Genomic DNA, 57,671 nt, shown 5'->3' with positions numbered 1-57,671 from the left:
GTTCTTGCTGCTCATTTTCTTTTTAGTAACTACGATGATGAAAAAATGGGAAATGCAGATTCCGTTAACTCTTCCTACAATGACTTCAAGCCTTTCCACTACACGGGCAGGCGAGGAAGCGGTGATTATCGCAGTAGACGAAAAGAAGAATGTGTATCAGGTAGTAGGGCATGATGCCTATTCGGGGGAAAGTACTTACTTGCCTGTAAAAGATTTAAGCGCTTTTCTTTCTGAATTACGCAATAGTCGGGGAGTGGAAACAAATATCGATGTGACGGCCTATCGCACTGTACCGGTAAGCACAGTAATAGAGATATTCGACCAATGTCAAATACAGGGGTTTACACATACACGTGTACGCCTTGGAAGCAAACCCTATTAAGCCTATGAGACTATCATTATTTAATAACGAGGATGAACCGGAAGTTTCCATGTCTCCTTTAATCGACTGTGTGTTTCTTCTGCTTATTTTCTTTCTGGTATCTACCATGACGAAAGTGAAAAATAGGGATATTCCCGTTGATCTGCCAACTTCACAATCGGCCGTTAAATTGAAGCCGGATGATAAGCAGGCTATTGTAGGGTTGGATGCCGATGGTAATTTTTATTGGGACGGGCAACCTTGTTCTACCAATTTTATGATGGAACAGTTACGACAGACATGTATCACTGATCCGGGAAAGCGTATTCGCATTGATATGGACAGGCATACTCCGTTCGGACGTTTTGTAGAAGTGATGGATGCTTGCCAGTTTTATAACTTAACTAATATAGGAATCAGGACGTATGACGAAAACTACAACAGGGAGTAGCCGTCTGACGGTTATCCTATCATGGATGATAGCATTGATTTGTTTTGTGGGCGGAGCACTCTATATTTGGAAGATGCCGTCTCCGGATCAGGAGGCGATGGATTTGCAAATGAAACAGCAGAAAAATCCAAAGTCCAGGAAGAGTTTGACGGAAAAGGTAAAACAGGAACAGGCACAACGGGCACTACCTGCTAATTATGCCAGACAGTTGGTAGAACAGTCGGAAGTTTTGGTAAAGAAGAATCTGGAAGAGCAGGTGAAGAAGTTTCAAACGATGGCTGAAACAATGAGACGGCGTAAAGAAGATATGCTGACGAAAGTGGAAAAAAGAAAATTGCCATGGGGAGCACCTGCTGATGCGAATGATACATCGAAAGCGCGGGCTATTCCTCAAGCAGGAAATCCGTCAGCCAATGCTTCTGTAGAAGAACTTTATGCTGTATTACGTGACTATGAGGCTGAAATTCAACAAAGTCATTTGGCTGTGAGTGCTGCTAAACAGTCTTTATCCAAGGGACAGTCGTTTCCTGAAGTGTATAGTTCTTTGAAAGCGGGTAATTCACGTATGCCGAGTTTTGATGAATTGATAAGAATGCAGTCAAGGGATAGTGAGTGGGCAACTTCGGCAGGCAGTAATGCTAGTGGAGGATTGGAAATAAAGAGCACTGCTGATTTGAATAATTATCGTGGGTTGCTCGGACAAGCTACTCGTCAGGCAGGGTTGGCACAATCTCGTTTGGAAGGGTTGTTTGGGGCAGTTCGTCAGGCTGGTAATCCTGGGAGCGGAATGGGACAAGGTAATGGCAGCCCGGGTAATGGAGGCTCTGGAGGTAATGGTAGCGGTAATGGAAATGGAACTGGTATGGGAGGAAGTGGAGAAGTTTCTGCTTCTGGAGGCGGAAAGGGAACATTCAGTGCTTATTCAGGATCGAAGTTGAGCAAGGAAATGGTGAAAGCACAAGCGTTGCCCGGACGGCGTTTCTCTAAAGATGCAGAACGTAAGGGATGGCTCTATATCAATACATGGTATATGATTGGACCATGGGAGAGCTTCGGTCGAGAGGATTTTTCCATCGTTCATCCACCTGAAGTTTCTATTGACTTTGATGCTGTATATACTGATGGACAGATAGGAACAGGAATTGCGGAAACGGATTCCGATCCGCTAAAAGTTATCGGAGACGAGGTTCAGCTTGACGGGACGCTACGTTGGAAGTTTATGCAGAGTGAATCGATGCACAATGTCCCACCTGTGACTACCGGACATTCAACTTACTATGCTTATACCGAGCTTTATTTTGATGAAGCTACGACGATGCTGGTAGCTATCGGTACGGATGACAGCGGGCGTGTATGGATTAACGGCAAGGATGTATGGCGTGACTATGGAACCAGTTGGTATAATATTGATGAACATATCGCTCCTTTTCAGTTTCGACAGGGGTGGAATAAAGTTTTGGTCCGGCTGGAAAATGGAGGTGGCGGGCCGTGTGGGTTTAGTTTTTTGATTATTCCCCAAAATAAATAGATAGATGTGTGTTTAAATAGAAAGATTGTTTAAGGATTAATTATTGGTAGAAGTTATGTGAAGGCTTTATGTGCCTTCCATAACTCTCTTTTTATGTATATTGAATGATATTTGTACGGTTTTGAATCATATTAGGACCTTTTCGTTTAAAAAAGTTTGCACCTTTGCCATTATAATAATAACCACGAAAAACTGTATAATAAATGAATTTTAGAAAACTTTCTTTTTTAGTATTAGGCTGTACTTGCGGTATTAGTATAGCAGGTTGTAAATCGGGTAAGAATAGCAGTCAGGGAGATGCGCTTGTTGATAGTGTATGGACAAAGTCAAACGTTATTGAGACTATTAAGAAGGTAAATGATTATTGGCAGGCGGAGAATCCGGAACCGGCATTTGCCTTTTGGCATCCGGCTGCTTATCATACCGGAAATATTGCAGCTTATGAAGTAACCGGTAATGAGACTTACAAGAAGTATTCGGAAGCATGGGCTGAAAAGAACCAATGGAAGGGGGCTACTTCTGATGATAAATCCAAGTGGAAATATAATTATGGTGAAACGATGGAACATGTTCTCTTCGGAGATTGGCAGATTTGTTTCCAGACTTATATTGACTTGTATAACATGGACCGTGAGCCGGCAGAGTATAAAATAGCCCGTGCCAAGGAAGTGATGGAATATGAGATGTCAACTCCCAATAATGACTATTGGTGGTGGGCAGACGGATTGTATATGGTAATGCCGGTGATGACCAAACTTTATAAGGTTACAGGTAATCAGCAATATTTGGATAAACTCTATGAGTACTTTACTTATGCTAAAAACCTCATGTATGATGAGGAAAGTGCTCTGTTTTATCGGGATGGAAAATACATCTACCCGAAACATAAGACAAATCAAGGGTTGAAAGACTTTTGGTCTAGGGGTAATGGTTGGGTGTTTGCAGGTTTGGCTAAAGTTTTGCAAGACTTACCCGAAAATGATGTACATCGTACTGAATATATTACCATATACCAGGCTATGGCTAAATCATTGGCTGCTGCACAACAAGAAGAGGGATACTGGACTCGTAGTTTGTTGGATCCGGTGCAGGCTCCGGGGCGTGAAACAAGTGGGACAGCTTTCTTTACTTATGGGTATCTTTGGGGGGTGAATAATGGACTTTTGGATAAATCCACTTATGAACCTGTTATTAAACAAGGTTGGAAATATTTGACTGAAATAGCTTTGCAACCCAATGGAAAGATAGGCTATGTACAACCAATTGGTGAAAGGGCAGATCAACATAAGAATGTCGGACCAGAGACGACTGCGGACTTTGGAGTAGGAGCTTTCCTGTTGGCGGGTTCTGAAATGGTGAAATATCTGAATAATTAGAATTGTTTTTTATATTTGAATGTAATGATGAAAAATAAAAATATCCTGGTCTTCATTTTATTGTGTGTTTTCAGCACAGTAACTTATGCTAAAAAGGGGAAGGTAGAAAAGGAAATCAGTGACCGTGAATATTGGGCACAGATGGCATATAAGATTGCTGCTCCTGTATTGAGTAATATGAGCAAAGGGGAGTTGAAGGAAAATATGCAGGTAGAGATCAGTCCAACATGGGATGGACGCAGTAAGGATGTGACCTACATGGAGTGTTTCGGGCGTCTGATGTCTGGTATTGCTCCCTGGCTTTCTTTGCCGGATGATGATACGGAAGAAGGTAAAATGCGCAAGCAATTGCGTGAATGGGCTTTGAAGAGTTATGCACATGCTGTTGACCCGGATAGCCCTGATTATCTTTTATGGAGAAATGAAGGGCAGCCTTTGGTGGATGCGGCTTATATTGCCAGTAGTTTTCTTCGTGCTAAAAAGCAGCTTTGGGAACCATTGGATGAAGTGACAAAACAACGTTATATTAAAGAATTTCAGTTATTGCGTCGGATTGATCCTCCATACACAAACTGGCTATTGTTTTCAGCTATGATTGAATCTTTTCTGATGGAAGCCGATGCGCAATACGATTTGTTCCGTATTCATACAGCTGTTCGAAAAGCAGAAGAATGGTACGTTGGTGATGGCTGGTATTCGGATGGAGAAACTTTTGCATTCGATTATTATAATAGTTATGTGATTCAACCTATGTTTGTACAAGTGATGCAGACTGTCAACGATCATAAAGTAATATTGCATGACCGTAGTTTGGAGATGCAAAAGAAAACAGAAGATTTGGCTAAGAAACGTATGCAACGTTTCGGGATGATTTTGGAACGTTTTATATCTCCTGAAGCATCTTTTCCGGTATTCGGTCGTTCTATGACTTATAGATTGGGAGTTTTCCAACCATTGTCAATGCTCTGCTGGAAAGAAATGTTGCCTAAAGAACTCCCGGAAGGACAGGTTCGTAATGCGTTAACTTGCGTCATGAAACGTTTATTCTCTGTTGACGGGAATTTCAATGAGAAAGGATTTCTGCAATTGGGTTTTGCCGGACATCAGACTGGACTGGCCGACTGGTATAGTAACAATGGAAGTATGTATATAACATCAGAAGTTTTTCTTCCTTTAGGACTTTCTGCTAATCATTCCTTTTGGACATCGGCTCCTCAAGATTGGACTGCTAAGAAAGCATGGAGTGGTCGTGAATTTTCAAAAGATCATGCTATACATTATTAAAAAATGGCAGAGCAATATTAGTCTTATGAAGTTGCCAATTAGCTCTTGAAGATTAAACTAACTAACCTTTATTATAAATATTAATCCTGTCGATGCTATATAAAAAAGTTTCGGCAGGATTTTTTATATTAAGTAAAAAATAACCGCTAAAAAGCAATATTGAGGCTATTTTGAATGAATCTTGTCCTGTTTTGACCGATTTGAAGACCTTTGTATAAAAAGAATATCTCATCTTTGCAATGTATTTAGTTTTCAATAGGTATAGTTTTAGATAATAGATCGATTGGTTTGCATATTTGCTGTCGGCCTGAATGGAGACATGGACCGATGGAGAATTTATTTGGAAATAGCATTGTATCATGAAAACAATAGATTAGAAAATGAAGAAACCTTTATTGTATTTGCTTATTTTATTAGTGACTGTTTTCAGCACTTCCTGTTCCCAATCTCCAAAAGAGACATTTGAAATAGGGAATAAGACATTTTTACTTAACGGAAAAACGTTTGTGGTAAAAGCAGCCGAAATTCATTATCCCCGTATACCAAAAGAGTATTGGGAGCATCGTATCAAGATGTGTAAGGCATTAGGTATGAATACCATTTGTCTTTATGTCTTTTGGAATTTCCATGAGCTGGAAGAAGGAAAATATGACTTTATCGGTCAGAAAGATATTGCGGCTTTCTGTCGGCTGGCGCAGGAAAACGGAATGTATGTGATCGTTCGTCCCGGGCCGTATGTTTGTGCAGAGTGGGAGATGGGTGGATTACCTTGGTGGTTGTTGAAGAAGAAAGACATCAAGCTTCGTGAACAGGATCCGTATTATATGGAGCGGGTGAAATTGTTTATGAATGAAGTGGGTAAACAGCTTACCGATCTTCAGATTAGTAAAGGTGGCAATATCATTATGGTACAGGTTGAGAATGAATATGGATCATTCGGAATAGACAAACCATACATTGCCGAAATACGTGATATTGTAAAGCAAGCAGGTTTCACAGGAGTTCCTTTATTCCAATGTGACTGGAATTCGAACTTTGAGAATAATGCATTGGATGATTTGCTTTGGACAATCAACTTTGGTACAGGGGCTAATATTGACGATCAATTTAAGCGTTTGCAAGAACTCCGTCCTGATATTCCGTTGATGTGTAGTGAGTTTTGGTCCGGATGGTTCGATCATTGGGGAGCGAAGCATGAGACACGTAGTGCGGAGGATTTGGTAAAAGGAATGAAAGAAATGCTTGACCGGAATATTTCATTTAGTTTGTATATGACTCATGGAGGTACTAGTTTCGGACATTGGGGAGGAGCAAATTTCCCGAATTTTTCTCCGACGTGTACGTCTTATGATTATGATGCTCCCATCAATGAATCAGGAAAAGTCACTCCCAAATATTTTGAGGTACGCAATTTGTTAAGTAACTATTTACCCGAAGGCGAGTCATTGCCGGAAATTCCGGATTCTGTTCCGACTATTGCCATTCCGTCATTCAAGTTGGATGAAGTGGCGATACTGTTTGATAATTTGCCGGAGCCAAAGATTAGTGAAAACATTCAGTCAATGGAGGCGTTCGATCAGGGATGGGGAAGTATTTTGTACCGGACTACACTGCCGGCATCTAAAGAAGAACAGACGTTGACAATCACAGAGGCTCATGACTGGGCGCAAGTTTTTTTAGATGGCAGGAAGTTAGCTACGTTGAGTCGTTTAAAAGGTGAAGGTACGGTTATTCTTCCTCCAATGAAAGAAGGAGCCCAGCTGGATATTTTGGTAGAAGCAATGGGGCGTATGAATTTTGGTAAAGGCATTTATGATTGGAAGGGTATCACTGAAAAAGTGGAAGTCCAGTCGAATAATGGTGTTATTACTTCATTGAAGAACTGGAAAGTTTATAATATTCCGGTTGATTATGCTTTTGCGCAAAATAAGAAATTTGTAAAACAGGATAATCCCCAGAAATATCCTGCCTACTATCGGGGAACCTTTACGTTGGACAAAACTGGTGATACATTCTTGAATATGACTAACTGGAGTAAAGGTATGGTTTGGGTGAACGGTTATGCTATTGGACGTTACTGGGAAATTGGGCCACAACAAACCTTATATGTGCCGGGATGTTGGTTGAAGAAAGGAGAGAATGAAGTGATTATATTGGATATGGCTGGTTCTGTACAGCCACAGACAGAAGGATTACAACAACCAATTCTTGACAACCTTCGTGTACATGGTGCTGCTTATGCACATCGTAAGGTTGGTGAAAATTTGGATTTGACAGGAGAAAAACCTGTTTATGAAGGGACTTTTAAATCCGGTAATGGTTGGCAGCATGTGAAATTTGGAAAGGAAGTGGAAACTCGTTTCTTTTGCCTTGAAGCATTGAATGCTTATGATGGAAAAGACTTTGCAGCTATTGCAGAATTAGAATTGTTAGGAACCGATGGTAAACCTTTGTCACGTCAGCATTGGAAGGTTATTTATGCAGATAGTGAGGAAACTGAAGAGGCAAATAACATTGCAACGAACGTGTTTGACTTACAGGAATCTACTTTCTGGCATACTAGCTACTCTTCAGCTGCTAAACATAAATTTCCACATCAGATTGTGATTAATCTTGGTGAGGATAAGATAGTCACGGGATTTTCTTATTTGCCAAGAGCGGAAGCCGATAAGACGGGAATGATAAAGGATTATCGGGTATATTTGAAGATGACGCCTTTTAAACTTTAAGAAAGGGTAATTATATGTTTGTGACACGTACTTGAGATATTTAAGTCAAAGGTTAATTATTAAGTTTGTTCATTAAGTTATAGGAAAGTAAAAGAATAACTTCCACGTGAGTGAAGATTTTCTTTTACTTTTCTTTTTGCTTGACCGATATTGTCTGGGCAATTAGAAGTAATACCCTAAATTCACAAAACAACTTCCTTTGTCCGTCTGATTGGAATATCCCAACGATATTTCCAATGGTCCGAAGATGCTGTCCATTCCATAACCTGCACTAACACCGAATAATTGCTTGCCTTTCAATATATCGAAGAAATTACTATCCGTTAGCCCATAGTTACCCGTCAGTGTGAGATAATGAATGGCTCCCATACGTTGTCTGAACTTAATAGACGCAATCATGATGGTGTTATCCATCAATTCCAGATTGGTGACCCCGGCAAACGGTAATTGCTGTGGAATATAGAAACCGGGTACGTCACCGCCAATGGCATTTTGCAGCGGATAAGGAAAATCTCTTCCGATCAGGATACGTCCATAAATGGAAGGAATGACGGAGAAACGGCGGGTCACAGGGATGACACTTGCCCACGAAGCATTCAATGCTGAAAATGGAGCGTGGTCGTTGTATTGTGCCATGTTATCCGTATAAAGCGAATAGGCAGCTCTGAAGTCACTTCCTTTAGAAGGGAAGCGTCCTTTATCGTATGTATTATATTGCACTTGGGCAAAATAACTTAGAAAATGTTCCGATTCCACTTTCAGATCGGAGATTTCAGGTTTCTTGAACAGGAAATCTTTGTACTTGTAATATTCAAAACGCAGACCGAGTCCGAAGCGGAAATTCTTGTACCATACATCGGAGAAACCGAATTCTGCCAGATGATATTTATACGTTGTATTATAGGCACGGTCACCTTCCTCGTAAATGTTGATATCGTTGTATTGGAACATATACGAGAAGTTGAAATTACGTTGCTGCATGGGTTCCAGCGTATAGTCTATGCGGGCAGCATATCGTTTACCCAATCGACCGGTAAGAGCCAGGCGGGAAGGAATATGAGTTTTGAGGTCTGCCGTTGCATTCACCAACAAAGACGCGATTTCTTCCGAATCGAAACGGATGCCCAGATTGATTCTTCTTTCATATTTTTCCTGCAACAGGAAGTTGAGGTGATAACCTTCAGGAGTCTCTTTCAACGTATAGCTGGCACTGGAATAGGATTGGCTGCCGCGTAATTGATACAAGGCCTGTTCTATTTGTTGAGTGGTAATGTCACTGTTTTCTTTCAGATTACATTTCTTCATCAGCCATTTTTTATCATCCACCTCTACACCGGAAAATGAGATGTCCGTCACATAAACCGTGCGTGCATTGGAAAGAGAAGAATAAGGGCCATGTTGCTTCGGAGTATAATCTTCGGCTATTCCTATCTTCTTTTTCAAGGCAAGCAACGAATTCCATTGTTCTTTAGCCGCTTCTTCGCCTCTTCGCATCAGAGTGTCGATGGCTGCCGGGGTAAAACTGGCAGATGAATATCCCTCCACATTGACACGGATATAAGTGTCTGTGAGGTCTACATTCTTTTCATGGTTGGACTGGCAGGTGATGTCTACAATCTGTCCCAGAATATCGGGGACGCTGTTGAGCTTGTCAGCCTTCTTCAAAGCATTCTGCACGTCTACTCCGATAATAATATCGGCTCCCATGGCTTTCACAACATCTGCCGGATAGTTGTTTACAATGCCGCCGTCCACTAATACCATGCTGTCTTGCCGTACCGGAGTGAATACACCCGGAATAGCCATACTGGCACGCATAGCGGTTGAGAGTATTCCGTCATGGAATACAATTTGCTCTCCATTGACAACATTGGCCGCTACACAAGCAAAAGGAATGGGAAGTTTATTGAAGTCGATGGAGTCATGATACCCCACAGTGAGATCTGAAAATAGGTTAGCCAGATTTTGCCCTTTCATGAGTCCTCCGGTAGCAGCATCCTTGGGAGTTTTGGTGAAAGGGATAGAGACTGTATATTTTTCAGACCGCTCACGATCAGTCAATGACATGGCACTTCGTTTGATACGGTCGCTCAACAGGAATGTCCAATCTTGTTTTCGTACCATGCTGTCCAATTGTTCCGTAGTATAACCGATGGCATACAGACCACCTACGATAGCTCCCATACTGGTGCCGGCTATATAGTCAATAGGAATTCCGGCTTCCTCAATTACTTTCAGTGCTTTGATGTGTGCCATTCCTTTGGCACCGCCGCCGCTTAGAACGACACCTACCTTTTTTCTTTGCTCTTGAGAATGCAAAGAAAAAGGCAATAAGATGCCAATTGATAAAACTAATGTTGAAAAGATTTGTTTTTTCATTAGGATGTGGTCTAGTGTTGATGTTTAATATAATACAAATGTAGAGCATAATTTGTTTAGTTGTTGAAATGGGAACTAAAAAAAATGTTCCAAAAGTCGGAAATGTGGATTTTTTCTACACCATACAGTGAATTTCCACACTTTCTGCAAAACGAAGAAATATCTAATGCTTTGATTTTAAGCAAATAATGCAGGTAACGCATTTTTGGTATATGAGTTGTAAATAAGGATATAGAACAAACATAAGTTAAATTAAATAATAAGATTCGATATGAGATTATTCTTTTCGAAACATGAGTTGAAACTGAGGAGAAAGAGAACCATTGCTGCTATTATGTGTATGGTAGTTGTGTTGGGTGTGTATTGGATACTGACCCGACCTCAGAAGGCTGCGCCGGAAATGCCGACAGTCATTGTTGAACCGGTAGTGAAAGACGACGTAGAGATATACGGGGAATATGTGGGGCGTATTCGTGCCCAACAGTTCGTCGAAGTACGTGCCCGTGTGGAAGGTTATCTGGAAAATATGCTTTTTGCCGAAGGGACATATGTCAATAAGAATCAGGTTTTGTTTGTAATCAATCAAGACCAGTATCGTGCCAAAGCAGATAAAGCCAGAGCGCAATTGAAAAAAGACGAAGCGCAGGCTTTGAAAGCGGAACGTGATTTAAAACGTATCCGTCCGTTGTTTGAACAGAACGCTGCGAGCCAGTTGGACTTGGATAATGCGGAAGCTGCTTATGAAAGTGCCGAGGCAACGGTAGCTATGAGCGAGGCGGATTTGGCACAGGCTGAACTGGAATTGGGTTATACCATTGTTCGTTCGCCCTTATCGGGACACATTAGTGAAAGAAATGTGGACTTGGGTACGTTAGTCGGCCCCGGAGGAAAATCATTGCTTGCTACCATTGTGAAGAGTGATACAGTATTGGTGGATTTCAGTATGACAGCACTCGATTATTTGAAGAGTAAAGAAAGAAACATTAATTTGGGACAGCAGGATTCCACCCGTTCCTGGCAGCCGAATATTACCATTACATTGGCGGATAATACCGTCTATCCATTTAAAGGATATGTGGATTTTGCCGAACCGCAAGTCGATCCTCAAACCGGAACTTTCTCTGTACGTGCAGAAATGCCGAATCCGAAACAAGTATTGTTGCCGGGACAATTTACAAAGGTAAAGTTGTTGCTGGATGTTCGTGAAGGTGCACTTGTTGTTCCGATGAAAGCCGTTACCATCGAAAAGGGTGGAGCATATATTTATACCATGCGCAAAGATAATGCGGTAGAGAAACGTTTTATCGAATTAGGACCGGAAGTCGGGAATAATGTGGTGGTAGAAAGAGGACTGGCAGAAGGAGAAATGGTGGTTGTAGAAGGGTTCCATAAGTTGACTCCGGGCATGAAAGTACGGGTCAGTGATCCGGAAGCCGAAGCTGGGGACAGTATAACTACGACAAAAAATGAAGTGACCGGAGTAAAAGAAAACACTACCGGAACGAAGGATAACGCGAAAGGAGAATAAACGATGAAAGTTACTTTTTTTATAGATAGGCCGGTCTTCTCGGCTGTAATCTCCATCGTGATTGTGATTGTCGGCATTATTGGCCTGACGATGCTTCCGGTGGATCAATATCCGCAGATTACCCCTCCGGTGGTGAAGATCAGCGCATCCTATCCGGGTGCCAGCGCACTTACCGTGTCGCAGGCGGTAGCCACTCCGATTGAGCAGGAAATCAATGGTACGCCGGGTATGCTTTATATGGAATCAAACAGTTCTAACTCCGGAGGTTTTTCGGCAACGGTCACTTTTGACGTATCTGCCGATCCGGATTTGGCAGCCGTTGAGATTCAGAACCGTGTGAAACTGGCGGAATCCCGTCTGCCGGCGGAAGTCATTCAGAATGGTATTTCGGTAGAAAAACAGGCTCCCAGTCAGTTGATGACGCTTTGTTTGACTTCTACTGATCCGAAGTTCGACGAAATTTATTTGAGTAACTTTGCTACTATCAACGTGCTCGATGTAATTCGCCGTATTCCTGGGGTTGGACGTGTATCTAATATAGGTAGCCGCTATTATGCGATGCAGATATGGGCGCAACCCGATAAGTTGGCAAACTTTGGGCTGACCGTACAGGATTTACAGAATGCATTGAAGGATCAGAACCGTGAATCAGCGGCCGGTGTATTGGGACAACAACCGGTGCAGGGACTGGATATTACCATTCCTATTACGACTCAAGGACGTTTGTCTACCGTAGGGCAGTTTGAAGATATTGTAGTGCGTGCCAATGCCAACGGATCTATTATCAGGTTGAAAGATGTGGCGCGTGTATCGTTGGAGGCTTCTTCCTATAACACGGAAAGTGGTATCAACGGCGAGAATGCTGCTGTGCTTGGCATTTATATGTTGCCGGGAGCAAATGCGATGGAAGTAGCTGAGAGGGTCAAAGAGGCTATGGATGAGATTAGCAAGAACTTTCCGGAAGGATTGAGCTATGAGATTCCGTTCGATATGACGACCTATATTTCCGAATCTATTCATGAAGTATATAAGACATTGTTTGAAGCGTTGGTATTAGTTGTATTGGTGGTTTATCTATCCTTGCAAAGCTGGCGTGCAACGTTGATTCCGGTAGTGGCGGTGCCTATTTCATTGATCGGTACTTTCGGATTCATGTTGATTTTCGGTTTCTCGCTGAATATACTGACATTGCTAGGATTGATTCTTGCCATCGGTATTGTGGTGGATGATGCGATTGTGGTAGTGGAAGGTGTGGAGCATATCATGGAAGCGGAGCATCTAAGTCCATACGAAGCAACGAAGAAAGCGATGAACGGACTTGCCAGTGCTTTGATTGCTACATCACTGGTATTGGCGGCAGTGTTCGTTCCGGTTAGTTTTTTAAGTGGGATTACAGGGCAGTTGTATCGCCAGTTTACGGTGACGATTGTGGTGTCCGTACTTATTTCTACGGTAGTGGCTCTGACATTGAGCCCGGTGATGTGTTCATTGATTCTGAAGCCGGATAATGGAAAGAAAAAGAATATCGTATTCCGGAAGATTAATGAATGGCTGGGCATCGGTAGCAATAAATATGTGGCTGCTGTGACTCGTACGATCAAGCATCCTCGCCGGGTTTTGAGTGCTTTTGGTATGGTGTTGATTGCTATCATGCTGATTCACCGTATTATTCCGACCAGTTTCTTGCCTGTGGAAGATCAGGGATATTTCAAGATTGAATTGGAATTGCCGGAGGGAGCTACTTTGGAACGTACCCGTATCGTAACAGAACGTGCCATTGCTTATTTGGAAAAGAATCCATATATTGAATATATACAGAACGTAACGGGAAGTAGTCCGCGTGTTGGAAGTAACCAGGGACGTGCTGAACTGACGGTGATCCTGAAACCTTGGGAAGAGCGGAAGAACACCACTATTGAGAAGATTATGGATACGGTGGAAAAACATTTGAGGGAATATCCAGAATGTAAAGTCTATCTGTCCACTCCTCCGGTTATTCCGGGACTGGGTAGCTCGGGAGGTTTTGAAATGCAATTGGAAGCCCGTGGAGAAGCCACTTTCGATAATTTGGTAGACGCGGCAGATACATTAATGTACTACGCATCCAAGCGCAAAGAACTGGCTGGTCTGTCATCTTCTTTGCAGTCGGAAATACCACAACTCTATTTCGATGTAGACCGTGACAAAGTAAAGATGCTGGGTGTGCCACTGGCTGATGTGTTCTCTACCATGAAGGCTTATACCGGTTCGGTGTATGTGAACGACTTTAATATGTTCAACCGTATATATAAGGTTTACATTCAGGCGGAAGCTCCTTACCGGGAACACAAAGACAATATCAATCTGTTCTTCGTGAAGGCCTCCAATGGAGCGATGGTACCGTTGACTTCTTTAGGAAATGCCTCCTATACCACAGGACCGGGAAGTATTAAACGTTTTAATATGTTTACTACGGCCGTTATCCGTGGAGCAGCTGCACAAGGATATAGTTCCGGACAGGCGATGGAGATCATGGAACAGATTGCCCGTGACCATCTTCCCGATAATATCGGTCTTGAATGGAGTGGCCTTTCTTATCAGGAGAAGCAGGCGGGAGGTCAGACAGGTATGGTGATGGCATTGGTATTTCTGTTCGTTTTCCTTTTCCTTGCTGCTCAATACGAAAGTTGGACGGTGCCTATTGCCGTGTTGCTCTCTTTACCTGTTGCCGCTTTGGGAGCCTATTTAGGAGTCTGGGTTTGCGGATTGGAGAATGATGTCTATTTCCAGATTGGTCTGGTAATGCTGGTGGGACTTGCCGCTAAGAACGCGATTTTGATTGTAGAGTTTGCAAAAGTACAGGTAGATAAAGGTGAAGACCTGGTGCAGTCGGCTATCTACGCAGCCAAATTGCGTTTCCGTCCGATTCTGATGACTTCTCTCGCATTCGTACTCGGTATGCTTCCGATGGTATTGGCAAGCGGTCCGGGGTCGGCAAGCCGGCAGGCAATCGGTACAGGTGTATTTTTCGGAATGATATTTGCCATTGTATTCGGTATCATTCTTGTGCCGTTCTTCTTTGTGATGGTGTATAAAACAAAGTCGAAAATTTTAAAACATAAGAAATAATGAAACGAAAGAAACTATATATTGCTATCCTGTTACTTGCCGGAGTCTTGACTTCCTGCAAGGTAGGGAAAAGCTATGTCCGTCCTGATCTTCATTTGCCCGACAGCTTGGAAAGAGCGCAAGACTCGATCAGCTTCGGCGACCAGGACTGGAGGGATATTTATACGGATGCTACCTTGAGAAGCCTGATAGAACGTGCACTGGATCATAACAAGGATATGTTGATTGCCGCTGCCCGTGTGAAAGAAATGGCAGCACAGAAACGTATTTCCACCGCTGCGTTACTTCCGGATATCAAAGGAAAAGTAACGGCAGAACGTGAACTCGAAAATCATGGAGGAGATGCTTTCAAGAGATCAGAGACCTTTGAAGCACAATTTCTCGTTTCATGGGAACTCGATCTTTGGGGAAATCTGCGCTGGGCACGTTCGGCCAGTATTGCCGAATATCTGCAATCTATCGAGGCGCAACGCGCATTGCGGATGACGATTGTTGCTGAAGTGGCACAGGCTTACTATGAATTGGTTGCTTTAGATACAGAACTGGACATCGTAAAGCAAACATTAAAAGCCCGTGAAGAAGGAGTACGTCTGGCACGTATCCGGTTTGCCGGCGGGTTGACTTCCGAGACTTCCTATCGACAGGCACAGGTGGAATTGGCGCGTACGGCAACTTTGGTTCCTGACCTCGAACGTAAAATCTCCCTGAAAGAAAACGATATTGCTTATCTTGCCGGTGAATATCCTAATAAGATAGCCCGTTCCCGTTTGCTTCAGGAATTCAACTCTCCGGAAACACTTCCTGTTGGGTTGCCGTCTACATTATTGGAACGTCGTCCCGACATCCGTCAGGCAGAGCAGAAATTGATTGCTGCCAATGCGAAAGTGGGAGTGGCTTATACAAATATGTTCCCGCGTCTTGCCCTGACAGGTGGTTTCGGTAGTGAAAGTACTTCTTTGTCGGAACTCCTGAAATCTCCATACGCAGTGATGGAAGGAGCTTTGCTGACTCCGATCTTTGGTTGGGGAAAGAACCGTGCGGCATTGAAAGCAAAAAAGGCTGCTTATGAAGCTGAAGTACATAGTTATGAAAAAGCTGTACTGGAAGCTTTCAAGGAAACACGTAATGCGATTGTCAACTTCAACAAGATCAAGGAAGTGTACGAACTTCGTGCCAATCTGGAACGTTCGGCCAAGAGCTACATGGACCTGGCACAACTGCAATACATCAATGGAGTTATTAATTATCTGGACGTATTGGATGCCCAACGTGGATATTTTGATGCACAGATTGGGTTGAGTAATGCTATCCGTGACGAGTTGATTGCGGTAGTTCAACTCTATAAGGCTCTTGGTGGAGGCTGGGAACAAAATCCCTAGAATTATCATATCGATTCAGTCATTGAAGAAAACGTAAAGGTTATCTCCCACACCGGGAGGTAGCCTTAATTTTTCTTTCTTCTTCTTTTTGTCTTAAAAACAACAACAGAAGAATTTTCATAATTCGGAAAAAAGTGCGAAATTTGCAACGCTTTTCAAGTTTGACAAGAAACTTACTAACACCTTTAAATAAAAAATTAAAGAAAATGACTAAAAGTGCATTGCAAATCGCAAGGGCTGCTTACCAGCCCAAACTTCCGAAAGCATTGGCATCAGGAGCTGTTAAGGCTGTAGCAGGTGCTGCTACTCAATCTGTAGCCGATCAGGAAGCTATCAAAGCATTATTCCCGAACACGTATGGAATGCCGTTGATTACATTCGAAGCTGGTGAAGCTGTTGCTCTTCCCGCTATGAACGTAGGTGTAATTCTTTCCGGTGGTCAGGCTCCGGGCGGACACAATGTAATCTCCGGTTTGTTCGACGGTATCAAGAAATTGAACCCGGAAAACAAATTATATGGTTTTATTCTAGGTCCTGGTGGTCTGGTAGATCACAATTATATGGAACTGACTGCTGATATTATCGACGAATACCGTAACACTGGTGGTTTCGATATCATCGGTTCCGGACGTACGAAGCTGGAAGCAGAAAGCCAATTCGAAAAGGGATATGAAATCATCAAAGAACTTGGCATCAAAGCATTGGTTATCATTGGTGGTGACGACTCTAACACAAACGCTTGTGTATTGGCTGAATACTATGCAGCTAAGAACTACGGTGTACAGGTAATCGGTTGCCCGAAAACAATCGACGGTGACTTGAAGAACGATATGATTGAAACTTCTTTCGGTTTCGATACAGCATGTAAGACTTATGCGGAAGTAATCGGTAACATCCAACGTGACTGTAACTCTGCACGTAAATACTGGCACTTCATCAAGTTGATGGGTCGTTCGGCTTCTCACATCGCACTGGAATGTGCTTTACAGGTACAGCCTAACGTATGTATCGTTTCTGAAGAAGTAGAAGCTAAAGATATGTCTTTGGACGATGTAGTGACTTACATCGCTAAAGTGGTAGCTGACCGTGCTGCACAGGGAAACAACTTCGGTACTGTATTGATTCCGGAAGGATTGGTAGAATTCATTCCTGCCATGAAACGCCTGATTGCTGAATTGAACGACTTCCTGGCTGCTAATGCTGAAGAATTCGGTCAGATTAAGAAATCTCACCAACGTGATTATATCATCCGCAAACTTTCTCCGGAAAACTCTGCTATCTATGCAAGTCTGCCGGAAGGCGTTGCCCGCCAGCTGACTTTGGATCGTGACCCGCACGGAAACGTTCAGGTATCACTGATCGAAACAGAAAAGCTGTTGTCTGAAATGGTAGCTACCAAATTGGCTTCATGGAAAGAAGCAGGCAAGTATGTTGGTAAATTTGCTGCTCAACACCACTTCTTCGGTTATGAAGGACGTTGTGCTGCTCCATCAAACTTTGACGCTGACTATTGCTACTCTTTGGGTTACACAGCTTCTATGTTGATTGCTAACGGTAAGACTGGTTATATGTCTTCTGTACGCAACACAACTGCTCCTGCTGCCGAATGGATCGCAGGTGGTGTGCCTATCACTATGATGATGAACATGGAACGTCGCCACGGTGAAATGAAACCGGTTATCCAGAAAGCATTGGTGAAACTGGATGGCGCTCCTTTCAAGGCATTTGCTGCGCAACGTGATCGTTGGGCTATCGAAACGGATTATGTATATCCGGGTCCGATCCAGTACTTCGGTCCTACAGAGGTTTGCGACCAGGCAACTAAGACTTTGCAGCTGGAACAAGCTAAATAAATACACTTCAGAGCAGTTGTTGATGTAACAGTTGCAATAACAGCTGCAATGAAAGATTCTTTCAGGCACGGACTACACGGAATACACGGTTTATAAGAAATAACTAAAAAACCGTGTTAATTCGCGTAATCCGTGCCTATCTCTAAAAACATTGATCGTTTAAAGTAAATGCCGCAACGCAACAACCCGATGTCTGCTGTACAGAAGAAAAGAACTGTTTCCACTACCAAGAAAAAGGGAACGACCTCTTCTTCCAAAACTTCCCGTACCTCAAAAAAGGAACAGATGAAGCATCGAACTGTGATGCCTGTCTGGATTCGTAACATTTTGGCAGTGGTGATTATCGGTTGTTTTTCCGTTGTATTCTACTATTTCTTTATCCGTCCTTATGCTTATCGATGGAAACCTTGTCATGGTTTAAAGGAATACGGAGTTTGTATCCCTGACGGATATGATATTCATGGTATTGACATTTCTCATTATCAGGGAAAGATTGATTGGAAAAGACTGTTGCAGAATAAAGAGACGGCTACTCCTTTGCATTTCGTTTTTATGAAAGCTACAGAAGGAGGAGATCATAACGACACAACCTTTGAGGCGAACTTCGCCAATGCCCGTAATCATGGATTTATCCGTGGTGCTTATCATTTTTATATTCCTGGTACGGATGCTTTGAAACAGGCGGACTTCTTTATTCGTACGGTGAAACTGGATACGGGTGATTTACCTCCCGTACTTGATGTGGAAGTGACCGGGCGGAAGGAAAAAAAGGAATTGCAGCAAGGCATTAAACGCTGGCTGGACCGGGTGGAATCTCATTATGGAGTGAAACCTATTCTTTATACTTCTTATAAATTTAAAACCCGTTATCTGGACGATTCCATCTTCAATACATACCCTTACTGGATTGCCCATTATTATGTTGACTCTGTAAAGTATCAGGGGAAATGGGACTTTTGGCAACATACTGATGTAGGAAGTGTTCCCGGCATCAAAGAAGACGTAGACCTGAACGTGTTTAATGGCTCGTTAGAGGAACTTAAAAAGCTGACAATTAAGTAACAGGTATTTCTTTTCCCAACAACTTATCTCTTCTCTCATTTGTTATAATCGTATTATTACTAAAAAAGATACGATTATGAACTTTGATATAGCTATTATTGGTGGTGGTCCTGCCGGGTACACAGCTGCCGAACGGGCAGGGGCCAACGGATTAAAAGCCGTTCTTTTTGAGAAAAAGGCAATGGGTGGAGTGTGTCTCAATGAGGGGTGTATTCCTACTAAAACTTTGTTATATTCTGCTAAAATACTGGATAGCATTAAAAGTGCTTCCAAATATGGCGTTTCTGCCGATTCTCCTTCGTTCGATTTATCCAAGATTATGAGCCGCAAAGACAAAACAGTGAAAATGTTGACGGGTGGCGTGAAGATGACTGTGAATTCTTACGGAGTGACGATCGTGGAGAAAGAAGCTTTTATAGAAGGAGAGAAAGAGGGGATGATTCGCATCACTTGTGATGGAGAAACCTATTCTGTGAAATACTTGCTGGTATGTACCGGCTCCGATACAGTGATTCCTCCCATACCGGGATTGTCGGGAGTCAGTTATTGGACTTCCAAGGAGGCGTTGGAGATAAAAGAGCTTCCCAAGACGCTGGTTATTATTGGCGGTGGAGTGATCGGGATGGAATTTGCTTCTTTCTTCAATAGTATGGGAGTAAAGGTGCATGTGGTAGAAATGATGCCGGAGATTTTGGGAGCGATGGATAAGGAAACGAGCGGTATGCTTCGCGCCGAATATGCCAAACGGGGAGTCACTTTCTATTTGAATACGAAAGTAGTGGAAGTGAACGCTCATGGAGTCGTGATAGAAAAAGAAGGCAAAGTTTCCACTATTGAAGCGGAGAAAATCTTGCTTAGTGTAGGCCGTAAGGCAAATTTATCCGGAGTGGGGCTGGACAAGCTGAATATAGAATTGCATCGGAATGGGGTCAAAGTAGATGAACATCTGTTGACTTCGCATCCCCGCGTATATGCTTGCGGTGATATTACAGGTTATTCTTTATTGGCACATACCGCTATTCGTGAAGCGGAAGTTGCTATCAATCATATCTTGGGAGTGGAAGACCGGATGAATTACGATTGTGTTCCGGGAGTTGTTTATACCAATCCCGAAGTGGCAGGCGTAGGAAAGACAGAAGAAGAACTGATAAAATCAGGACTTTCTTATCGTGTGTCCAAATTGCCGATGGCTTATTCCGGCCGGTTTGTAGCCGAGAATGAACAGGGAAACGGCCTTTGTAAGTTGATTCAGGATGAAGAAGGGAAGATCATTGGTTGTCACATGTTGGGAAATCCGGCGTCGGAACTTATTGTGATCGCAGGTATTGCTATTCAGAGAGGCTATACGGTGGAAGAATTTCAGAAGACTGTATTTCCGCATCCTACGGTCGGAGAGATTTATCACGAGATTATGTTTTAACTCTTATTCTGTCTGACTTATGATTCGATGTATCTATAGTCCGTTTACTGATATTTACTTTCACTTGGCTGCGGAAGAATATCTGTTGAAGCAGGGAAATGAAGACATTTTCATGCTTTGGCAGGACACTCCTTCTGTGGTAATAGGGAAGCATCAGCGGTTACGGTCGGAAGTCGATCAGGAATGGGCGGAACGGGAGCAGGTACATATTGCCCGTCGTTTTTCCGGTGGGGGAGCAGTGTACCATGATTTGGGCAATGTCAATCTGACTTTTATAGAAACGACTCCCCGCTTGCCGGAGTTTGTCACGTATTTGCAGCGGACGTTGGATTTCCTGAACTCTATGGGACTGATGGCAACAGGAGGCGAACGATTGGGGATTTATCTGAATGGATTGAAAATATCAGGAAGTGCGCAATGCCTGTACAAGGATCGGGTATTGTATCATTGCACGCTATTGTATGATACGGACCTTACAGCGTTGCATCAAGCATTGAATCCGGAACCGATGGTCGATGATGAAATGTTGTCGTCTGTATATGCTGTTCCTTCTGTTCGGAGTGAGGTGACCAATATCCGCAGGCATTTGTCGGCAGGGACTGTCACTGATTTCAAAGAAAAGGCTTTTCAGTATTTCAGTAAGTCGCAATCTGTCAGTGCTTTCACTAAGGAGGAGATAGAAGCTGTCAATCAGCTCCGGGAAGAGAAATATATTCAGAAAGAGTGGATATATAGCCGTTGATGCTTGGTTGTACCGATTGGCGTCCGGTTAAAATTTACTTAACTTAAAACTTTCTATTTCAGCCCATTGTTGTAATATATCTAAGGTTGAATAATAAATTTACTGTCTATGTCAAAATTCGAAATAAAAATGCCTAAGTTAGGCGAGAGTATAACCGAAGGGACCATTGTCTCTTGGTCTGTAAAGGTGGGTGACATGATTCAGGAAGACGATGTGCTTTTTGAAGTGAATACTGCTAAAGTAAGTGCAGAAATCCCTTCTCCCGTAGCGGGAAAAGTGGTGGAGATTTTATATAAGGAAGGTGACACGGTTGCTGTAGGAATAGTAGTTGCTATTATTGATTTGGATGGCGAAGAATCATCCGGTACGGAGCCGGCAAGCGAAGGTGCCACAAACGAAGGAGCTGATGCCAGTCAGGTTGCCGCTGATGTTTCCGGAATATCACAATCAGCAGCAGACATTGCTAAGAGTCAATCAGTGAATACTGCATCAACCCCCGTTGATACATCCAAACCCGTTGCTGTTGAGGAAGAACGTTGGTATTCTCCTGTTGTGATTCAGTTGGCGCGGGAGGCTAAGATTCCGAAAGAAGAGTTGGATACTATACAAGGTACGGGTTATGAAGGGCGATTGAGTAAGAAAGATATAAAAGACTATATTGAAAAGAAGAAAAGAGGCGATATGGCTGAACCGAAGCCGACCTCTGCTGTTGCTGCTCCGGCTGCAAACAAACCGTCGGTGGTTGTTGCTCCCGAACCGATAACTCCGAAAACGTCTCCGGCTGCATCTGCCCCTGCTGCACAGTCGGCTGCTACTTCATCCAAATCGTCTGCTCCTGTTGCCATGCCTGGAGTTGAAGTGAAAGAGATGGATCGTGTTCGCCGGATTATTGCCGACCACATGGTTATGTCTAAGAAAGTATCTCCTCATGTAACCAATGTGGTAGAAGTAGACGTCACCAAACTGGTGCGTTGGCGCGAAAAGAATAAAGATGCTTTCTTCCGTCGCGAAGGAGTGAAGTTGACTTATATGCCTGTGATAACCGAGGCCGTAGCGAAAGCATTGGCAGCCTATCCTCAAGTGAATGTGTCGGTAGACGGATATAACATCCTCTTTAAGAAACATATCAATGTAGGTATTGCCGTCTCTCTGAATGATGGAAATCTGATTGTGCCTGTGGTGCATGACGCCGATCGTTTGAATCTGAACGGCCTGGCAGTTGCCATTGACTCTTTAGCCCTGAAAGCAAGGGATAATAAATTAATGCCGGAAGATATTGATGGCGGTACATTTACTATTACCAATTTCGGAACGTTCAAGAGCCTGTTCGGTACACCGATTATTAATCAGCCGCAGGTTGCTATTTTGGGAGTAGGGTATATCGAGAAGAAACCTGCTGTGATAGAAACACCGGAAGGCGATACGATTGCCATCCGTCATAAAATGTATCTGTCTTTGTCTTACGACCATCGGGTAGTAGATGGAATGTTGGGAGGTAACTTCCTCCACTTTATAGCCGACTACCTCGAAAACTGGCAAGGCTGATAACTGATTGTTTCACTCATTAAGAACTTCATTCACTATGAAAAAGAAATATGATATAAAAACGACAGATGTAGAAACCCTGAAAAAGTGGTATCATCTGATGACATTGGGGCGTGCTTTGGATGAAAAAGCACCGTCATACCTGCTGCAATCTTTGGGTTGGTCTTATCATGCTCCTTACGCGGGGCATGATGGTATTCAGCTTGCCATCGGTCAGGTATTCACTTTGGGCGAAGACTTCCTGTTTCCTTACTACCGCGATATGCTGACTGTACTTTCTGCCGGAATGACTCCGGAAGAAATCATCCTGAACGGTATCTCGAAAGCGACAGACCCGGGTAGCGGCGGACGTCACATGTCGAACCATTTCGCCAAACCGGAATGGCACATCGAAAACATTTCTTCCGCTACGGGAACGCATGACCTTCATGCGGCAGGTGTGGCGCGGGCAATGGTATATTATGGACACAAAGGAGTCGCCATCACTTCTCACGGAGAATCGGCTACTTCCGAAGGATTTGTATATGAGGCTATCAATGGCGCCAGCCTTGAACGTCTTCCTGTCATTTTTGTGATTCAGGACAACGGATATGGTATCTCTGTCCCTAAATCGGAACAGACAGCCAACCGCAAAGTTGCGGAAAACTTCTCCGGTTTCAAGAACCTGAAGATCATCTATTGCAATGGAAAAGATGTATTCGATTCGATGAATGCCATGACCGAAGCTCACGAATATGCAAGGGAAACCCGTAACCCGGTGATTGTGCAGGCCAACTGTGTTCGTATCGGTTCCCATTCCAACTCGGATAAACATACCCTGTACCGGGATGAGAACGAACTGGAATACGTAAAAGATGCCGATCCGCTGATGAAATTCCGCCGGATGTTGTTGCGTTACAAACGCCTGACAGAAGAAGAGTTGCAACAGATCGAAGCTGACGCAAAGAAAGAACTGTCGGCTGCCAACCGAAAAGCGTTAGCTGCTCCCGATCCTGATCCTAAGAGCATCTACGATTTTGTGATACCCGAACCTTATCAACCCCAGAAGTACAAAGAAGGTACTCATGAAGCAGAGGGCGAAAAGACCTTCCTGGTAAATGCCATTAACGAGACATTGAAAGCCGAATTCCGCTACAATCCCGATACGTTTATCTGGGGACAGGACGTAGCAAACAGAGAGAAAGGCGGTGTGTTTAATGTCACCAAAGGGATGCAGCAGGAATTCGGCGAAGCCCGTGTGTTCAGTGCGCCGATTGCCGAAGATTATATTGTAGGCACTGCCAACGGAATGAGCCGCTTTGATCCTAAAATCCATGTCGTGATAGAGGGAGCGGAGTTTGCTGATTACTTCTGGCCTGCCGTAGAACAATATGTAGAATGTACGCATGAGTATTGGCGCAGCAATGGTAAGTTTGCCCCGAATATAACGCTGCGGTTGGCTTCCGGAGGTTATATCGGTGGAGGGCTGTATCACTCTCAAAATATAGAAGGAGCTTTGACTACATTGCCGGGAGCACGAATTGTCTGCCCTTCTTTTGCAGATGATGCAGCCGGATTGTTACGTACCAGTATGCGCTCTAAGGGATTTACTTTGTTCCTCGAACCGAAAGCATTGTATAATTCGGTAGAAGCTGCTACTGTGGTGCCGGAAGACTTTGAAGTACCTTTCGGAAAAGCACGTATCCGCCGTGAGGGTACGGATTTGAGTATTATCACCTATGGAAATACGACCCATTTCTGTCTGCATGCTGCCGAACGATTGGAGAAAGAGGGTGGTTGGAAAGTAGAAGTGATCGATATTCGTTCTCTGATTCCGCTGGATAAAGAGGCTATATTTGAATCGGTCAAGAAGACCAGCAAAGCATTGGTTGTACATGAAGATAAAGTATTCTCCGGTTTCGGTGCGGAGCTTGCAGCAATGATTGGTGAGGAAATGTTCCGTTATCTCGACGGACCGGTGCAGCGTGTCGGTTCTACGTTTACTCCCGTCGGTTTCAATCCGATACTGGAAAGAGAAATTTTGCCGGACGAAGCTAAGATATACGAAGCTGCACGGAAATTATTGGAATATTAAAAGAGAAGAATTATGAAAAAGATAGGTTTGTTTTATGCTACCAAAGCCGAAAGAACGAGTTGGGTGGCAGAGAAAATACAGAAAGAGTTTGGTGAAGACAAGATAGAAGTAGTGCCTATCGAGCAGGCCTGGCAGAATGATTTTGCAGCTTATGACTGCTTCATTGTGGGTGCTTCCACCTGGTTTGACGGGGAACTTCCTACTTATTGGGACGAACTGTTGCCGGAACTCCGGACAATGAAATTGAAAGGTAAGAAGGTTGCTATCTTCGGTTTGGGAGATCAGATACGCTATCCGGAAAATTTTGCAGATGGAATCGGTTTGCTGGCAGAAGTCTTTGAAGAGGATGAGGCTACCTTGGTCGGTTTTACTTCTTCCGAGGGTTACACTTTCGAACGTTCCAAGGCTTTACGTGGCGAGCAGTGGTGCGGGTTGGTTGTCGATTTGGATAATCAGTCCGAACAGGCGGAAAAGAAAATCAAAGCATGGTGCCAACAAGTCAAAAAAGAGTTCGCGTAACGACTTTATTTCTCTTTATAAGATAGTGACGCTATCCGATGCAAATAGTGACGGTATACGCTTGGGATAGCGTCACTATCCCAAGCGTATACCGTCACTATTTTTTTTCTGCATTAATCTGGAGCCTTACGCTTGTTTATAGCGTATATCGACTGCGATTTTTGCTTGCTTCCTTATATCTCTTAATGATAAGGGAGCTTTCTCTTTTAAAGATATTTGTTGGCTCTTATCCTTTATAAATAAATTTCACTTCTGCCCAACGATTCTTCTCTTTATAATGAACGAAAGTCAGTCCGTTCTTCTCCGCTTCTTCGCGGATGGCGGCAATGTCGTCTACATAAAATCCACTCATATAGAGTTCGGAATTCGTATGCATACAGGCAACATATTGCTTCATATCATTTAGTAATATATTCCGGTTGATGTTGGCGATGATAACGTCGAAAGGTCCTTTTCCTGCAAGCGACGAGGCATCTCCTTCTGATACGGCAATATCGTCTACGTGATTCAATTCGATGTTTTCGATGGAGTTTCGTACGCACCATTCATCAATGTCGATGGCTGTACAGGGGCGTGCGCCCCGCATACGTGCGAGGATGGCAAGAATCGAAGTTCCGCAGCCCATATCGAGCAGGGATTTATCTTTCAGTTCGCTGTCCAATAATTCTTCAATGATGAGGCTGGTAGTCTCGTGGTGTCCTGTTCCGAAGGCCATTTGAGGATTGATGACGATGTCATATTCCGCTTTGGGGACATCTTGGTGGAAAGTGCTGTGGATCACACATCGGTTTCCGATAATGATGGGTTGGAAGAAATTCTTTTCCCATTCCTCGTTCCAGTCCTTGTCTTCCGCTTCGGTATATGTATAAGTAATATCCGTATCGGGTAGGGGGAACTCGTTGATGGCAATCTTGATGGCGTTTTCATCACACAATGTCTGTTGGATATATGCGGTCAGTCCGCCTTCACACTCAACAAAACTTTCAAATCCGACTTCACCCAATATGGCAGCCAGTACGTCATTGACGGTTTCGGTACAAGGCTGGGTGCGGAATGTGAACTCAAAATACTTCATAGTTGTTTTTAATGCTGGTGAATAATGTGCAAAGATACAGCAATCCGGGTATAGAAAGTCAAGTTTGCCTGAACTTTATGCCGGTGAGCGTTGTATCTTCTACAAAGATAGTTAGAAATAGGGATTTCCCTATTATCCTTTGGGGAAAATCTCCCCCGGACGAAAAATCTCTTCCTTATCTTTGTAACGTGAATAAGTTTAAGTAATTACATAAACCGAGATGATATGAGAAAGATTGTTTATTTCTTGCTATTTGCCTTGTGCCTTCCGATAGGTATCTTTGCACAAAGCGTTGATGACGACCTTTACTTCGTACCTTCTAAAGACAAACAGGAGAAGAAAGAAACTCCAGTTAAGAAGGAACCGAAGAAACAGGTGACGACTAACATCTATACTTCACCGGGTACTACAGTAGTTGTTCAGGACCGTAAGGGAAGAACACGGGATGTGGATGAATATAACCGCCGTTACGATGCACGTGAAAATGAATTCGTAATGGATAATGATACCTTATATATAAAGGAAAAATCTAATCCGGATTTGGACGGAGAATGGGTGACGGGCGAATTCAATGGTACAACAGACGACTATGAATACGCTGAACGTATCATTCGTTTCCGCAATCCGCGTTTTGCTATCAGTATCAGCAGTCCGTTGTACTGGGATGTAGTTTACGGTCCGAATTCATGGGACTGGAACGTATATACCGATGGTATGTATGCTTATGCATTCCCGACGTTCAGTAACCCGCTTTGGTGGGATTGGCGTTATGGCTCTTACGGCTGGGGATGGAACTATGGCTGGGGATGGAATCGTCCTTATTACTCTTGGGGATATTACCCCGGTTATTGGGGTGGCGGCTACTGGGGTGGCTGGTATGGCGGCGGATATTGGGGACATCATCACCACTGGCATGGTGGTCCTAGCTGGGGCTGGGGCGGAGGTGGAAGCGGTCGTTGGACAGGTCCTACCTATACAAACCGTCGTTCTTCCGGACAAAGCAGTTACAGGAATCCTTCTACTATTCGTCGTTATGGTTCGAGTGCCGTTCGTTCCAGTGGTTCTTCTGTTCGGGGAGGCTCTGCAGTTCGTTCAGAAGGTAGTTCTGTTCGTTCTTCTGGTTCTACTTATAGTAGGGGAACTACTTCCAGACGTGTAGTGGGTACACGGACTTCAGGTGAACGCAGTGGCTCAAGTAGTCGTAGCAGTGCTACTTATTCTCGTCCAAGTAGTACTAGAAGTAGCGGAAGTTCTTCATCTTCCCGTTCGACTGGTTCTTCTGGTTATTCGCGTTCGTCTGGAACCACTACTAGAAGCAGTAGTGCAAGATCAACTTATAGTCGTGGAAGTTCAGAAGCACCGCGTAGTTATTCTCCAGCAAGTAATAGTAATACCCGTTCTTCTTCCTATGGTACTTCTCGTTCTTCTTCACGTAGTTATTCTCCAGCTTCGTCAGGTGGCAGTAGCTCTCGGGGTAGTTATTCGAGCGGTGGTTCTTCTTCTAGATCATCATCAGGTGGAGGTTCCTCTCGTAGTAGCAGTGCCAGAAGATAAGTATTAATTAAATGGTTTTGACAGGAATGAAAAAGATAAGTGTTTTAATTGCTCTGGGGATGCTAATGATAGCGCCTTGGGGAATGGCACAAACGATATATGACGGTGCCAAACTAACAGGAAAAGATTTGAATGGCACAGCTCGATTTGTGGGTATGGGTGGAGCTATGGGAGCTCTTGGAGGAGACATATCTACGATGGGGACTAATCCGGCAGGTATTGGCCTTTATCGCAGTAATGATATAATGACTTCATTTGGGCTTTCTCTTTATGGGAATGAAAGCCAGTATTTGGGGAAAAAGTTTAATTCCGATTTAACTAAAGGAGATTTTAATAACATCGGGTTTGTATTTTCTTCGAAGATTGGTAATGAAACTCCGCTGCGTTTTGTGAATTTCGGTTTTAACTATCATAAAGCGAAATCATTTAATAACAACATGCGTATGGAAGGTAATTTGGGGCTTTACTCCCAAACCTATCTAATGGCATCTCAAGCAGCTGGCATTGAAAAATGGGGAGATTCGCCTTATACGGATAATGGTATTGGGTGGCTTTCTATTCTTGGAGCTGATGCTGGACTGATTAGGGATATAACAATACATGACAAAACAGGAGGGGTAAACAATATTCCTTATACCTATAAGGATGAAAAAGGGGAGGAGGTACAGTATAAGGATATAAATGGTAATCCTCTTTATATCTCTCCTGGACATTTTGAAGGAATGCCGGACAATGGATATGCAAATTTTCGCTCGGAAGAACGCGGTGGAATTGATCAATATGATTTTAATGTATCATTTAATTTTAATGATCGGGTATATTTGGGGTTGACGCTGGGTGCTTATTCTGTAGATTATAATAAGTATACTTTTTATGATGAGGATTATGGAAACGATGAAGGATATAATTTGCAGAGTTGGAATAGAATAAAGGGGTCTGGCTTTGACGTGAAGTTGGGGGCTATTATTCGTCCTTTTGAATATTCGCCTTTTCGGGTTGGATTAGCTATACATACGCCAATATTCTATAGTTTGGATTATAAAACGAGTGCACAAGTTATATCGGATGTGATGGATGTTGTAACTGGAGAAATAAAAGGATATGACGTGAGATCATGGGATAATCTTCCGGGAAAAGGGGATATGATTCTTCCTTTCGATTTTCAGACTCCTTGGACTTATAATGTAAGTTTGGGATATACGGTAGGCAAGAGCTTGGCTTTAGGAGCAGAGTATGAGTATCAAGATTATTCTTCCATGAAGTTTAAAGATACTGAAGGTAATTCTTCTGCTTATGAATTTGAGAATAGTACGACGTCTATGTTGAAAGGGGTTAGTACAGTCCGTCTTGGTCTAGAGTATAAGGTGATTCCACAGTTTGCTTTTAGGGCAGGATATAATTATAGTACTGCGGCTTTCCATCAAGATGCTTTCAAAGATTTGGCTATTAACTCTATTCAGACAGATACAGACTTTGCCAATTCTAAATCAATGAGTAATTATACATTGGGTATTGGTTATCGCGGATCAATGTTTTATGCTGATTTGGCTTATAAATACTCTACATATAAAGAAAATTTCTATCCGTTTGTGAATGGATTTACAGATGAAGATGGTAATACAGTCATTGGTTCACCGGAAGCAACGAAAGTTACGAATACACGTAGTCAAGTGTTATTTACCGTAGGTATGCGTTTCTAACCTAAAAAAGACAGTTTTCAATTTCAATAATAACTTTTGTGTGTAAAAAATCCCTGGAATGCTGAGTGTCTACAGCGGTTCCGGGGATTTTTATTAGTATCACTTTTTATTCTTCAGTCTTATCTGAATAGTGGAGTTCGTTCGTCAATGATTCCGCGTCTTGCGTACATTTTTACCGCAACAGGAGTTCCGGCTTCTATGGTAATGTCCTCCTCTGCGATGATAGGTTCTTCTTTACCGTCCTCCAGGATAACCGTTCCTATTTTCTCGCCGGCTTTGATGAGCTGTGGAATCAAGTTAGTCAAGATACCTTCAGATACTTTCCGGATATCAATGTATTCCGGTTTTGCATTGGGATCAGCTTCGATTTTACCGCTGAACAGGTCTTGCACACCTTTGTTTTTCAAGAACAGTTTAACGATTGCTCTACCTTCGTACGGCTGGTTGTTCTCGTCGAGCAGAACGACGGGCGTTGTCATTCTCTTGAATGAAAGAGCAACATTCTTAGAACCTTTGTTGGCTTGGGCTGTACCGAACAAATATTCTAAGCCACCCTTGATTTCGCGATAGCGGCTGCTCAATGATCTGGTAGTAGCAGCTTCGTCGGTCAATTCAGGGTAATGAGCATAGAAAGTAACCGTTTCCGAATCGGTGCCTGCTTCGTTCCAAGTCTGGCTATCCATGCCTATAGCAAACGGATGATAATCCTGCTCGGCAACGGACATGGAGATGACATCCCCGGCAGCGAAGTTGCTCTTTAACGGAAGTGTCAGACTACTGCTGTTACGAGTAAGAGCATTGTTGATACTTTGGTCAATAGAAGTAGAAAAGTCGATCACTCCTTTACTGGGATCTTGCAGTTCTTCTTGCTGTTGACAACTGAACAGGCATACTGATGCCATAACAAATAAAAGGCTTTTTCTTTTCATTTGAGGGTAATTAATAGGTTAATAATAGTGAGAGGTTTTCTAATATTCTACTCTGTCTTCTTTAGCCATCCAGGCTTTGAAGGCAGTAAGGGCTTCATTATGTAGTAGGATTTCGGAAGGAAGCTTTCTGTCTTCAGGCTTTAGTTCCAGTTCGTCATAGATAAAAGAGTCGTCGAAGCCGATGTTCTTGGCATCGGTCTTGTTGTTTCCATAGTACATCTTATCCAGGCGTGCCCAATAAATAGCACCCAGGCACATGGGGCAAGGTTCGCAGGAAGTATAGATTTCGTATCCGCTAAGATCAAATGTTCCGAGTTTGGCAGCTGCGGCACGTATAGCGCTCACCTCGGCGTGAGCCGTAGGATCACAAGATGCAGTGACACGATTAACTCCTGTTGCAACTATTTCTCCGTCTTTCGTGGCAATCACAGCACCGAAAGGACCTCCACCATTTTCAACATTTTCTTTTGAAAGCTCGATCGCTTTTCTCATTAAAGCTTCTTTAGTCATGGCACAAAAAATATATTGTTAGTTTCATTTTTTCTTTGCTTCTTTCTACAAAGATAGAAAAAACTAACAATATACAATGGGATGTCCCTATTTATTTTTTAACAATACCGGCAGAATCCGGAAAAAGAAGGAACTTTTTTTTGCTTTTTTTAGGGTTATAGCTTACCTAAGATCTTGTCCATTACCCAGTTAGTCAACGTTGCGCTTTCGCCATCGCAAGAGCAAACCGACTTACCCAATAAGTGGTCTACTACTGCTTGGATAAGAGGCTGTTGCACGTGTTCTGGGTTACCGATACAGATTTCTTCCCGTCCTTTCTCGGTATGCAGTCCGATAGGTTCGTAAGTAAAGACAGAGAAGCAAATCATTCCTTTGTCACCGATAATCTCTATGCGGTCTTCGCGGGCAGAATCATGGGCTACGAAGCACCAGGAACCACTACCCACCAGTCCGTTGTCAAATTGGAAACAGGCGCTTAATGTATCTTCGGCAGGATAAAGCCCGCCGCGATTACTCTTGTAACCGCTTGCTTCGAGGATGCAACCGAACATATCCTGCAACAAATCAATCTGATGCGGAGCAAGGTCGTAGAAGTAGCCGCCTCCGGCAATATCAGCCTGCACACGCCAGGGAAGATTATCACGATTGTAATCCAGATCGCGTGGCGGCTGGGCAAAACGAATTTGTACATTGATAACGTTGCCGATCGTTCCGTTCTCTACTAATTCTTTTACTTTCTGGAAATAGGGAAGATAACGGCGATAGTATGCTACGAAACAGGGAACCCCCGTTTCATTGGATATGCGGTTGATTCGGGTACATTCTTCATACGTCACCGCCATTGGCTTCTCAATATAGGCCGGTTTACCCGCTTTCATGGACATAATGGCATACGTAGCGTGTGAAGAAGGAGGAGTGGCGATATAGACAGCGTTTACTTCCGGATCATCTATCAGCTCCTGTGCATCGTCATACCATTTCTTGATTCCTCTCTCTTTGGCATACGCTTTCGCTTTCGCGCCGTCACGACTCATCACGGCTACGACTTCCGAATGTTCTACTTTCTGGAAAGCGGGACCGCTTTTCGTCTTGGTTACTTCTCCGCAACCAATGAAGCCCCATTTGATCATCTTTTCACTCATAATATAATATACCTATTGTGTCTGTTCTAACAAACCCCAAAGATAAAGCTATTTTTTGTCAAGAGCAACTTTATTGATTATTAACTTAGCAGGGACAGTTGGAAAACAGACATTGCGTTTTGTTTCAACAGAAGCTCTGTTTTATCGGAACAGAGGCTCTGTTTCAGGCAAACAGAACGTCTGTTTGAGGCGGATATATACTTCATTTCGGTAAGAAGCAAGGTGAACACTGCTGATCCTCCGGCTGAAGAACCATAACCACCGGGCAAAGCGCAAGGAAAAGCCGGGGCGGGGAGAGGTTTTTCCCGGCTGGATAAAAAGAAAGGAGAGAATCGCGATTCCCTCCTTTGCATGTAGTTTAATTGAAACTACTTTATCATTAACTCTGTAAAGATACGACATTCGAAAGCGAAAGTCAAGTCTTTGGGAGTTTATTTCTGGAAATAGACATGAATATATCTATCTTACATTCTGTTTTTGATTGTTTTCTTCTGATCTGTAAAATGATAAGGTTATTCTTTATCATAGTACTTTTTATAAATCTTCTGGTATTCTTTCTCCTTTTGGAATTTATCCAGCCATGCATTCAAACTATCGAGTAAAGCGGGTGATTGTTTGCTGACTGCCCATGAGTAGAATTGTGTAAAGCTGATGGCTGTATTTATATCTATCTGCGGGATGGAATCGGCGGCCGCGCGTGCGATGCTTTCGTCACAAACGGCATAGTCGATATCCCCATGAGCTACCATTGAGATTAATTGTTCGGAACCGTATTTCTCTATTTCTTTGATATAAATGGTATCGCCAATTTCATTACCTAGATTCTGAATACGCAGAATAGAAGGAGACCCTTTTACTACGTGAAGTGTCCGCCCGGCCAAGTCCAGCTGGCTACGGATATAGAGTGAGTCGTTTTCTCCGTTTTCTTTCCGTTGCACGAGCACTTGCTTGTTGAGCGTGATGGGAGAGGTGAGGAGCAGAGAGTCTTTCAGTTCGCTGGTGGCTAATATACCGCAGGCAATTACGTCGTAACGTCCCTCGCTTAATCCTTCCAGCCGTTCTTCGAAACTCATCAGGGGTGTTATTTCGGTCTTTAATCCCTTGTCATGGGCAAAAGCCTGTATCAGTTCGTAATGAAAACCGGAAACGGTATCACCGTCCACATAGAAACTGATCGAGTTATATTCAGTCGCTACACGCAGTATACCTTCTTTGGCAATGGCTGCATAATCACGCGGGTGTCCTGACGGCTTTTCCTGATTACCGCATTGACGGATGGAAAAGATGATTGCCAATACAATGATTACGGGCACTAAATATCGGGACAGTCTCAATTTGGGGCGTGTTACCATAAGCCGTATAGATTTTGTTAATCATAGAAATTCCATGAAAGACCGAATTTCAGTACACGCGGGTTGATAGGATAGTGAGGAGCCAAGAAGTAATTCGGGCTACTCATACCTTGATTCACGTGATACATCATTACATAGAAACGTGTACGCTTTAGATGTAAGTTTGCGTATACATTCACGATCGGATAACCTCCTATCTCTACCTGGTCATTTTCCGGTTGCAAATAGAAGTTTTGGATAGCCGGCATATAAGCGGGTGCATTGTATTTACTGAAATAACGCACATCGGCACCCAATTGTACACTAAGCACTTTCTTTGCCAGCTTGAACTGCATATAGAAATTGTGATACAGCGAAAGATCAGGCAAAGGTAATACGGTCTGGTCGCTGGACTTTTGCCAGGTTACTTCATTGTCTAAATGGAAGATTCCCAATTTGAAGTCCTGATTAAGACTTGCTGACAACACCTGTATACTTCCGCTTTTCTGTTCCGGCATTGCTTGTTGGTTGAAATAAGTGTAGTTCTTTATGTTTTCAACTCCTGCTTTCAAGCGTGTTCTCCAACGTGCAATGCTTAATTCTCCTTCAATACGGGTACGAAATTCCTTGTCCATATCATTGTCCCACATGAAGTGTTTGGAATGATAATGACGCATATAGAAAGGCGCAAGCTTATTGCTGACTTCACCACGGGCTATAAGGCTCACAGTGTCTTTCCATAACGGAAAGTTAAGGTCGATATCTCCTTTCACATTGAATTGTCCGATTGCTTTTCCGGCGAGTCCCACTTCACCAATGGCATGGTAATGAAGTACATTTCCTTCACGTTTGGATAATTCGCCTCCAACAAATATTTCATTTTCATTGTATTTGTCGGGCAATGGATTCCCCTCCATATTCATAAGAGTATACTTGCTGATTTTATAGGAAGCGAATGCTGTCAGACCCGCTTTGGCATATTTATTGAATCCTTCGAGTAGAGCAATACCTATGGTATTCTTGATACCCATATAGGTAGTACTGTCTCTGGCAATCGGATTATCCGGTTCCAAATAGGTGTTTTGATAATAGTTTTTTTCACGCATGTCATCATCAGAGTTGAAACTATGACGTGCACGCTCTACCTGAATGGTATGTATAAAACTAGTGACCGGCACAAATTCTTGTTTGGCTGGAGTCGTATCATTTTCGGCCTGCGGTATGTCGCGGCTGAATCCCAGATTGTAACGTTGGGTCAGGAATACATAAAAGTCATGATTACGGTTGGTCGTTGCACTTAATACAGTCGGGATATTGGTTGATTCATATTCTCTTTGCCCTTGTGCCATCTCTTCAGGCGCAGTGATGTATCGGTCGTCCTCAATACCTCCGTTTTCATTTGTTTTGAGATAATTGTTGCTGTAGATAGCTTGCATCTGATAGCGGTCGCCGATATAACTACCGAAAATTGCCGCATTGAAATAAGCCGTATTTTGGTTATTATAATATCCTCGTCCGTACAAGTAATCTATGTTAAAACCGAAAGCCAGCTTCTTGTTTACATTGACAGAGAAATAAGACTTAAAACGTTCTTCTCCGTTTATTTTATTACCGGCTTTATGATACGTCAGATTGGTATAAGGTACGTTACTATTGGTGAAATTGAACTCCGTAGGACGAATAAAGAAACTGGAGAAAGGCTCCATAAAGATAGTCGGTTCCGGATCACGACGTTCAAAGAAGATGCGTGACATACGGGGAGAACCCATATTGGCCAGATAATTATAATGTCCGGTAAGTCCTTCGGTAAGATTTGAATTCTGGAAGTGGTGATAAGCAGTATCCGCCGGGATGATAGTCCGGTCGCCCAACTGATTATTAATACGCCACATATATAATTTCGGAGGTAACCCCTGTACTTCTACATTTGCACTATCCAGTCTGTCCGGAATCATGGCAGGGTCCACCTGGTTACCGTATTGGTCGTATCCGTTCTCGTCCACTCTCTGGCGACCATTATCGAACTGTGCATGGACAGTTGTCAAACCTATAACGGAAAAGATTATATATAATAGTAAGATTCGTCTCATAATTGGAGGCAAAGATACTTACTTTAATTGATTTAATGATAATGGATAATTGAAAATTATGTTGCATACGTACTATACGTAGCTAATAATTATCAATTATCCATTGTACATTATCTGTTAATTAAACCTCACGGATTAACTCCATACCTTTCTTGATAGCTTCCTCGTTCATAGGAATCAGGTGATGGTGGCGTTCCGGCAGGGTTTTCTTAAGTCCTTTGATAACATTCTCCAACGTTACGATGGGGCGAAGCTTCAATAATCCGCCAAGTACGATCATGTTGAATGCTTTGGCATTGTTCATCTCGTTAGCTGCATCCATTGCGTCGATACGATATACCTTAATATCCTTACGGGTAGGAGGGTTGATAATTCCGTAACCGTCATAAATCAGGATACCACCGGGTTTCACTTTGCTTTCAAACTTTTCGAGTGAAGGCTGATTCAGAATGATGGCAGCGTCGTATTTACTAAGAATCGGTGAGGAAATTTTGTCATCGCTTACAATAACTGTAACGTTGGCTGTTCCACCTCGTTGTTCGGGACCATAAGCGGGCATCCAGGTCACTTCTTTGCCTTCCATCAAACCGGAATATGCCAGAATCTTACCCATAGACAATACGCCTTGTCCACCGAATCCTGCTATAATTATTTCTTCTTTCATTGTTCTGTTGACTTTTAGCGTTATTCTTTATCTTTTAAATCACCCAGCGGATAGAATGGGAACATGTGTTCTTCCATCCATTTGTTCGCCTTCTCCGGAGTCATCTTCCAGCCTGAACTACAAGTGGAAACGATTTCTACCAGGTTGGAACCTTTACCGTTCATGGAGTTCTCAAAAGCCTTGCGGATTGCCTTCTTAGCCTTGCGGATAGCCGGTACGGATTGTACGGACTGACGGGTTACGTAAGCAGTTCCTTCCAGTTGGGCTGCGATTTCAGTAATCTTCAATGGGTAACCGTGAAGTTCAACGTCACGTCCATAAGGACAAGTCGAACTCTTCATGCCTACTAGTGTAGTCGGAGCCATCTGGCCGCCTGTCATACCATAGATCGCATTATTGATAAAGATAATCGTGATATTTTCACCACGGTTCAAAGCGTGGATTGTTTCGGCTGTACCGATGCAAGCCAAGTCACCGTCGCCCTGATAAGTGAAAACAAGGCGGTCCGGCCACAGGCGTTTCACAGCAGTCGCCACAGCAGGAGCACGTCCGTGTGCTGCTTCCTGCCAGTCAATATCGAGATAGTTGTAGGCAAACACTGCACATCCCACCGGAGAGATTCCCACAGTTTTATCTTCCATACCCATTTCCTCAATGACTTCGGCAATGAGTTTGTGTACCACACCGTGACTGCAACCCGGGCAGTAGTGCATGGCGTTATCGTTCATCAGAGTCGGTTTTTTGTAAACCAGATTCTCGGGTTTGATTATTTCTTCTTTAGTCATAACTTCATCTCCTTATCTGTTGGTGAACCGTATAAAAAACTCCATCAGCTTGACAAAGATTGCCGCGCCGCATACGTAGATAAACATTTTGAAATCATCTTTTGCTACAAAGTAGGTGATGATGGCTGCAACAGCCAATATCATAAATAGGATGTTCAGTACGTTTCTTATTTTATCGGGATTCATTGTTTCGTTATTTGATTATTTTTTCTTTCAAGGCAGTTACAATTTCATCCGGATCGGGAACGATGCCACCTAGACGTCCGAAATGTTCTACCTTTACTTTACCGTTAACAGCGAGACGGACATCTTCAATCATCTGTCCGGCATTTAGTTCCGTAACGAGCATACCTTTTACTTTATCAGCGTATGCAGCAATCGCTTTGGTTGGGAACGGCCACAGTGTAATCGGGCGAAGGATACCTACTTTAATTCCTTTTTCACGGGCTAGTTCCATTGCTTTCTGGCCAATACGTGCCATTGAACCGAAAGCGATAATCAAATACTCTGCATCTTCGCAGTTGATCTCTTCGAAGCGTACTTCATTTTCTTCAATTTCACGATATTTAGCTTGAAAACGGAGGTTGTTGATTTCCATTGCTTCCGGTTTCAATTCAAGGGAAGTGATAATATTCGGTTTGCGGTCTTTTGCTTTTCCGGTAGCAGCCCATGGACATTGTTCAATTACTTCTGCTTCCGTGCGGCGTGGCTTTTGTGCAGGAAGAACAACCTTTTCCATCATCTGACCGATCACACCGTCGGCAAGGATAATAGCCGGATTACGGTATTTGAAGGCCAGTTCGAATCCTAATGCTACGAAATCCGCCATTTCTTGTACGGATGCCGGAGCGAGGGCAATCAGTTTGTAGTCTCCATGACCACCACCTTTTACTGTCTGGAAGTAGTCAGCCTGGCTAGGTTGGATAGTTCCCAATCCGGGACCGCCACGCATTACATTCACAATCAGACAAGGAAGTTCGGCACCGGCCAAATAAGAGATTCCTTCTTGTTTCAAGCTCACACCCGGACTTGAAGATGAGGTCATTACCTTCTTTCCGCTACCTGCACCTCCATATACCATATTGATAGCTGCCACTTCACTTTCCGCCTGGAGTACTACCATGCCGGTTGTTTCCCACGGTTTCAGTTCGGCAAGCGTTTCCAACACTTCCGATTGGGGAGTAATAGGATAACCGAAGTAACCGTCGGCACCGCAACGGATAGCTGCGTGGGCGATGGCTTCGTTTCCTTTCATTAATACAACTTCTTCTGCCATATTCTTTTCTTTTATTCTACTTTTACTTTATACACTGAAATACATCCGTCCGGACAAACCGTTGCACACGAGCTGCATCCGTTACAGGTATCTTCCTTCACTTGCCAGGCATAGTTATAGCCTTTCATGTTTACCTCTTTATTGAGGGCGATTACATCGAGCGGACACGCCACTACACACAGGTTGCATCCTTTGCAACGCTCCGTGTCGACTACGATTGCTCCTTTGATTTTTGCCATAATCTTTATTTTATTACGTTATCTTTGAGTACGGTTATTGATTATACATCTCTTTTATTGATTGAACATATCCTTGTGGTAGAAGTTGAGGATATCTATTGCCATCTTTCTGGCCTGAACGGCAGGACTGTCCGGATTGATCTCGATGGCATACTGGTAGTTGTCCAGTGCCTGCTTCCAATCTCCTTTCTTTCGGTAGGCATTTCCCCGTAAATAGTAAAGAGTATCTTTCTCTTTTTCGACAGAACTGTCCTGGAGAAGCTGGTCCAATTGCTTAATCGCTGTGTCCACATCCCCCTGATTGATAAGCTCTTTTAGGTTGTCTATTTGCTCCATTTCTTTTCGTCTTTCGGGATTCTGAAACGCAAAGATAGTTTTTATTTATGTAAACAGGGCAAATGAGGACGGAAATTTGCAACGTTTTGAGTTTATTGCATATTGTATAGTAGAGGTGGAATTTGCCTTTTTCTTGACATATCCGTAACTTTATTAATCAAACGTAAGCGTCTCCGCGATTCTATATTGCTGTCCGTTTTTAGCTCTCATATCTTTGCGAGGTATAAAAATGAAGCATTATGGATTTAGAAAATAGATTTAGAAGAACTTGGAAACGTTTCCAAGAAGTCTTAAAAACAGACTACAATTGTTCTTTAGCGGATGTTTGCCGCGAGCAGCATACCACTTTTGGAGGTATGAGTTCCTGGATGTCCCGACGGGGCTATAGCGTTAAACAAGCTAAGGCAGATGTGGTTCGTGATTATTATGGCGGCGTTGAGCCGTCCCCACTGAGCACTACCTCTCCTGCGTTCACTCAAATAGCACCCGCCATGTCGTCGGAAGAAGAGTTTAGTCTTGCCGGGATCACAATCACGTTTAACAGTGGAACCACCATTTCGGTCAAACGGGCCACACCCGGTAGTGTTATTAAAATGTTGCTCGATTACGAAAGAAAGGAGGGAGATCCATGTATTCTCTAACATCAGCCAATCGATACTATCTGTACCAGGCTTTGTGGTTCTTCTTCAAATTCCGTGCTAGTAAAGCTCATTGAAAGGTTGATGGATAAAGGGATATCGGCATATTAGAAATAGCAAATAAATTATCCAAGCTATATGCATCTTAAAGTACCCCGGAATAGCCATGAATAAGGTTATTGAACATAAATAAGTAGCACGGAATTTGATTAAGAACCGGCTTTGTTCGTATGAACCTTGGCATCGACGGTTTATTCAAAATTATACGCTTGGAAATGAAGGACTTGTCTCCCGTTTCCGGAGATATATTTTTATTCTTTGGCAAAAACCGACAAAGTGTAAAAATACTGCGTTGGGATGGCGATGGCTTTCTTCTGTACTACAAGCGCCTCGAAGGTGGAAGTTTTGAGTTACCAACATTTAACCCCCATACAGGCAATTACGAGATTTCTTATCAGGTTTTGTCTTTTATCTTAAATGGAGTGTCATTGAAGTCTGTACGGTTGCGAAAACGTTTCAGGATTTAATATAATATGTTGATTGTTAATTATTTGTACTAAGTATATCATCCGATTTATTTGGTCAACTCGTTGATTTTTTATATCTTTATACCATGAAAAAGGATGAGATCATAGAGTTATTGAAGGAACAGATCAAGGGATTACGAGATGACAACAACAGACTCTTGGGCCAAGTAGATGCTTTGATAAAAGAGGTTTCTTCCCTTAAAGAAGCACTCCTTCAAAAAGGCGAATCTCTTAGCAAACAACAGCGCCTTGCTAAGGGGCTCGCCAAACTTGTATCCAACACATCCGAACAGCAACAAGCTCCCCAACCTGCCATGTCCGAAGAAGAGCGGCAGAAGAGAGAAGCTGAAAAAGCAGATAAGCGTAAAGCCAGAAAGAACAATGGTGCCAAACGTGACATGCATTATGAGATGGAGGAAGAAGAACATGTCGTTTATCCTGATGATCCCGATTTTGACATCAATAAAGCCCGGTTGTTTACTACCGCTCCCAGAATATGCGTCCGCTATGAATGTGTACCCATGCGCTTCATCAAGCACGTCTACAAGATACACACCTATACGCAAGACGGTCGCCTGTTTGAGGGAAAAAACCCGGTCTCGGCTTTCTTAAATTCCAGCTATGACGGCTCATTTATTGCCGGATTGATGGAATTACGTTATATACAATCGCTACCTGTTGAAAGAATCATCAACTACTTCGAAGGTCATGGCTTTACGCTGAAGAAACCTACGGCTCATAAGTTGATAGAAAAAGCCTCAGGCCTCTTCGAAAATCTTTATAAGTGTATCCGGCAGACAGCTTTGAGTGATCCTTATAAGGCAGCCGACGAAACCTATTACAAAATACTCGTCCCGGAAAAGAACAGTAAGGGAAAAGGAGTTAGAAAGGGATACCTTTGGGTGGTTGTCGGCATAAACACCAGGATGATATACCTGCTCTATGATGACGGCTCCCGGTCTGAAAGAGTTATTCTTAACGAATTAGGCAGTTGCAAAGGTATCATACAAAGCGATGGCTACTCACCTTACCGGAAGCTCGAAAGCGATGCTTATCCCAATATCACACGCATCCCGTGCTTGCAACATATAAAACGGAAATTTATAGATTGCGGTGAGAATGACCCGGATGCAAAAAGAATCGTGGAGCTGATAAACACTCTTTATCAAAACGAGCATAAGCATAAAGTTGGGGTTGATGGATGGACAGTAGAACAGAATCTTATGCATCGAAAAAAGTATGCGCCGGACATACTCGGAGAAATAAAAGATGTGTTTGATGAAATAGAAGAGCGGGGGGATTTATTACCAAAGAGCGAACTACAAGAAGCTATCACCTATCTTCGCAATGAGTGGAATGCAGTGGTGGACATCTTTAATTATGGTGACACTTACCTGGACAACAATATAGTTGAACGGATGAACCGGTACATATCCTTATCAAGAAAAAACTCATTGTTCTTCGGCAGCCATAAGGGAGCCGAACGAGGCGCCATACTCTACACGATAGCACTCACCTGTAGGATGCATAAAGTGAATCTATTTGAGTATCTCACGGATGTGATAAACAGAACAGCTGAATGGCAACCAAACACACCACTTGAAAAATACAGGGAACTGCTTCCTGACAGATGGGAAAAGGCTAATGGATAAAAAGGGAGCATTAGCCTTTTTATTTTAGCAAACTATATAGAATCGCGGAGACGCTTACAATCAAAAAACGATATGAATCAGGAGTTATTATTGTTTTTGGAGTTGTAGTTTATTCATTATTTATATCCATGTCTAATCACTTTATATGGTTGAACTATTGTCAACAATATTCTGTGGCTTATCGAAATTAAGATAAATAGCCTTGCCTAAAAAGTCGTCAAAAGAGGGTGCTATATACTTAATAGAAGCTATATCTAAATCTCCTAAATCTACCCTATATATACTATTGTTTGGCAGGTGGAAAATATATCCAATATCACCATCCATGCCAAATGCTAAATACTCTTTTTGAAGATATTTGTGTATTCCATAGTCATTATTGTAAGCAACAATATCTTCAATAGCCCATATATAGATGTAGTTATCTCCTAATTTACCCTCGCCACCATTGCTCCATAACAGAAATCTTTTGTACTGATAGGGCAAGGTTGTATTTAGAAGTTTTTCTACGTCTTCAATAGACGCTGTATTTGCACCATTCTTTATTATACCATTTACTTTCTATTACTTCCATATTGATTTTGTTGTACTACTGTTAATGTGTTTCAGCTAACTGCTGTTTCCTCGTTTATTTTTTTATTTTGATAAATGTTAATCTCAGACGGATCATTTCTTTTAGGACAATTTACCCGTTTGTTACTGATATTATTTCGCTTGCTATTATTTTTCTTTGTTGCTTATTTATGTCCGAAGAGCAGTGGATGCAATTCATGGCATCCACTGCATATAGTTTTGTAGTATGCTTGGAAAGCGGTACACCTATTCTTTTTAATACTGGTTTAATCACTTCATAAATGATACTTATATCTGCATTACTGGTGATTCCCTGCTTTTTAACAAAATCTATTATGCAGTTCAATCTGCATATATATTCTTTATACTCCACATATTGATTTTCTTTTAAGATATAGTGCAATATGATTTTACTTTGCTTTTCGCAGATTCTTGCCGCTTGCTGTATCGATTGGCACATAAAATCTTTTTCTTCTTTTGTGGTAGTTTGAAACCACAAATCATTCTTACCCAATATTTCACCTATTCGTAAGTAACAATCCTGTGGCAATAATATAGGTGAATACATCGCCCATGTATATGACAATGCTGTATAAAATGAAACAGTTTTTCTTCTGTCTTGATACAAAGAAGAAGACTCAATACCTACACAGACTATTAAGCCATTATCCATTTCTTTATAAAAGACTTTATTGCGGTCTTTATTGTATGGCAATGGCAAATAGCCCATTGATAGCAGTTGATTATTTATAAAATCATTCTTTTTCATTTTATTATTGCACTATCGGTAATGGTTTGCGGCTTGCTGCCGTTTATGTGGTACAGGTGCTTGTTAGTAGCATCATTCCATTTTATACATTTTTTTCTCCCAACCTTTTAATTCTTGAAGAACAGGTTTAGGATTTTGTAATATCTGATTAAGAAATTCTATAAAGTTGGGTGCTAATACTTCTGTTTCAGGCGTTTCGTAATCAAAGAGAAGGATTTCACCTTCTTTATTCTCATCATCTGTCAATTTAAGAGCTATCACGCCATAATCAGAATATCGACCTATTGCAAAATACCCTTTGTTAAGAATTTCTTCTTGCAGTTCCTCATTATTTTCAATTAAGATTTTATTCCATGAATGAATGGGCTTTGGATATAGACGAACATCTAAATCCCAAAATATTTCATAAAAGTGTTTGTATTTCAAGTAGATCTTATATGAAAGCGGAAGAATAACATTTAATTTACTTTCTAATTTGGAAATATCCTCGTCTGAAATTTGATTATCTATCGCTTTCCATACATGGTCTTTTTCCGTAATAATGTCCACCATATAATTAGTATGTTCCGGTTGAGTGACATATATCTTAACCGATTTCCCTTGTGGTATAATATTATCAAATGTGTCCTGCATTTCAGGCTCTATGTGTTCTTCATAAGAAGGGACATACATAAGATATTCTCTGTGTTCTTGCACAAAGCCCCAACATTCATCTACATATTTTCTTATTACTTCTTCCATATTTATTTTTTCTAAATATTTTTTCACTCCGTTCTTGTCTATTTGATTACAATATTGGAGAATTTTACGCTGTACACTTCAACTCTTTATTCTGATCTTTCACATACATTCTGAAAATTCACCAATAACACTTGTATTACATATAACTTTTAGACGATATATCCTTCACTGATACTTCTTCTGCTTTCATTAACTAGTTCCATTTTTTGTTTCATACCTTGAAACGAATGGTTTCCCGTAGTGAAACAGTTTGTTTCTCGGTGTGAAACGAATCGTTTCACCCTTTGAAACTTTTAGTTTCTAGCGCTTGAAACAAAAAGTTTCAGCAGGCTGGAAACTGGTTAGAACGCGGCTTTACCAATTATACTCATCCGTGTAACTGTCAAAGACCGGTTCTTCGGTGATACCTTTCCGGTGAAAAAGTTGGCGGATATAGTTTTGATCTGCGGGGCTTAGGAAGCGTTCTTCGCGATAAAAGCGATAGTAAAGCGTTTTTCCGAAATGTCCGATCAGTTGTTGCTTGATATTTGTTCCGTCCTTATAAGGTACGTTGTCCAGCAGGTGGCTGATACCCCATGCCACATGTATCTTTTCTGCGTTTTGGAAGTGGGGACAGTCAATGCCGGTGGCCGGAATACACATTGGGTTTACGATGCTGATGTAGGACGTGTCAGCGGTAGTGAGAAGTGCAGCCACCCGACGCAGGCAGTTACAAGCTTTCGGACATTGCTCGTTGTAGCAGCGGGCGTAGTTGAAAGGGACTGTTTTGTTTTTTAATTTATTGTCGTTCATTTTATATTGTATATTACATACATAATTGACAAAGGTAGTGCTTTTATTGTGGAAAGGTACAGTTTGAAAAAGAAAAAACGTGAAAGGATGGGTGAAGGGAACACCCTTCACCTATAAACTGCTTATAGATAGGATAATACAAGGAAAAGTGAAGGGTGAAGAGATTGTTCATTATAACTCTTCGCATACCCGCATTTCCATACCTTTATATACCACTACAATCTTGTGTAGTTGCGTGGAGCCAATAGCTTGCTTCACCGTGTCCGTGTCGGCATAGCGGTTGGCTTGGGCGATGGCTTCTTGACGCAATTCCTCCACACGGTTTTCGGAATCGCGATATTTGGCGTATTTTAACTCAACGATGTAGCTGTGCTTCATGTCAGAATATATATCCAACATGGGACAGAGGAAAATATCGACGTAACCCGCTTGTGTATCTTGCTCGGAGATAGGACGGTAGAAGCGGTTTTGCGCAGTCATGGCCAAGGTGAAGCCGTGAACGAAGAATTCGCCCTTTTGCTTGTCACGTTGGGATGCATAACGTTTCAGGCAGTTGGCAATGTAGCCGAAATAGGCTTGCCAGTCGCCTCGATAAGCCAGCTGGCTTGAAAGTTCGCTTTTCTCATAGCTGCTGAAACTCAAGTCTGCGTCGTTGTAGGTATTCAGTAAATAAGTGTATAGTTGCTCCTGAACCACCAGGTTGGGAATGGTCAGCTTGGTTTTTCCTTCATGCATTCCGCTAATGGTCAACATTCCGAAATAGTAGAGCAGGCTTATAAAATTGTCCGGATTGGTGATGTTGACGGCAGGGAAACCTTTCTTCAGTTCACCAGTGATATAACCTTGACTCACTAAAGTCTGAATGACGGAAGCATCGTGTGCAAACTCCTTATCCTTTCGAATGAGCATACGCAACTTTTCATAGTCGATACGTATATTATCTTCTATCATTTCTCGTGGTGCTTTGCCGTTATCTATGTAATTCTTCACGAAGTAGAGCACCATGTTGGAGTTGTACATGGTAGTTTCACCGTAACAATCCTGCGCGAAGCAATAATTGTCGTACCACGGTTTCATTATTTCCATCAGTTCGTCAACAGTATGGCGGAAAGGGCTGTTCGTTGAATAGTAAGTCAGCATTTCGCGCACTTCTTCTTCGGTGAACCCCATCATTTGGTTAAATTGGGGGGTAAGTGAGTAGTTCGTGCCGATGTTGAAGCCACTCGTCAGGTCATCCATCGTTACGGGGCTTACGCCGGTGATGAAACAACGTTCTATGCTGGAATAAGTTCCTGCCTTCACCTTATTGAAGAAAGCACGCAGATAACCTTCGCCATGCGTTTCATCAGTGTAGCGGTGCAAGCTTTCCGCATCGGAAAGGATGGCGTTGGTGAAGTGGTCGTATTCGTCGATGAAGAGATACATTTTCTGTCCGGCACGTTCGCACTCCGAAACCAAATAGTCCAGTTGGTTGACAGCCCCGTCCTTTTCGTCCAATCGTTCTCTGATACCTTGTGGCAGGAGGTCGGAATAGACTTCACAGAAGAAGTCGAAGCGGATTTGGCAATGTGCATCCAGTCCTTTTCGATAATCGTTCAGTTCGCCGGTGATACCAGAAAAGTTGAGGTAAAGCACCAGATAGCTGTTGCGGTTTACTGTGGGATGCTTCCCGATGTAGAGGTCGCCGAATAAGTCGTTGAACTTATCGCGGGTACGCACATCGTAGTAGTGTTGCAGTACGTTTAGCGTGAGGCTTTTGCCGAAGCGGCGGGGACGGATGAAGAAAAAGAACCGGTCTGCCTGCTCTATCATAGGAATGAAGCGGGTTTTGTCTACATAATAATAGTCTTCGCGGCGGATGACTGCGAAGTTCATCATACCGTAAGGTAAACGCTTTCTGTTGGGTACTATATATTCCATTGGATCCATCTTCTGTCCTCCTGCTGATTTCTTATTTAACAACTTGCTTCTTTAGCGTTAACGACACAAAGATAGTAAAAGTTCTTGTTGGGTACGAGGCATCCTCAAAAAAGTATTGGAAAAACTCATTCACACTAAGAATTGCAGCCTTGGCAAAACTCTTCTGAAACAGTAGTGAAGGGCGGAAATAATTCTCGGGGTTAGCTTGTATTTAATGAAAGATACTGTATTTTTGTGCAGAACTAAAAAAACAGATTATGTTGGACATTATTTTGATCGTAATTAGTGCCCTTTGTATGATAGCCGGGTTAGCAGGTTGTATTCTGCCGTTTCTTCCCGGTCCGCCTATTGCTTATGTGGGGTTGGTCATTCTGCACTTCACGGATAAGGTACAATATTCTACGACACAATTAATCGTATGGTTATTGATTGTAGCTGTTTTGCAGGTATTGGACTATTTCACTCCGATGCTGGGAAGTAAATATAGTGGCGGTAGTAAATGGGGGAATTGGGGATGTATTGTAGGAACTCTTGTCGGTCTTCTTTTCTTGCCTTGGGGTATTATTCTTGGTCCGTTTCTAGGAGCGGTGATTGGTGAACTATTAGGAAATAAAGAGTTCTCGCAGGCACTCAAATCAGGTGTGGGCTCTTTACTCGGATTTATATTCGGAACTTTACTGAAGTTCCTTGTCTGTGGCTATTTTTGCTATCAATTTATCATAGGTCTTATTCGGTAACCTATTTGATGTTGTAAAACATTCGTAAGAATAACCTATCTATTGCCTTTACATAGAGTACTAAATCGATGTGCGTTCGTCTTTATTGAAGTAGCACATTGAGGTAGTACCATGAAAAAGACTTTTACTTATCTTTCTTTTATCATTTTCTTGGGGTGGTTTCCCTCGCTTTTTGCGGGAGAAATTTATGTATCCCTGCAGGGGAATGATAAGAATCCCGGGACAAAGGAAGCCCCGTTTTATACATTAAACCGGGCGATCAAACAGGCTCGTGAATGGCGTAGACTGAATCGGCCGGAAGTAGCCGGAGGAATTTATATTCGTTTGGAAGAGGGTGTTTATGCCCAGCGCAATTCTCTGTTTCTTCGTCCGGAAGATAGTGGGACACCCGATTCTCCAACAGTGATTTGTGCAGTAGATGGTGCTCATCCTGTGATTAGTGGTGGAGTTGCTGTTACGGGGTGGAAGCGTGGATGTAATCATCCGGCAATTCCTGAAAAGCTAAAGCAGAAGATATGGTCGGCAGAGGCTCCCCTAATAGGAAATAGAAGGGTAGAAACCCGGCAAATGTGGGTGAACGGTCATAAAGTTCAAAGAGCTGCGCAATTTCCTGACGGAGGATTGGAACGAATGATTGACTTCAATCCGGAAGAGCAGACAATTACGATCCCCGTTTCTCAAAGTGTAAATTCGGAAAGACTTCAAAATGCCGGTCAACTGGAAATGATTGTCCATCAACGCTGGGCAATTGCTATTTTGCGTGTGAAAAGTATAGACGTGAAAGGCGGACAAGCTGTAGTTCGCTTCCATGAACCTGAAAGTCACTTGGAGTTTGCGCATCCCTGGCCGCAACCCGTCATCGGAGGAGAGAAAGGAAATTCTTCCTTTTGCCTGACCAATGCACTGGAATTGCTGGACCAACCCGGTGAATGGTTTCAGGAATATCCTTCCGGCACGATTTACTATTATCCGCAGGCGGACGAAAATATGGAAACAGCTGAAGTGATTATCCCTGCCTTGGAAACTTTAGTGACCATAGACGGTACATTGCCCCGTCCGGTAAAACATATACAATTTAACGGAATTACTTTTGAGCATACCTCCTGGATGCGTCCTTCTTATCAGGGACACGTCACTCTGCAAGGGGGATTTCCTTTATTGGATGCCTATAAACTACAAGAACCGGGGCTTCCGGAAAAAGCGGAACTGGAGAACCAAGCTTGGATCACCCGTCCCGAAACAGCGATACGTGTAAGAGGTGCCGAACATATTGATTTCAAGCATTGCACCTTCCGTCATTTATCGTCCACCGGACTGGATTATGAATGGGCAGTCACAGCATCGAGCGTCGAAGATTGTCAATTTACGGATATTGGAGGAACGGCTTTACTGGTCGGTGCATTCCCGGACGGAGGATTTGAGACACACGTCTCTTTTATTCCTGCTGACGCACGGGAATTATGTTCCCATATTACTATCAGAAACAATTTCATAAGTAATGTGACTAATGAAGACTGGGGATGTGTAGGTATCGGCGCTGGATATGTCAGAAACATGGATATTTCTCATAATGAAGTCTGCCATCTGAACTATTCAGGGATTTGTGTAGGCTGGGGATGGACATCGCTGGAGAGCGGAATGTGTAACAACCGGATAGAAGCAAACTATGTACATCACTTTGCCCGTCGGCTATACGATGCAGGCGGTCTGTATACTCTTTCCAACCAGCCGGGTTCCGTCATGCGAAATAATCGGATCGAATATTTAATCGAAGCCCCCTACGCTACGAATGACCGGGCTTTTTATATCTATCTGGATGAAGCTACGGACGGATATACAATGGAGAACAACTGGTGTCCTGCTGAACGTTTTGATTCGAACCGCCCCGGGAAAAAGAACGTGTGGAAGAATAACGGCCCTCAAGTGGCGGACAGTATTAAATACAAAGCCGGAAGAATAAAGCAAGATTGAAACAAATCAATGGATTAACATAGTCATCAATGTACTAGTATAGCAATCAATAAACTAGTGTAATAATCATTAGAACTAGACTAGTATGGTAATCATTCAAACTAATATGATAATTATAGTAATCAATAAACGATATTTAATCAATAAAATAGATGAAACCAACGAACTACCATTTATTTGATTTCCTTGATTTCGATACCGAGTTATTAAGGAATGAGTCGCTTTGGAAAGCATACAAGCCAACGGCTGTTTATGAAAAGGAAGGAGATATTTACGTAACAGTTCCCTTTCAGAAGCAAAAGCTGGCTAACGATATGATGGCGGATACCGATGTTCCCCAGGAGGAATATACGTTAATCATCCGTCAGTATAACATCGGCATCACCCGTCTGTTTCTTGGCTTCGGCGATTATGTACTGACAGATGAGTCGGAAATGCTGCAATTCAGTGACCGGATTCAGAAAGTACCCCTGTTTATAAAAGAACAAAAAGGAAAATGGATTCTTTCGACGGAAGACGGAACGAAGCGTGCCGTTATCAATGTGGAAGAGCCTCTATTAGACCGATGGAGCGAATTGCTTCCCGACCCTCAAGAAACGCTTGACATCACTTTATACCCTGATGGAAAGCGTGAAATCCGCTTGTCAGCCTACGACCATTTTTCGCCTCCCCGCTACGATGCGTTACCTGTTGCTTTTTGCAAACGCGATGGTCGGAAAGAACGGGCAACGCTTTCTTTTGAATGTAAGCCCGATGAATGTTTTGCCGGAACCGGAGAACGTTTCTTTAAAATGGACTTGAGCGGACAGACTTTCTTCCTGAAAAACCAGGATGGGCAAGGAGTCAATAACCGGCGTACTTATAAGAATATCCCCTTCTATCTATCCAGCCGAATGTACGGAACATTCTACCATACATGTGCTCATAGCAAGCTCTCACTGGCCGGATATTCCACCCGTTCCGTCCAGTTTCTAAGCGACCAGGCATTGTTGGATGTATTTGTAATAGGCGGTGATACGATGGAAGATATTCTTCGCGGTTATCGTGACCTGACCGGCTATCCGTCTATGCCTCCTCTTTGGAGTTTTGGCGTTTGGATGAGCCGTATGACTTATTTCAGTGCCGATGAAGTAGACGAAATATGCGACCGCATGCGTACCGAACACTATCCCTGTGATGTAATTCATCTAGATACGGGCTGGTTCCGTACCGATTGGCTCTGCGAATGGAAATTCAATGAAGAACGGTTCCCCGATCCGAAAGGATTCATCGGGCGGTTGAAAAAGAACGGCTATCGTGTCTCTTTATGGCAACTTCCATACGTTGCAGAAAATGCAGAGCAGATTGATGAAGCCAGAGCCAATGATTATATAGCCCCATTGACCAAACAACAAGCGACCGATGGTTCCAACTTCTCCGCCCTGGATTATGCCGGAACAATCGACTTTACTTATCCGAAAGCAACCGAATGGTACAAAGGACTATTGAAACAACTCCTGGATATGGGAGTAACCTGTATCAAAACCGATTTCGGTGAAAACATTCACATGGACGCCCTCTATAAAGGTATGAAGCCGGAATTGTTGAACAACCTGTATGCCCTGCTTTATCAAAAGGCCGCTTACGAAATTACGAAAGAAGTGACAGGTGACGGCATAGTCTGGGCACGTTCCGCATGGGCGGGATGCCAGCGTTATCCTTTGCATTGGGGAGGCGATTCCTGTAGTTCCTGGGATGGAATGGCAGGTTCTCTGAAAGGCGGTCTACATTTCGGCCTGTCGGGATTTGCTTTTTGGAGCCATGATGTTCCCGGCTTCCATACATTGCCCAATTTTATGAACTCGGTAGTAGCAGATGATGTGTACATGCGTTGGACCCAATTCGGCGTATTCACATCGCATATCCGTTATCACGGAACCAATAAGCGTGAACCCTGGCACTATCCGACCATAGCTCCGTTGGTGAAAAAGTGGTGGAAATTGCGTTATTCGCTCATTCCATACATCGTAGTACAAAGTAAACTAGCCATAGAAAGCGGCTATCCGCTCTTGCAGGCACTCATTCTGCATCATCCGGAAGATAAACTTTGTTGGCATATAGATGATGAATACTATTTCGGAAATGATTTCCTGGTAGCTCCGGTGATGAACAGCGAGAACCGTCGGGATATCTATCTTCCCGAAGGAAAATGGGTGAACTTCTTTACGGGAGAACGTCTGGAAGGAGCATGCTGGTTGAGAGACGTGTATGTTCCGTTGGAAGAAATGCCCGTATATGTGCGTGCAAATGCCGTGATCCCCATCTATCCGGAAGACGTGGACTGTACGGATGAAATGGATTTAAGCAAGAGCATAGCTTTACGCATAGATAATGATTATAAAGGATTTTGGAATAGATAAATAGAAATAACTCAAGTTTTGTAAGTAGCCTGAAAGGCTTACATAATATAGCGTAGAGTGATACCTTACGCTATATACCAAGAGGCTTTCAACCTAATAAATTACTTCCGAAACTTGAGTAGAATAAATAAAATGGCAGAGTATGAAAACATGGAAGAGTAATTTAGAAGAAACAAAACAACGTTATATAAATTGGTGGAACCATAAAGGAATCATTCTCAATATGTGGGAGCACTTCCAGGAAGGAGTGCAACCACATGCAGAGATAATGCCTCCCGCACCGGCAAAAGATTTGTCGCAAAAATGGTTCGACCCTCAATGGAGGGCAGAATATCTGGACTGGTACGTAGCGCACAGCAGTCTGAAAGCGGATATTCTTCCGGTTGCGAATACCCAACTGGGTCCCGGCTCACTGGCCGCCATCTTAGGCGGAGTGTTTGAAGGCGGGGAAGACACCATTTGGATTCATCCCAACCCGGATTTCACCGATGAAATAGTCTTTAACCCCGAACACCCGAACTGGATTCTTCATAAAGAACTCCTGAAAGCCTGTAAAGCGAAAGCCAACGGACACTACTTTGTCGGTATGCCCGACCTGATGGAAGGACTGGATGTTCTGGCCGCACTGAAAGGAACGGATAGGGTATTATTGGACACAGTGATGCAGCCCGAAATCTTGGAACAGCAGATGCAGCAAATCAACGACATCTACTTCAAAGTATTTGATGAACTATACGACATTATCCGTGAAGGCGACGAGATGGCTTTCTGTTATTTCTCGTCTTGGGCTCCCGGAAAGATGAGTAAACTGCAAAGTGATATTTCAACCATGATTAGTCAGGATGATTATCGCCGGTTTGTGCAACCTTTTATTCGTGAACAATGTCAGAAGATTGATTATACCCTTTATCATCTGGATGGAGTGGGAGCCATGCATCACCTGCCTGCCTTGCTTGAAATTGAAGAATTGAATGCGATTCAATGGACCCCCGGAGTGGGCGAACCACAAGGAGGATCTCCCAAATGGTACGATCTGTATAAGAAGATTCTGGCAGGAGGAAAGAGCGTGATGGCTTGCTGGGTGACATTAGACGAACTAAAACCTCTATTGGATCACATCGGTGCGGACGGTGTACATTTGGAAATGGATTTCCATAACGAAAAGGAAGTGGAACAGGCCATGCGGATTGTTGAAGAATATACCGGTTCTTCTACCTCTGTAAATACCAATGAACATCAACAGGATGCCGACATGGCAGCTACCGGACAGGAACGTATTTGTATACGGGAAGAACAACACTTGGAAGAGGATAAACTGAAACCTCTGTATGAAGCCATTGTTGCCGGGAAGCTGGAACCTGCGGTTGAAATCACCCGGCAAGCCATTGCGGAAGGAGTAGCTCCCCAAATGATTATCAATAATTATATGATTAAAGCAATGGGTGAAGTGGGACAACGTTTCCAGGATGGAAAAGCTTTTGTTCCCCAACTGTTGATGGCAGGACGTGCCATGAAAGGGGCTTTGGAACTACTGAAACCTTTATTGGCAGGAAGTGCTTCCACTACAATCGGTAAGATTGTCATCGGTACAGTGAAAGGAGATCTCCATGATATTGGTAAAAACCTGGTGGCTTCCATGCTGGAGGGGTGCGGCTTTGAAGTCATAAATATTGGTATTGATGTGACTTGTGACAAGTTTGTGGAAGCCGTGAAGGAAAACCATGCTGACATCTTGTGCATGAGCGCATTGCTGACTACTACCATGACGTATATGAAAGAGGTTATCCAGGCATTGGAAGAGGCCGGTATTCGTAATCAAGTGAAAGTGATGATTGGCGGAGCACCCGTCAGTCAGGGGTTTGCTGACGAAATCGGTGCGGACGGATATAGTGATAATGCGAATACAGCCGTAGCAGTTGCCAAAGAACTGATTGGAAATAAAAAATAGAATAAAAAGGCACGGATTACACGGATCAACACGGCTCTTAATTACATAGCCTATTAAAACCGTGAAATCCATGTAATCCTTGCCTGAAAGAAAATTAGATTTAAACTTACGTTACTTATTTAATACTTGAATTATGCATGTGAAATTCTTAGAGACATTAGATTGGAGTATTCTGATTGCCTACTTCCTTATTTTGATAGCTATTGGTATATGGGCAAGTTCTAAACGAAAAAAGGGGAGTAGTCTTTTCCTTGCGGAGAATTCGTTGAGATGGTATCATATCGGCTTTTCCATGTGGGGGACGAATGTGGGACCTTCCATGTTGATAGCTTCCGCAAGTGCCGGATTTACTACCGGTATTGTTTCGGGGAATTATGCCTGGTATGCATTTGTCTTTATATGTCTGCTTGCTTTTGTCTTTGCTCCCCGATATTTGGGTAGTCGCATTACGACATTGCCCGAATTTATGGGAAAACGTTTCGGACAATCTACCCGTAACATCCTTGCCTGGTATACCATTATTACCATTCTTATTTCATGGCTTGCATTGACTTTATTTGCCGGTGGAGTCCTGATCCGTCAAGTCTTCGATATTCCTATGTGGCAATCGGCACTGCTGTTACTTGTCATCTCCGCTTTCTTCACGATGCTTGGCGGACTGAAAGCTGTGGCCTACACGAATGTATATCAAATGATACTGTTAATTGTAGTATCAGCCACACTGGCTATCATGGGAATCTATAAAGTAGGCGGCGTAGGAGCACTGGTGGATGCCGTTCCGGCGGATTACTGGAATCTTTTCCATCCAAATGATGACCCGGCTTTTCCCTGGCTACCTATTATCCTGGGTTATCCTATTATGGGAGTTTGGTTTTGGTGTACGGATCAGTCGATGGTGCAACCGGTTCTTGCTGCCAAGAATCTCAAAGAAGGACAGATGGGAACCAACTTTACCGGATGGTTGAAAATATTAGATGTACCTCTTTATATTCTTCCCGGCATTATCTGCCTCGCTTTATTCCCACAATTGGAGAATCCCGATGAGGCTTACATGACAATGGTGACTCATCTGTTTCCGACAGGAATGGTCGGCTTGGTATTGGCTGTATTGACAGCAGCATTGGTAAGTACTGTCGGCTCTGCTTTGAATGCATTAAGCACGGTATTCACGATGGATATCTATGTGAAGAAAATCCGACCGCAGGCCAAGCAGAAAGAGATTATCAGAGTGGGACAAGTGGTTACGGTAGTCGGTGCACTGATCTCTGTGATAATAACCATAGCGATCGACAGCATCAAGGGACTGAATCTATTTAATGTTTTCCAGTCTGTACTGGGATTTATAGCTCCTCCGATGGCAGCTGTATTTCTCTTTGGCGTGTTCTGGAAACGCACCACTACTCTGGCAGCTAATATGGCTCTAACATTGGGAACAGTGTTCAGTATCGGAGTAGGAATCTTGTATTTATGGGTGTTTCCGGCAGAACAATATGATGCATGGCCTCATTTTATGCTGCTTTCCTTCTACTTATTCGTTATCATCGGAATAGGCATGATAGTAGTCAGCCTGTGGGATAAGTCTCCGCAATTGGGCATCTTGAATATGGAAAAGCTAGAGGATAAACCTGCACGAATTGTTCTTATCCTATGGGGATTACTTATTGTGACTATGATCGGGCTTTACATCTTCTTCAATGGCCACTAATTTTTATTCACCACAGAGGACGCAGAGGACACAGAGTCTTTTATTATTAGATAATAATCTCCGTGTCCTCTGCGTCCTCTGTGGTGAAACTATTTTCTGCGAAAACAATTCTCATACGTACACAGCCCGCAAGTATATTCCAGCTTACGGACATGAGAACTATTGCAATCTTAATCAAACTTTATCATATCAGCTAACTGAACGAAGTAATCATTTGACCAAATATCCAATTCTTTGGGATTTTTGACAAAAGGCAGCACGTCACTCTTTACCTGATTGATGTTTGCCGAGGATAATCTGTCTTTCAATTGGGCCACAAATGAATCTTTATCAATTTCTTTATTGTTGAATTGGCGGACACGTTCGGCTAGATGAACGAAGTCAAGAGGAACATTGTGGCGGATATACCATTCAAAGTCGTACCAGTCCCGACCTTTTACCCTGTTTTTCCAAGTACGATATACCAGTGCGTGCATTTTTCCGGCAAATAAATCCGGAAGAACAAAACAACGGGTCATAAAGGAATGTGGTTGTAAAAGCAATTTCTGCTCTGTCCGAAACTTCAAAGGAGGGTGGGTGTCAACCTCTATCTTGATTTTTATGGATTTATCTGTCTGAAAAGAGACATCATAAACATCGGTATTGTCTTTTAAAAAGGCAGATTCCACCTTTCCAAAGCTTGCCTTATCTTTCTTCTTAATATCCACCAGCCTGCCAACGATTGCAAACTCATCTATAATAGGTTGAAAATATTTTGTGAAATCAAATTTATCATCAGGAATCAAAAGAGAAAAATCCATGTCCTCACTGAAACGCTGAAGGCCATGGAAAATCCGAAGGCAAGTACCACCATAGAAGGTGGCTACACTAAAGAAACCACCATTATAAAGACCGGCAAGTATCACTTGTTGGTTTACTTCAAAAATAGCATTACGCTTCTTTTGCTCAGTAGACAAGTCGTATGCAGAAAGCATATTATCATAAATCTCATTTTTCATTTTTTCATTAATCTAAGTAGTGTTTTTATCGATTCGGCTTTTTTGCCAATCTCAATATACTTTTCAAATATGCTTGTGTTCATCTGCTTGAAATCTTCTATTTCCATCCGGATATCTTCTGCCAAATAAACTTCCGCGTCCTTCAGATAGCGAAGATTCACATTAGGGGAATTAGCTATCAAATCACATAACGCCTTTTCGGGAGTAGCTATAACAAAAGCATATCCATCCTGTTTGATACTTGACAGGCCAATAGAAAAGGTTTCTCTTGGCATATAAATATATTCGAATCTTCCTATCGGAGTATCAAAATCTCTGGAATGTTTCAGGGTCATTGATTGCGTGGTATATACTGCTTCAGGTATCAGCCCGTAATAGCGTAGAGCCGACGACAGGGAAACGTATGAGGGAGCATAAAGATGATTGGCTATCAATTCCGTAGACAATGCCTTTCCTGTTATTTCCGGGTTGCATACATATAAGCCTCTCTTGAGACGGATGATTTCTCCGTCCCTCTCAAGTAACCTGACTTTCTGATTTCCTCCTTTAAGATGCGGATAAAGTGATTCCAGCATGGGCGTCGTCACAGGTATATTGCCTAATCTTGATAATACATTGTTCATACTACAAAGGTAGTAATTTTCTGAATAATAATATATATATAATATGTTTTTCTGTTCAATTTATATCTATTTTTAGAAGGGTAAAGCAAGAAGTGTATGTAAACCAAATTTAGAATAACTTGTTTACGCCCTATTTTTCCTCTGTGTCCTCTGCGTCCTCTGTGGTGAAACTATTTTCTACGAAAACAATTCTCATACGTACACAACCCGCAAGTATATTCTAGCTTACGGACATGAGAACCCACTCCAATAATACCACTTACAGATTTGATGGGAATCATCAGGCTGGAATCTGTCAACTGAATACCACAGGGCGAAGCGACCGGAAATAAGGAGAATAGTTTTTGTTGTTCCGATACGTGCCATCCGCAATAACCGGGGCTGTATCTGTTAGTGTGCTTCCAACCTCTCTTTTCGATGAATGCAGCCAACTCCTCTTCCATGCAATCAGCAGCCTTTTCTGCAATGATGCTCCCCAATGAATCTGCTATATATGCTTTCACCATGTCGTCCTCTTGCTGAAGCAGATGTTGAAACTCCTCAAATTCAACTCCCGCAGTGGCGGTAAAAAAGGCAAAGGCTTCCGAACCCCGTAGTTGGCGGGCAATGGTTTTACCGATTGAGAGAACCGTATCTTTTACAGTCAGTGTTGCTTTTTCAGTGTCAAGCAGTCCGTCAGTGAGGAAAAAGAAAAAACGGGGACGAAGAA

47 protein-coding genes and 1 pseudogene (2 of these 48 cut by a window edge) are annotated in these 57,671 nt (G+C 42.8%); 26 read left to right on the top strand and 22 right to left on the bottom strand.

Translation table 11 applies throughout. The features are described 5' to 3' along the window. The 6 genes from DW173_RS00495 to DW173_RS00470 all read left to right on the top strand — a co-directional run. Positions 1-382: the 3' portion of an ExbD/TolR family protein gene (locus tag DW173_RS00495; RefSeq protein ID WP_004325585.1), read on the top strand. 65 nt of this gene lie to the left of the window's left edge; 382 of the gene's 447 nt are visible here — the last part of the coding sequence; its start codon lies off the left edge, out of view; it ends in the stop codon at positions 380-382. A gap of 4 nt (positions 383-386) precedes the next feature. Further along, a complete protein-coding gene (locus DW173_RS00490; RefSeq protein WP_004307631.1) occupies positions 387-812 on the top strand; it encodes an ExbD/TolR family protein in 426 nt (141 codons plus the stop codon). Then, positions 787-2,340, top strand: a complete 1,554-nt coding sequence (locus DW173_RS00485; protein WP_120143360.1) for an OmpH family outer membrane protein — start codon at positions 787-789, stop codon at positions 2,338-2,340. Before DW173_RS00490 ends, DW173_RS00485 begins: the two co-directional genes overlap by 26 nt. Positions 2,341-2,543: 203 nt before the next feature. Continuing rightward, entirely contained in the window at positions 2,544-3,716 is a 1,173-nt protein-coding gene (locus DW173_RS00480) for a glycoside hydrolase family 88 protein (RefSeq protein WP_120143359.1), read from the top strand. Positions 3,717-3,743: 27 nt separating this feature from the next. Then, positions 3,744-5,000 carry a DUF2264 domain-containing protein gene (locus tag DW173_RS00475; RefSeq protein ID WP_369904564.1) on the top strand — a complete coding sequence of 419 codons (1,257 nt, stop codon included), beginning with the start codon at positions 3,744-3,746 and terminating at the stop codon, positions 4,998-5,000. A 380-nt stretch (positions 5,001-5,380) separates the two neighbouring features. Continuing rightward, positions 5,381-7,729: a beta-galactosidase gene (locus DW173_RS00470; protein ID WP_120143356.1), complete on the top strand. Its 2,349-nt coding sequence runs from the start codon at positions 5,381-5,383 to the stop codon at positions 7,727-7,729. A 162-nt stretch (positions 7,730-7,891) separates the two neighbouring features. Here the strand turns inward: DW173_RS00470 and DW173_RS00465 are convergent, their stop codons facing one another. Further along, the gene (locus DW173_RS00465; protein WP_120143354.1) at positions 7,892-10,108 is read right to left on the bottom strand and encodes a patatin-like phospholipase family protein; all 2,217 of its coding nucleotides are present in this window, start codon (positions 10,106-10,108) and stop codon (positions 7,892-7,894) included. 271 nt (positions 10,109-10,379) lie between these two features. On the opposite strand from DW173_RS00465, the gene DW173_RS00460 reads away from it, so the two are divergent. From DW173_RS00460 to DW173_RS00415, 10 genes are all read left to right on the top strand, one after another. Beyond that, entirely contained in the window at positions 10,380-11,636 is a 1,257-nt protein-coding gene (locus tag DW173_RS00460) for an efflux RND transporter periplasmic adaptor subunit (protein ID WP_004314976.1), read from the top strand. Between the two features lie 3 nt (positions 11,637-11,639). Continuing rightward, positions 11,640-14,744: an efflux RND transporter permease subunit gene (locus DW173_RS00455; RefSeq protein WP_120143352.1), complete on the top strand. Its 3,105-nt coding sequence runs from the start codon at positions 11,640-11,642 to the stop codon at positions 14,742-14,744. Then, entirely contained in the window at positions 14,744-16,123 is a 1,380-nt protein-coding gene (locus DW173_RS00450) for an efflux transporter outer membrane subunit (RefSeq protein ID WP_004314974.1), read from the top strand. Before DW173_RS00455 ends, DW173_RS00450 begins: the two co-directional genes overlap by 1 nt. Before the next feature lie 206 nt (positions 16,124-16,329). Further along, positions 16,330-17,976 carry a diphosphate--fructose-6-phosphate 1-phosphotransferase gene (locus tag DW173_RS00445; protein WP_004314973.1) on the top strand — a complete coding sequence of 549 codons (1,647 nt, stop codon included), beginning with the start codon at positions 16,330-16,332 and terminating at the stop codon, positions 17,974-17,976. A 168-nt stretch (positions 17,977-18,144) separates the two neighbouring features. Then, positions 18,145-19,038, top strand: coding sequence for a glycoside hydrolase family 25 protein (locus tag DW173_RS00440; RefSeq protein WP_004325606.1), 894 nt, complete (start codon positions 18,145-18,147; stop codon positions 19,036-19,038). Between the two features lie 76 nt (positions 19,039-19,114). Continuing rightward, positions 19,115-20,458, top strand: coding sequence for a dihydrolipoyl dehydrogenase (gene lpdA, locus DW173_RS00435; protein ID WP_120143351.1), 1,344 nt, complete (start codon positions 19,115-19,117; stop codon positions 20,456-20,458). Positions 20,459-20,477: 19 nt separating this feature from the next. After that, positions 20,478-21,200 carry a biotin/lipoate A/B protein ligase family protein gene (locus DW173_RS00430; protein WP_120143349.1) on the top strand — a complete coding sequence of 241 codons (723 nt, stop codon included), beginning with the start codon at positions 20,478-20,480 and terminating at the stop codon, positions 21,198-21,200. 108 nt (positions 21,201-21,308) lie between these two features. Continuing rightward, a complete protein-coding gene (locus DW173_RS00425) occupies positions 21,309-22,745 on the top strand; it encodes a dihydrolipoamide acetyltransferase family protein (RefSeq protein WP_118218205.1) in 1,437 nt (478 codons plus the stop codon). A 37-nt stretch (positions 22,746-22,782) separates the two neighbouring features. Continuing rightward, complete coding sequence (locus tag DW173_RS00420) at positions 22,783-24,819, top strand: thiamine pyrophosphate-dependent enzyme (protein WP_120143348.1); 2,037 nt, start codon at positions 22,783-22,785, stop codon at positions 24,817-24,819. Between the two features lie 12 nt (positions 24,820-24,831). Beyond that, a complete protein-coding gene (locus tag DW173_RS00415; protein WP_118408101.1) occupies positions 24,832-25,338 on the top strand; it encodes a flavodoxin in 507 nt (168 codons plus the stop codon). Positions 25,339-25,564: 226 nt separating this feature from the next. Here DW173_RS00415 and prmA read toward each other — a convergent pair whose 3' ends face one another. Continuing rightward, positions 25,565-26,413, bottom strand: coding sequence for a 50S ribosomal protein L11 methyltransferase (gene prmA / locus DW173_RS00410; protein ID WP_087323778.1), 849 nt, complete (start codon positions 26,411-26,413; stop codon positions 25,565-25,567). Between the two features lie 225 nt (positions 26,414-26,638). Here prmA and DW173_RS00400 point away from each other — a divergent pair, with 225 nt between their 5' ends. Both DW173_RS00400 and DW173_RS00395 read left to right on the top strand, forming a co-directional pair. Then, positions 26,639-27,967, top strand: coding sequence for a hypothetical protein (locus DW173_RS00400; RefSeq protein ID WP_120070231.1), 1,329 nt, complete (start codon positions 26,639-26,641; stop codon positions 27,965-27,967). A 26-nt stretch (positions 27,968-27,993) separates the two neighbouring features. After that, complete coding sequence (locus DW173_RS00395; protein WP_120143493.1) at positions 27,994-29,667, top strand: OmpP1/FadL family transporter; 1,674 nt, start codon at positions 27,994-27,996, stop codon at positions 29,665-29,667. A 119-nt stretch (positions 29,668-29,786) separates the two neighbouring features. Here DW173_RS00395 and DW173_RS00390 read toward each other — a convergent pair whose 3' ends face one another. The 12 genes from DW173_RS00390 to DW173_RS00335 all read right to left on the bottom strand — a co-directional run bounded on the left by DW173_RS00390 (position 29,787) and on the right by DW173_RS00335 (position 38,969). Beyond that, positions 29,787-30,596, bottom strand: coding sequence for a fimbrillin family protein (locus tag DW173_RS00390; protein ID WP_055235477.1), 810 nt, complete (start codon positions 30,594-30,596; stop codon positions 29,787-29,789). A gap of 39 nt (positions 30,597-30,635) precedes the next feature. Next, positions 30,636-31,106, bottom strand: coding sequence for a nucleoside deaminase (locus DW173_RS00385; protein WP_120143346.1), 471 nt, complete (start codon positions 31,104-31,106; stop codon positions 30,636-30,638). Between the two features lie 155 nt (positions 31,107-31,261). Continuing rightward, positions 31,262-32,248 carry a Gfo/Idh/MocA family protein gene (locus DW173_RS00380; protein ID WP_004314960.1) on the bottom strand — a complete coding sequence of 329 codons (987 nt, stop codon included), beginning with the start codon at positions 32,246-32,248 and terminating at the stop codon, positions 31,262-31,264. 80 nt (positions 32,249-32,328) lie between these two features. Then, positions 32,329-32,601 (bottom strand): hypothetical protein, encoded by a 273-nt coding sequence (locus DW173_RS00375; protein WP_087318853.1) that lies wholly within the window; start codon positions 32,599-32,601, stop codon positions 32,329-32,331. 159 nt (positions 32,602-32,760) lie between these two features. Next, positions 32,761-33,600, bottom strand: coding sequence for a transporter substrate-binding domain-containing protein (locus tag DW173_RS00370; protein ID WP_120143344.1), 840 nt, complete (start codon positions 33,598-33,600; stop codon positions 32,761-32,763). A 17-nt stretch (positions 33,601-33,617) separates the two neighbouring features. Beyond that, the gene (locus tag DW173_RS00365; RefSeq protein WP_120143343.1) at positions 33,618-35,669 is read right to left on the bottom strand and encodes a putative porin; all 2,052 of its coding nucleotides are present in this window, start codon (positions 35,667-35,669) and stop codon (positions 33,618-33,620) included. Positions 35,670-35,790: 121 nt separating this feature from the next. After that, complete coding sequence (locus DW173_RS00360) at positions 35,791-36,333, bottom strand: 2-oxoacid:acceptor oxidoreductase family protein (protein ID WP_004297415.1); 543 nt, start codon at positions 36,331-36,333, stop codon at positions 35,791-35,793. A 20-nt stretch (positions 36,334-36,353) separates the two neighbouring features. Next, positions 36,354-37,118 (bottom strand): thiamine pyrophosphate-dependent enzyme, encoded by a 765-nt coding sequence (locus tag DW173_RS00355; RefSeq protein WP_004297416.1) that lies wholly within the window; start codon positions 37,116-37,118, stop codon positions 36,354-36,356. Between the two features lie 12 nt (positions 37,119-37,130). Continuing rightward, the gene (locus DW173_RS00350; protein WP_004297417.1) at positions 37,131-37,304 is read right to left on the bottom strand and encodes a hypothetical protein; all 174 of its coding nucleotides are present in this window, start codon (positions 37,302-37,304) and stop codon (positions 37,131-37,133) included. A gap of 7 nt (positions 37,305-37,311) precedes the next feature. Then, a complete protein-coding gene (locus tag DW173_RS00345; RefSeq protein WP_004297418.1) occupies positions 37,312-38,394 on the bottom strand; it encodes a 3-methyl-2-oxobutanoate dehydrogenase subunit VorB in 1,083 nt (360 codons plus the stop codon). 11 nt (positions 38,395-38,405) lie between these two features. Then, positions 38,406-38,633, bottom strand: coding sequence for a ferredoxin family protein (locus tag DW173_RS00340; RefSeq protein WP_004297419.1), 228 nt, complete (start codon positions 38,631-38,633; stop codon positions 38,406-38,408). A gap of 54 nt (positions 38,634-38,687) precedes the next feature. After that, entirely contained in the window at positions 38,688-38,969 is a 282-nt protein-coding gene (locus tag DW173_RS00335) for a tetratricopeptide repeat protein (protein ID WP_004307591.1), read from the bottom strand. Between the two features lie 239 nt (positions 38,970-39,208). On the opposite strand from DW173_RS00335, the gene DW173_RS00330 reads away from it, so the two are divergent. From DW173_RS00330 to tnpC, 3 genes and pseudogenes are all read left to right on the top strand, one after another. Beyond that, the gene (locus DW173_RS00330) at positions 39,209-39,610 is read left to right on the top strand and encodes a hypothetical protein (RefSeq protein ID WP_120143341.1); all 402 of its coding nucleotides are present in this window, start codon (positions 39,209-39,211) and stop codon (positions 39,608-39,610) included. Between the two features lie 206 nt (positions 39,611-39,816). Then, a pseudogene (tnpB, locus tag DW173_RS00325) lies at positions 39,817-40,134 on the top strand (IS66 family insertion sequence element accessory protein TnpB); the annotation flags it as partial. Between the two features lie 86 nt (positions 40,135-40,220). Continuing rightward, positions 40,221-41,786, top strand: a complete 1,566-nt coding sequence (gene tnpC, locus DW173_RS00320) for an IS66 family transposase (protein WP_120143338.1) — start codon at positions 40,221-40,223, stop codon at positions 41,784-41,786. Between the two features lie 141 nt (positions 41,787-41,927). Here the strand turns inward: tnpC and DW173_RS00315 are convergent, their stop codons facing one another. From DW173_RS00315 to DW173_RS00295, 5 genes are all read right to left on the bottom strand, one after another. Beyond that, positions 41,928-42,332: an SMI1/KNR4 family protein gene (locus tag DW173_RS00315; protein ID WP_225449825.1), complete on the bottom strand. Its 405-nt coding sequence runs from the start codon at positions 42,330-42,332 to the stop codon at positions 41,928-41,930. 139 nt (positions 42,333-42,471) lie between these two features. Further along, entirely contained in the window at positions 42,472-43,128 is a 657-nt protein-coding gene (locus DW173_RS00310; RefSeq protein ID WP_015531589.1) for a hypothetical protein, read from the bottom strand. A 72-nt stretch (positions 43,129-43,200) separates the two neighbouring features. Further along, positions 43,201-43,869: an SMI1/KNR4 family protein gene (locus DW173_RS00305; RefSeq protein ID WP_015531590.1), complete on the bottom strand. Its 669-nt coding sequence runs from the start codon at positions 43,867-43,869 to the stop codon at positions 43,201-43,203. Positions 43,870-44,223: 354 nt separating this feature from the next. Next, positions 44,224-44,661, bottom strand: coding sequence for a DUF6078 family protein (locus DW173_RS00300; protein WP_008644027.1), 438 nt, complete (start codon positions 44,659-44,661; stop codon positions 44,224-44,226). Positions 44,662-44,832: 171 nt separating this feature from the next. Continuing rightward, a complete protein-coding gene (locus DW173_RS00295; RefSeq protein ID WP_120143492.1) occupies positions 44,833-46,590 on the bottom strand; it encodes an AAA family ATPase in 1,758 nt (585 codons plus the stop codon). 248 nt (positions 46,591-46,838) lie between these two features. Here DW173_RS00295 and DW173_RS00290 point away from each other — a divergent pair, with 248 nt between their 5' ends. From DW173_RS00290 to DW173_RS00270, 5 genes are all read left to right on the top strand, one after another. Next, the gene (locus DW173_RS00290) at positions 46,839-47,318 is read left to right on the top strand and encodes a DUF456 domain-containing protein (RefSeq protein WP_118161143.1); all 480 of its coding nucleotides are present in this window, start codon (positions 46,839-46,841) and stop codon (positions 47,316-47,318) included. 111 nt (positions 47,319-47,429) lie between these two features. Next, positions 47,430-49,289, top strand: coding sequence for a right-handed parallel beta-helix repeat-containing protein (locus DW173_RS00285; RefSeq protein WP_120143336.1), 1,860 nt, complete (start codon positions 47,430-47,432; stop codon positions 49,287-49,289). A 152-nt stretch (positions 49,290-49,441) separates the two neighbouring features. Further along, a complete protein-coding gene (locus tag DW173_RS00280) occupies positions 49,442-51,688 on the top strand; it encodes an alpha-xylosidase (RefSeq protein WP_120143334.1) in 2,247 nt (748 codons plus the stop codon). 142 nt (positions 51,689-51,830) lie between these two features. Further along, positions 51,831-53,636 carry a corrinoid protein gene (locus tag DW173_RS00275; RefSeq protein ID WP_120143332.1) on the top strand — a complete coding sequence of 602 codons (1,806 nt, stop codon included), beginning with the start codon at positions 51,831-51,833 and terminating at the stop codon, positions 53,634-53,636. Positions 53,637-53,769: 133 nt separating this feature from the next. Next, positions 53,770-55,341, top strand: coding sequence for a sodium:solute symporter (locus DW173_RS00270; protein WP_120143331.1), 1,572 nt, complete (start codon positions 53,770-53,772; stop codon positions 55,339-55,341). Positions 55,342-55,511: 170 nt separating this feature from the next. On the opposite strand, the gene DW173_RS00265 is transcribed toward DW173_RS00270, so the two are convergent. From DW173_RS00265 to DW173_RS00255, 3 genes are all read right to left on the bottom strand, one after another. Further along, complete coding sequence (locus tag DW173_RS00265; RefSeq protein WP_120143329.1) at positions 55,512-56,339, bottom strand: nucleotidyl transferase AbiEii/AbiGii toxin family protein; 828 nt, start codon at positions 56,337-56,339, stop codon at positions 55,512-55,514. Next, complete coding sequence (locus DW173_RS00260) at positions 56,336-56,962, bottom strand: hypothetical protein (RefSeq protein WP_009041103.1); 627 nt, start codon at positions 56,960-56,962, stop codon at positions 56,336-56,338. Before DW173_RS00260 ends, DW173_RS00265 begins: the two co-directional genes overlap by 4 nt. Before the next feature lie 170 nt (positions 56,963-57,132). Then, a protein-coding gene (locus tag DW173_RS00255; RefSeq protein WP_120143327.1) for a vitamin B12 dependent-methionine synthase activation domain-containing protein crosses the window boundary here: on the bottom strand, positions 57,133-57,671 show its 3' portion. The gene runs 139 nt beyond the window's last position; only the last 539 of its 678 coding nucleotides appear in the window; its start codon lies beyond the right edge, outside the window; the stop codon is at positions 57,133-57,135.

Source organism: Bacteroides sp. AM16-13 (assembly GCF_003602705.1).
GTDB lineage: Bacteria > Bacteroidota > Bacteroidia > Bacteroidales > Bacteroidaceae > Bacteroides > Bacteroides xylanisolvens.
Note: the sequence above shows the minus strand (reverse complement) of the source record. Positions and strands in the feature narration are given on the sequence as shown.

Excerpts from the sequence above, each read along its gene's own strand:
- DW173_RS00490 (WP_004307631.1), top strand. The coding sequence starts at position 387 with ATGAGACTATCATTATTTAATAACGAGGATGAACCGGAAGTTTCCATG.
- DW173_RS00485 (WP_120143360.1), top strand. The coding sequence starts at position 787 with ATGACGAAAACTACAACAGGGAGTAGCCGTCTGACGGTTATCCTATCA.
- DW173_RS00480 (WP_120143359.1), top strand. The coding sequence starts at position 2,544 with ATGAATTTTAGAAAACTTTCTTTTTTAGTATTAGGCTGTACTTGCGGT.
- DW173_RS00475 (WP_369904564.1), top strand. The coding sequence starts at position 3,744 with ATGAAAAATAAAAATATCCTGGTCTTCATTTTATTGTGTGTTTTCAGC.
- DW173_RS00470 (WP_120143356.1), top strand. The coding sequence starts at position 5,381 with ATGAAGAAACCTTTATTGTATTTGCTTATTTTATTAGTGACTGTTTTC.
- DW173_RS00465 (WP_120143354.1), bottom strand. The coding sequence starts at position 10,108 with ATGAAAAAACAAATCTTTTCAACATTAGTTTTATCAATTGGCATCTTA.
- DW173_RS00460 (WP_004314976.1), top strand. The coding sequence starts at position 10,380 with ATGAGATTATTCTTTTCGAAACATGAGTTGAAACTGAGGAGAAAGAGA.
- DW173_RS00455 (WP_120143352.1), top strand. The coding sequence starts at position 11,640 with ATGAAAGTTACTTTTTTTATAGATAGGCCGGTCTTCTCGGCTGTAATC.
- DW173_RS00450 (WP_004314974.1), top strand. The coding sequence starts at position 14,744 with ATGAAACGAAAGAAACTATATATTGCTATCCTGTTACTTGCCGGAGTC.
- DW173_RS00445 (WP_004314973.1), top strand. The coding sequence starts at position 16,330 with ATGACTAAAAGTGCATTGCAAATCGCAAGGGCTGCTTACCAGCCCAAA.
- DW173_RS00440 (WP_004325606.1), top strand. The coding sequence starts at position 18,145 with ATGCCGCAACGCAACAACCCGATGTCTGCTGTACAGAAGAAAAGAACT.
- lpdA (WP_120143351.1), top strand. The coding sequence starts at position 19,115 with ATGAACTTTGATATAGCTATTATTGGTGGTGGTCCTGCCGGGTACACA.
- DW173_RS00430 (WP_120143349.1), top strand. The coding sequence starts at position 20,478 with ATGATTCGATGTATCTATAGTCCGTTTACTGATATTTACTTTCACTTG.
- DW173_RS00425 (WP_118218205.1), top strand. The coding sequence starts at position 21,309 with ATGTCAAAATTCGAAATAAAAATGCCTAAGTTAGGCGAGAGTATAACC.
- DW173_RS00420 (WP_120143348.1), top strand. The coding sequence starts at position 22,783 with ATGAAAAAGAAATATGATATAAAAACGACAGATGTAGAAACCCTGAAA.
- DW173_RS00415 (WP_118408101.1), top strand. The coding sequence starts at position 24,832 with ATGAAAAAGATAGGTTTGTTTTATGCTACCAAAGCCGAAAGAACGAGT.
- prmA (WP_087323778.1), bottom strand. The coding sequence starts at position 26,413 with ATGAAGTATTTTGAGTTCACATTCCGCACCCAGCCTTGTACCGAAACC.
- DW173_RS00400 (WP_120070231.1), top strand. The coding sequence starts at position 26,639 with ATGAGAAAGATTGTTTATTTCTTGCTATTTGCCTTGTGCCTTCCGATA.
- DW173_RS00395 (WP_120143493.1), top strand. The coding sequence starts at position 27,994 with ATGAAAAAGATAAGTGTTTTAATTGCTCTGGGGATGCTAATGATAGCG.
- DW173_RS00390 (WP_055235477.1), bottom strand. The coding sequence starts at position 30,596 with ATGAAAAGAAAAAGCCTTTTATTTGTTATGGCATCAGTATGCCTGTTC.
- DW173_RS00385 (WP_120143346.1), bottom strand. The coding sequence starts at position 31,106 with ATGACTAAAGAAGCTTTAATGAGAAAAGCGATCGAGCTTTCAAAAGAA.
- DW173_RS00380 (WP_004314960.1), bottom strand. The coding sequence starts at position 32,248 with ATGAGTGAAAAGATGATCAAATGGGGCTTCATTGGTTGCGGAGAAGTA.
- DW173_RS00375 (WP_087318853.1), bottom strand. The coding sequence starts at position 32,601 with ATGCAAAGGAGGGAATCGCGATTCTCTCCTTTCTTTTTATCCAGCCGG.
- DW173_RS00370 (WP_120143344.1), bottom strand. The coding sequence starts at position 33,600 with ATGGTAACACGCCCCAAATTGAGACTGTCCCGATATTTAGTGCCCGTA.
- DW173_RS00365 (WP_120143343.1), bottom strand. The coding sequence starts at position 35,669 with ATGAGACGAATCTTACTATTATATATAATCTTTTCCGTTATAGGTTTG.
- DW173_RS00360 (WP_004297415.1), bottom strand. The coding sequence starts at position 36,333 with ATGAAAGAAGAAATAATTATAGCAGGATTCGGTGGACAAGGCGTATTG.
- DW173_RS00355 (WP_004297416.1), bottom strand. The coding sequence starts at position 37,118 with ATGACTAAAGAAGAAATAATCAAACCCGAGAATCTGGTTTACAAAAAA.
- DW173_RS00350 (WP_004297417.1), bottom strand. The coding sequence starts at position 37,304 with ATGAATCCCGATAAAATAAGAAACGTACTGAACATCCTATTTATGATA.
- DW173_RS00345 (WP_004297418.1), bottom strand. The coding sequence starts at position 38,394 with ATGGCAGAAGAAGTTGTATTAATGAAAGGAAACGAAGCCATCGCCCAC.
- DW173_RS00340 (WP_004297419.1), bottom strand. The coding sequence starts at position 38,633 with ATGGCAAAAATCAAAGGAGCAATCGTAGTCGACACGGAGCGTTGCAAA.
- DW173_RS00335 (WP_004307591.1), bottom strand. The coding sequence starts at position 38,969 with ATGGAGCAAATAGACAACCTAAAAGAGCTTATCAATCAGGGGGATGTG.
- DW173_RS00330 (WP_120143341.1), top strand. The coding sequence starts at position 39,209 with ATGGATTTAGAAAATAGATTTAGAAGAACTTGGAAACGTTTCCAAGAA.
- tnpC (WP_120143338.1), top strand. The coding sequence starts at position 40,221 with ATGAAAAAGGATGAGATCATAGAGTTATTGAAGGAACAGATCAAGGGA.
- DW173_RS00310 (WP_015531589.1), bottom strand. The coding sequence starts at position 43,128 with ATGAAAAAGAATGATTTTATAAATAATCAACTGCTATCAATGGGCTAT.
- DW173_RS00305 (WP_015531590.1), bottom strand. The coding sequence starts at position 43,869 with ATGGAAGAAGTAATAAGAAAATATGTAGATGAATGTTGGGGCTTTGTG.
- DW173_RS00300 (WP_008644027.1), bottom strand. The coding sequence starts at position 44,661 with ATGAACGACAATAAATTAAAAAACAAAACAGTCCCTTTCAACTACGCC.
- DW173_RS00295 (WP_120143492.1), bottom strand. The coding sequence starts at position 46,590 with ATGGATCCAATGGAATATATAGTACCCAACAGAAAGCGTTTACCTTAC.
- DW173_RS00290 (WP_118161143.1), top strand. The coding sequence starts at position 46,839 with ATGTTGGACATTATTTTGATCGTAATTAGTGCCCTTTGTATGATAGCC.
- DW173_RS00285 (WP_120143336.1), top strand. The coding sequence starts at position 47,430 with ATGAAAAAGACTTTTACTTATCTTTCTTTTATCATTTTCTTGGGGTGG.
- DW173_RS00280 (WP_120143334.1), top strand. The coding sequence starts at position 49,442 with ATGAAACCAACGAACTACCATTTATTTGATTTCCTTGATTTCGATACC.
- DW173_RS00275 (WP_120143332.1), top strand. The coding sequence starts at position 51,831 with ATGAAAACATGGAAGAGTAATTTAGAAGAAACAAAACAACGTTATATA.
- DW173_RS00270 (WP_120143331.1), top strand. The coding sequence starts at position 53,770 with ATGCATGTGAAATTCTTAGAGACATTAGATTGGAGTATTCTGATTGCC.
- DW173_RS00265 (WP_120143329.1), bottom strand. The coding sequence starts at position 56,339 with ATGAAAAATGAGATTTATGATAATATGCTTTCTGCATACGACTTGTCT.
- DW173_RS00260 (WP_009041103.1), bottom strand. The coding sequence starts at position 56,962 with ATGAACAATGTATTATCAAGATTAGGCAATATACCTGTGACGACGCCC.